We start from the raw sequence: 41,079 nt of genomic DNA on the forward strand, positions 1-41,079 counted from the left end.
CGAATTAACCAACAGCGTCCGGTGCGGTGGGGGCCCCTCGGCACATGGGGCAGCACTCACGGTCTTGTGGCGGCGGTCGGCGGTGGCGGTCGGCGGGAGCTCAGACGGCGCGCTCGTGGCCCTCCCAGTACGGCTCGCGCAAGCGGCGCTTGTAGAGCTTGCCGTTGGGGTCGCGGGGCATCGCCTCGATGAAGTCGACGGTCCTGGGCCGTTTGAATGCGGCCAGCTGTCGCTCGCAGTGCGCGAGGATGCCGGCGGCCAGTGCGGCGTCGGCCGTGTGCCCCTCGGCGGGTTCGACGACGGCCTTGACCTCCTCGCCCCAGTCCGCGTGCGGGATACCGAAGACGGCGGCGTCGGCGACGGCGGGGTGGGTCAGGAGGGCCGCTTCGATCTCGGCGGGGTAGATGTTGACGCCACCCGAGATGATCATGTCGATCTTGCGGTCGCGGAGGAAGAGATAGCCGTCCTCGTCGAGTATGCCGAGGTCTCCGACGGTGAAGAAGTCGCCGATACGGTTCTTCTTCGTCTTGCCCTCGTCCTTGTGGTAGCTGAAGCCGCCGGTGCTCATCTTCATGTAGACGGTGCCCAGTTCACCGGGCGGCAGACGCTTTCCTTCGTCGTCGAAGACGGCCAGTTCGCTGATGGGCCAGGCCTTGCCGACGGTCCCCGGCTTTTTCAGCCACTCCTGCGCGGTGGCGAAGGCGCCGCCGCCCTCGCTGGCCGCGTAGTACTCCTCCACGCAGTGGCCCCACCAGTCGATCATCGCCCGCTTGACGTGGTGGGGGCAGGGCGCCGCGCCGTGGATGGCGTGGCGCATCGACGACACGTCGTACGACGCGCGTACGTCCTCGGGCAGGGCGAGCAGCCGGTGGAACTGGGTCGGGACCATGTGGGTGTGCGTGCACGCGTACCGGTCGATGAGGCGCAGCATTTCCTCTGGCGTCCACTTGTCCATGAGGACGAGCGGATGGCCGATGTGCAGGGCCGCGGCCGCGAATTGGAGTACGGCGGTGTGGTAGAGCGGCGAGCAGACGAGGTGGGCGTTGTCGTCGAAGGGGCGGATGCCGAAGATGGCGAGGAAGCCGCCGAGGTAGGACTCCTCGGGGAGCTTGCCGGACAGCGGGCGGCGGATGCCGCGCGGGCGTCCCGTGGTGCCCGAGGTGTAGTTCATGACCCAGCCGAGCGTGCGGTCGGCGGGCTCGTACGAAGGTTGTCCTACCAGGAGGTCGGCGTACGGGCGGAACCCGGGTACGTCGCCGACGGCGTAACGGCCGTTCACGGGAAGCTTCGCTTCGTCGGCCGCGGCGGTGGCCGCGCCCGAGAAGCGTTCGTGCGCGATGAGGACCTTCGCACCGGAGTCGGCGACGATCCAGGCGATCTCCGGACCGACGAGGTGGTGATTGACGGGGACCAGGTAGAAGCCGGCCTGGGAGGCGGCCAGATAGGCGGTGAAGAATTCGACACCGTTGGGCAGGACGACGGCGAAGGCATCCCCCTGCCGCATGCCGGCGGCGCGCAGTCCGTGGACGAGTTGGTTGACGGCGGCGTGCAGCCGTCCGGCGGTCCATTCCTCGCCGTCGGGGGCGGTGAGGACCGTACGCCCGGGGTCCGCGGTCGCCTGGGCCCAGAAACCGTTGGGCGGCTGCGTCACGGTCATGTCTGGCTGCTCCTTCCGGCGATGAGGTTGATGCGGTCCACGGCGCGTTCGAAACCGCGCGTGAGGTCGTCGACGACGGCCTGGACGCTGCGTTCGGATGTCATACGGCCGACGATCTGGCCCACGGGCGTGCCGAGGAGCGGGCCGACCTCGTACTTCTGGATACGGGAGACGGCCTCGGCGACGAGCAGTCCCTGGAGCGGCATGGGGAGCGTCCCCGGTCCGTTCGGGTCGTCCCAGGCGTCCGTCCATTCGGTGCGCAGCTGGCGGGCGGGTTTTCCGGTGAGTGCCCGGGAGCGGACGGTGTCGCCGGAGCCCGCTGCGAGGAGTTTGGCGGTGAGGGCGCGCGAGTGGAGGTCGGCTTCCTCGGTGGTGAGCCAGAGCGACCCGAGCCAGGCGCCCTGGGCGCCGAGCGCGAGGCCGGCGGCTATCTGTTCGCCGCTGCCGATGCCTCCGGCCGCGAGAACGGGCAGCGGATGGACGGCGTCGACCACTTCGGGGACGAGGACCATCGAGGCGATCTCACCCGTATGGCCACCCGCTTCGTACCCCTGCGCGACGACGATGTCGATTCCCGCTTCGGCGTGACGTCTGGCGTGCTTGGCGCTGCCTGCGAGAGCGGCGACGAGGACGTCGTGGTCGTGGGCGCGGGCGATGACGTCGGCGGGCGGGGAACCGAGGGCGTTGGCGAGCAGCTTGATGGGGTAGTCGAAGGCGACGTCGAGCTGGTTACGGGCGACCTCCTCCATCCAGCCGGTGATACGCCAGCCCGAAGCCTCGCCGGCGGCGAGCCCCGGTACACCGTGTTTGGCGAGCGTCTCCTCGACGAACCGGCGGTGCCCTTCCGGGATCATCGCTTCCACATCGGCCTCGGTCACCCCTTCCACCTTTTTCGCGGGCATGACGACATCAAGGCCGTACGGCTTCCCGTCGGTGTGTTCGGCCATCCAGTCGAGGTCGCGCGCGAGTTCGTCAGGGGCGGTGTAGCGGACCGCGCCGAGCACGCCGAATCCGCCCGCCCGGGTAATGGCGGCGGCCACCGCCGGGAAGGGTGTGAAGCCGAAGATGGCGTGCTCGACACCCAGTTTCTTGCTCAGCTCCGTCTCCATGAGCGGCAGGATGCCGCAGCGGGGCGGACGAGGGAAGAGATTTTCTGATACAGCGTCAGATTCCTCGCGCGTCCTTCGCGGCGACTGACCGGTTGACAGCACCCTTGGCCTGCAAGAAAGTTTCATTCGCTGAACGTGTGGCGGAAGTTACTTTCACAAGGGGTGGCTCGTGACCGACGGACGAATCAGCCGGCGCAGGCTGGGTGGCGGCATCATGGCGCTGGGCGGCACCCTGGTGCTCGCGCCGTTGGCGGCGGGGCGGGCGGACGCGGCAGGCCGCGCCAAGGACGGTGACGCCGGACGGCCGACGCTGCGGCGTGGTTCACCCGAACGCGCCGGGCTGCTCCCCGGCCCCCTCAAGCAGCTCGTCACCGACGCGGAGCGTTACCTCGGCCCCTCCCCCAAGCACCCCTGGTACGCGGGGGCGGTCCTGCTCGCCGGGCGGGGCGGCACGGTGGCGCTGCATCAGGCCATCGGGTCGGCGGTGCGCTATTCGGCGTACGACGAGAAGACCGACACGGCGGTGGAGTTCCCGGCCGACCAGCGGATCGCGATGGCCGAGGACACGGTCTTCGACCTGGCGTCGGTCTCGAAGCTCTTCACGTCCATGCTCGCCGTGCAGCAGATCGAGCGCGGCACGCTGGAGCTGGAGGGGAAGGTCGCCTCGTACCTTCCGGAGTTCGGGGGCGCCGGCAAGCAGGACATGACGGTGCGCCAGCTGCTCACGCACACCTCCGGGTTCCGCGCCTGGATTCCGCTCTACAAGGAGCCGACGCGGGAGGGAAAGCTGCGGCTCCTGTGGAACGAGGCGCCTGCCAGTTCGCCCGGAACCAAGTACCTCTACTCCGACCTCAACCTGATCTCGCTCCAGCTCGTCCTCGAAGAGATCACCGGTCGCACTCTGGACGCCCTGCTCCACGACGAGATCACTGCTCCACTCGGGATGCACCGCACTCGCTACAACCCGCCCGCCTCCTGGAAGCCGAAGACCGCCGCCACCGAGGACGCCAGACTCCCCTGGTCCGGTCTCGACCGTGGTCTGGTGTGGGGTGAGGTGCACGACGAGAACGCGTACAGCCTCGGCGGCGTCGCGGGCCACGCCGGCGTCTTCTCCACCGCGTGGGACCTCGCGATCCTCGGCCGTACGCTCCTCAACGGCGGCGCGTACGGACAGGCGCGCGTCCTGCGCCCCGAGTCGGTGGAGCTGATGTTCACCGACTTCAACACCGCCTTCCCCGGCGACGAGCACGGCCTGGGATTCGAGCTCTACCAGCACTGGTACATGGGCGCGATGGCCACCCCGAAGACCGCGGGCCACACCGGCTTCACCGGCACCAGCCTGGTCCTCGACCCGTCGACCGACTCCTTCCTCGTCGTACTCGGCAACTCGGTCCACCCGGTGCGCACCTGGCGCTCCGGCAGCGCGCCGCGCGTGGCCGCCGCCAACAACATGGCCCGCGCGGTCGCGGTACGCCCGGTGCACGGCCGCACCGCCTGGTTCTCCGGCATGGCCTCGGCCACCACGGCCACGCTCACGCTGCCCGCCGTCACCCCCGTGTCGGACCGCCCCCGGCTGCGCTGCTCGCTGTGGTGGGACACCGAGCCCGGCTCCGACCGCCTCTTCCTCGAAGCCTCGGCGGACGGCGGCGCAACGTGGCAGGCGGTGCCGTTCACGACCGTACGCAAGGGGCATGAGCCGCGGCCCCACCCGGCGGGCGCGGTCACCGGCTGGTCGCAGCGCGTCTGGCACCGGCTGAGCGCGGACCTCGCGGCCTGGCGCGGCAAGGAGGTGCGTCTGCGCTGGCGGTACCGGACCGACACGCTGTACGTCGGGCGGGGCGCGTACGTCGACGGACTGCGCGTCGACGACGGCCGGCGCACGCTCTTCGACGAGGCCAGGCCCGCGGACGCCGCCCGCATCGAGGCGACGGGCTGGACAGCGTCCGAGGACTGAGGCGGGGTAGGGCCGACTGGACCGTTCAGCGCCCGAGAACCGCCATCGCCGCGTTGTGACCGGGGATACCGCTGACTCCCCCGCCGCGGACGGCGCCAGCCCCGCACAGCAGAACGTTCGCGTGCGCTGTCTCGACGCCCCACCGCCCCGTTCCGGCGGACTCGTCGGCGTACGGGAACGACAGTGCGCGGTGGAAGATGTTCCCGCCCGGCAGCCGTAGTTCGCTTTCGAGGTCGAGCGGGGTCTTCGCCTCGATGCAGGGGCGGCCGTTCCTGTCGAGCGCGAGGCAGTCGGTGATCGGCTCTTCGAGGTACGTGTCGAGCTGGGCGAGAGTGGCCGCGAGGAGTTCGGCGCGGGCCGCCTCATTGTCGTGGGCGAAGAGGCGTGCCGGAGTGTGCAGACCGAAGAGTGTCAGTGTCTGGTAGCCCTGTGCGGCGAGATCCGGGCCGAGGATCGACGGGTCGGTCAGGGAGTGGCAGTAGATCTCGGACGGCGGCGCGCTCGGCAGCCGCCCGGACGCCGCTTCCGCGTAGGCGGCCGCCAATTGACCGTACCCTTCCGCGACATGGAACGTTCCCGCGAACGCTTCGTTCGGTTCCACGGAACGGTCGCGCAGGCGCGGGAGTCTGCGCAGCAGCATGTTGACTTTGAGCTGCGCCCCTTCGGCGGAGTCGGTGGCGGAAGGCTCCTCCCCCAGGAGGCTCGCGAGAGCGTGGGGCGAAGCGTTCACGAGAACGTGCCGGGCCGCGACAGTGGCCTCACCCGTGTCGCTCCGGAAGGTCACTTCGGCGCGGCTGCCATCGGTGTCGATGCGGGTCACCTCATGGCCGGTGACGATCTCGGCGCCGGCTGCCAGAGCGGCGTTCGCGAGCGCGTCGGTGAGGGCTCCCATGCCGCCCACGGGAACGTCCCAGTCGCCCGTACCGCCGCCGATCACGTGGTAGAGGAAACAGCGGTTCTGGTGCAGCGCGGGGTCGTGGGCGTCGGCGAAGGTGCCGATCAGGGCGTCGGTGAGGACAACGCCGCGTACGAGATCGTCGGCGAAGTGTTCCTCGATGGCGACACCGAGCGGCTCCTCGAAGAGCATTCGCCAGGCTGCTTCGTCGTCGATACGGGCGCGCAGGGCGTCCCGGGTGGGCAGCGGCTCGGTGAGGGTCGGGAAGACGCGCTCCGCGACGCGGCGCATGACGGCGTAGAAGGACTGCCAGGACTTGAACTCCGTGTCACCGCCCGTGAGTCGCGCGAACGATTCCCGGGTCCTTTCGGTGCCGCCGCCGACCAGCAGGCCGTCACGCCCGCTCGGCGTGTACGACGAGACGGTGCGCTTGCGTACGGCGAAGTCCAGCCGGAGGTCGCGCACGATCTGCTGAGGCAGCAGTGACACCAGGTACGAGTAGCGGGAGAGCCTGGCGTCGACACCGGCGAACGGGCGGGTGGACACCGCCGCACCGCCGGTGTGGCCCAGGCGTTCCAGCACGAGCACGGAGCGCCCCGCGCGGGCCAGATAGGCGGCTGCGACCAGGCCGTTGTGTCCGCCGCCCACGATCACGGCGTCATACCTGTCCTGTACGTGTACGGGCATGGCGTGCGCACTCCTGTCTGTCGCGTACCACTGTGCCTACCCGGTCTCAGTGGCTCTGCGCTCCGCGCTGCTGCCGCAGAGCGGCCACCCGCCGGTAGAGCTCGACGGCCTCAGCGCCGCGCCCGAGCTGCTCCAGGCAGTGCGCCTCGTCGTTGCGGCTGGCCAGAGCGTCGGGATGGTCGGCGCCCAGGACGCGTTCGCGGGCCTCGGCGACCTGCCGGTACACGGTGAGGGCGTCGGCCCAGCGGCCCAGCCAGCCGAGGCCGACGGCGACCTCCCGGCGGCTGACGAGCGTATCGGGGTGGTCGGGGCCCAGGACGCGTTCGCGGATCGCGCATACGTCGCGGGCCTCGGCCAGGGCCTCCTCCCAGCGGGCGAGGCGGCCGAGGTTGACGCCGAGTCCGTGCCGCGCGCGCAGCGTCTCGGGATCGGCGGGGCCCTGCACCCGGGTGCGGTCGTCGACCAGTGCCCGGTAGAGCTCCAGGGCCTCCGCGCTGCGGCCCAGCCGGCCGAGGCTGATGCCGACCTCGTAGCGGGCGGCGAGGGTGTCCGGGTGATCCGCGCCGAGCGCCTGCGCGCGGGCCTGGGCGACGTCGCGGTACGTCTGGAGGGCCTCCACCCAGCGCCCGAGCTGCCCGAGCGCGTATGCGACTTCGTACCGTGTGACGAGCGTGTCCGGGTGCGTCGCGCCGAGCACCCTGGCGCGGGCCGTCGCGACTTCGTGCGCCATACGGTACGAGTCCTCCAGGCGCCCGAGCCGGCTCAGGTTGAACGCCAGATTGTGCCGGCAGCGCAGCGTGTCGGGGTGCTCGGCTCCCATGGTGCGTTCCCGGGAGGCGAGGACGGCGGCGTACACCTGGTGCGCCTCGAAATGCCGGCCGAGCTGCCCGAGTACGTACGCCGTCTCCTGCCGGGCGGCGAGGGTCTCGGGGTGGTCGGGGCCCATGGTGCGCTCGCGGCCCTCCGCCACGGCGCCGAACTCGCGCAGGGCGTCGGCGGCGCGCCCGGTCCTGCTGAGGGTGAAGCCGACCTCGTAGCGGCTGGCGAGGGTGTCGGGGTGGTCGGGGCCCAGGGCGTGTTCGCGCTCGGCGGCGACCGCGCGGTGCACTTCGCCCGCCTCGTTCCAGCGGCCGAGGCGGCCGAGGCTGAGTCCCGCGTTGTGCCTGCTGTTGAGTACGGCCAGCACTTCGGGCGGGGGTGTGGGCCGCTCGGGCCTGAGCGCGACCGGGACGGCGGCAGCGCGCCGCAGGTCGACGCCGGTGGTCCACTCCCCCGTCAGCCCCGCGGAGTGGTCGGGCGGGGTGTGCGGGACGGACCACGCACCGCTGGCCTTGTGGCCGGTGGTCATGCCGCGCGTCCAGGAGGGCAGGCGGGGAGCGCGTGACGGCGGCTGTTCGGGGCGCCCGGCCGGCGGGCGCAGCGCGAGTACGCCGACGGGCCCCGACGAGCGGGCCGCGGTCAGGCGGTGCGCCAGGGCCTTGGCGTCGGACGGCCGTTCCTCGGGGGCTTTCGCGAGCAGGTCCAGGACGATGCGGTCGAAGAACCCGGGAAGCTCCGGGCGGTGCGTACGCGGCGGCTCCGGCTGCGTGTCACGGTGGCCGACAAGGACCGCCCAGGCGTCGTCCAGGTCGAACGGCGGCACACCGGTGGCGATCTCGTACAGCACGCAGCCGAGCGAGTAGAGGTCGCTGCGGTGGTCGACCTCTGTGCCGCTGATCTGCTCGGGCGACATGTAGTGCGGGGTGCCCATGGCTATTCCGGTGCCGGTGAGCCGGGAGGTGAAGCCGATGTCGTGGCCGAGGCGCGCGATGCCGAAGTCGCAGATCTTCACCGTGCCGTCGGTGAGCCGCATGATGTTGGCGGGCTTCAGGTCCCGGTGGACGATGCCCTGCTCGTGCGTGTAGGCGAGGGCCCAGGCGACCTGTTCGGCGATGTCGACGACATCGGCGACGTCCAGCGGGTGTGCTTTGTTGTCCTCCAGGAGCTGGCTCAGGTTGCGCCCGTCGAGCAGTTCCATGACCAGGTAGAGAACGCCGTCGTGCTCGCCGAAGTCATGGACGACGGTGACGCCCCGGTGCTGCAGAGCGGCCGCGACGCGCGCCTCCCTGCGGAAGCGTTCACGCAGCACCCTGGTGAAGGACTGGTCGTGCTGAGGCCCCACCGGCTTGAGGCACTTCACGGCGACCTTGCGCCCCAGCGACTCGTCGTGGGCACGCCACACCTCGCCCATGCCCCCGCGCCCGATCAGATCGAGCATCCGGTACCGGCCTTGGATCAGCCTGGTGTCCGCCATCTCGTGCTGTCGCCCCCGTCACTCCGCTGCGCCCTCCCCGGCCCGTCCAGTATGGCCTCCTGTCTGCGGAGTTTGTACGGTGCGGGGCGCGCGTCGGGGCCGAGTCGTGCCATTGCCTTCAGAATGTGAGCGGGCGGCAGTTGCCACCGCACACGCGAGGGGATGCAGCGCAGGGCCGTTCCGGTCAGGGCGAGCCTGCGGGTGACCGTTTCCGGCGCCGGGGCGGGGCGGCCGTACAGCTCGTGGGCGTAAGGAGGCAGTGAGGCGTACGCGAGGGCGGCCACGCGCCGCCACAGCAGAGCGCGCGCCGGTACGAGCAGCGGATGCACCGGGGGTTCGCGGAGGAAATCGTCGACTTCGCGGGCTTCGGGCCCGGCGGCGAGTTCCGGCCGTACCTTCTCGAAATAGGCGGCGAGTGCGGCGGTCGACGCGGGGACGTGTGCCGGGTCGAGACCGACCAGGCGGGCGCCCTCGCGCTGTTCGTCGAGGCACTGGTCGGCCTGGGCCTCGCTGAGCACGATGCCCGAGCGGCGCGCGACCTCCAGGTACGAGCCCACCTCGGCGCAGTGCACCCACAGCAGCAGCTCCGGCTCACCGACGCCGTAGCGCTCACCGGTGGCCGGGTCGGTGGCCCCCAGCATGCTGTGTATCTTGCGGACGCGGGCGCCGGCCCGTTCGGCGGCTTCCGTGGTGCCGTACGTGATGGTGCCGACGAAGGAGGCGGTACGCATCAGCCGGCCCCAGGTGTCCTTACGGAAGTCGCTGTTCTGCAGAACGCCGCGTACCGCGCGCGGGTGCAGTGCCTGGAGGTAGAGGGCGCGTACGCCCGCGATCCACATGATCGGGTCGCTGTGCAGCTGCCAGGTGACGGATTCGGGTCCGAAGAGGCCCGGGTCGGCGTCCCGCATGGCTCCACCTCCTCCCCGTCTCCTGCCGGGCCGGTACGGCCAGGCTAACGCCGGGCCGGTCCACGGCGTCCCGTCACGTCGCAGCTTGTCAGCGGCGTACGCGTGGCATGCCCAGGCCGATCCAGGAGATGATCTCGCGCTGGATCTCGTTGTTGCCGCCGCCGAAGGTGAAAATGACGGCGCTGCGGTAGCCGCGTTCGAGTTCGCCGTGCAGGACGGCGCCCGCCGAGCCCTCCTTCAACGGGCCTGCGGCGCCCACCACTTCCATCAGCCAGGCGTATGCGTCGCGGCGCGCCTCGGAGCCGTAGACCTTCACCGCCGAGGCGTCCTGCGGGGTGAGCGTGGAGTCCTGGAGGGCGGACACCATCTGCCAGTTCAGGAGCTTCATCGCGTCGAGCCTGGTGTGGGTCTTCGCGAGGCGTCCGCGGACCCAGCCGAGGTCGATGACGCGGCGCCCGTCGGCGAGCTTGGTGTCGGCGGCCCAGCGCTGAACGTTGTGGAGGGCGCGGATGGCCATGGTTCCGTGGGCGGCGAGGGTGACGCGTTCGTGGTTGAGCTGGTTGGTGATGAGCCGCCAGCCCTTGTTCTCTTCGCCGACGCGCCGGGAAACGGGAACGCGGATGTTCTCGTAGTAGCTGGCGGTGGTGTCGTGCGAGGCAAGGGTGTTGATGAGAGTGCAGGAGTACCCGGGGTCGTTCGTCGGTACGAGCAGCATGGTGATGCCCTTGTGGGGCGGCGCGTCCGGGTCGGTGCGCACCGCGAGCCAGACCCAGTCGGCGGTGTCCCCGTTGGTCGTCCAGATTTTCTGCCCGTTCACGACATACGCGTCCCCCTCGCGTACGGCGCGGGTCTTCAGGGCGGCGAGGTCGGTGCCCGCGTCGGGCTCGCTGTAGCCGATCGCGAAGTCGATCTCCCCTGCCAGCACCTTGGGGAGGAAGTACGCCTTCTGTTCGGCCGTACCGAACTGCATGATCGTCGGGCCCACGGTGTTGAGGGCCATCAGCGGCAGCGGCACGCCGGCCTGCGCGGCCTCGTCGAAGAAGATGAACTGCTCCATCGGCGAGAGCCCTCGACCGCCGTACTCCTCGGGCCACCCGACGCCCAGCCAGCCGTCCGCGCCGAGGCGGCGGACAGTGGCGCGGTAGAAGCGCTTCCGGGCCGCCGGTTCGGAGTACCGGGCGTAGGCGTTGTCAGGTACCAGCTCGGCGAAGTACGCACGCAGGTCGGCGCGCAACCGCGTCTGCTCAGGCGTGTATTCGAGGTGCACGGCCCCTCCAGAGTGTCGCGTTCCCTACGGCGGCGCACACACTAGAACGTGTTCCAAGAATCTGGAAGGGCCTTCCCGCACCCGATCGCTGCCGGCCCGTGCCGGCCCGCCGTCGTCAGTCGGTGGACAGCGCCTCCAGGAGCTCACCGACCTGCGGTTCGGGGAGCGCCTTGGCGACATCGGCCTGGGCGATCATGCCCACCAGCCGGTGGTCGTCGATCACCGGAAGCCTGCGCACCTTGTGCCGCGTCATCTTGCGCAGCACCTGCTCGACGTCGTCGTCGGCCTGTACGAACACCACCTCGCCCTGGGCGAGTTCGGAGGCCTTGGTCGCGCCCGGGTCCTTGCCCGTGCCGAGTGCCCGCACCACGATGTCGCGGTCGGTCAGCATGCCCTTGAGCTTTTCGTCGGTGCCGCAGATGGGCAGCGCGCCCACGCCGAGCCGCGTCATCATCCGGGCGGCGTCCGCCAGCGTCTCCTGCTCACCCACGCACTCCGTGCCCTTGGACATGATCTGCCGTGCGGTTGTCATCGTCCCTCCTGATTCGGGGTTGACGGTCCGTTCGCTGGAGCCCGCCGGGTACCCGCCCTCGCTCCTGACAACCCTTCTGCGGCGGTGGCTGGTATCGCACCAGGGGTAGCTGCGGCTGCGCCGGCACGTGCAGACGGCCACCATGAACCGGTCGGAGCGGGCGGTCGTGCCGTCCGCCAGCGTGATCTCGACCGGTCCCTCGACCAGCACAGGCCCCTGCGGGTCCACGACGACGCGCCGGGCGGGGCGGCTGTCCCCGGGACCTCGGGACTCACAGGACTCACAGGACTCAGCTGCGCAGGGCACGGATGACCACCAGTTCCTCTTTCGTCTCGCCCGGCGCCACCAGGCCCCGGGCCTCCAGCCAGGCGGCATGCCGCCGCATCACCGGGCCGTACGGCACTGTCTCGCGGGCCACCGGCTCGGCCCGCAGCCCCTGCGCGGTCAGGGCGTCCACGGTCGCCCCGACGCCGGACAGCGCCGACTGCACCAGAAGGAGTACGCCGCCCCGCCTCAGCAGGGGCGGCGCCTGTGCGCACAGCCGGTCCAGCACCGCCCGGCCGTCCGCACCCGCCCACCAGGCCAGGTCGGCGCCCTTCGCCGGTACGCCGCCGGGCGAAGCGACGTACGGTGGATTGGAAAGGATCAGATCGAAGCTCCGCCCCGCCACCGAGCTCAGCAGGTCACAGCGGTGGACACGGACCGGTAGCCCTCGCAGCCGGGCATTGAACCGGGCCGCGAGGACGGCTCTGCGCGACAGGTCGGTCGCGGTCACACTCACGGCTCCGCTCTCGGCGGCCACCAGGGCGAGCGCACCCGTGCCGGTGCCGACGTCGAGCACGTCGGCACCGGGCATCCGTGGCTCCTCACGGGCCACTCGTGCGAGCAGTTCGGTGTCTTCCAATGGGGCGTAGACACCAGGTGGTCTGAGTAGGCGCATGGGACGGGGGTACCTCGAAGAACCCTGGTCATAACGGCGCCCGCCGGAAGGAGCAGCAAATGAGGGATGTCCCCGCCCGCCCCGTTTCGTACTGGATGGAGTTCGGTGACGGCGCGGCGCGCCCCGGGCCGCCCGACGGACTCGAAGTGGACGTGGCGGTGATCGGCGCGGGCATCGCCGGGATCTGTACGGCCTGGGAGCTCGCCAGGGCCGGAAAGAGCGTCGCCCTGCTGGAGGCGGACCGTATCGCCTCCGGAGTCACCGGCAACACCACGGCCAAGCTCTCCGCCCTGCACGGGATCGTCTACCAGCGGCTGCGCAGCACGCGCGGCGCGCAGGGCGCCGCGCTGTACGCCCGCTCGCAGCAGGACGCCATCGGCCACGTGGTGGCCGTGTGCGAGGAGCTCGGGATCGACTGTGACCTGGAGCGCGCCCCGGCGTTCACGTACGCCGAGACGTCCAAGGAGGCCCGTACGGTCGAGGCGGAGGCGGAAGCCGCGCGTGAGGCCGGGCTGCCCGCGTCGTACGTGAAGGAGACGGGGCTGCCGTTCCCTGTCGCGGGCGCGGTGCGCGTCGAGGAACAGGCACAGTTCCATCCGCGCAAGTACCTCTACGCGCTCGCCGCCGACCTGGAGCGGCGCGGCGGGCAGATCTTCGAGGGGACCAGGATCGTCGGGCTGCGCGAGGGTGATCCGTGCCAGCTGACGACGGAGGACGGCCGCACTGTCGTGGCCCGCGATGTCGTGGTCGCCACGCACTACCCGGTCTTCGACCGGTCGCTGCTCTTCGCGCGGCTGAAGCCGCACCGCGAGCTGGTGGTGGCCGGGATCATCCCGGCCGCGCAGGACCCGCTGGGGATGTACCTGACCCCCGAGGGAACGACACGTTCGGTGCGGACCGCTCCGTACGGCGATGGGGAGCGGCTGCTCATCGTCACGGGCGAGAAGTTCACCCCGGGAGCGGGCCGTGTCGGTGAACGGTACGAACGGCTGGAGAAGTGGACCACGCAGCGCTTCCCGGACGTACGGCTGACGCACCGCTGGGCCGCCCAGGACAACGAGCCGACGGACGGCGTGCCCTTCGTGGGCGCACTGCATCCGCGCGCGCGTCACACCTTCGTGGCGGCGGGCTTCAACAGCTGGGGCATGGCCAGCGGCGTGATGTCCGGCAAGCTCCTCGCCGCCCGGATCACGGGACAGAAACTGCCCTGGACGGACCTGTACGACCCGGTGCGCCTCCAGCCGCTGAAGGAGGCCCCGTCGCTGATGCGGTTCCAGGCCGCGGCTGCCGGGCACTTCGTGGGCGACCGGCTGCCGTTCGTGGCGGGCGGCGGGCCTGTCTCGGCGATCGCTCCCGGCGGGGGCGCGGTGGTGCGCAGTGGCTCCCGTCAGCTGGCGGTGCACCGCGACGACACCGGCGAGCTGCACGCGCTGTCGGCCCGGTGTACGCACCTGGGCTGCATCGTGCGGTTCAACGACGGGGAACGCACCTGGGAGTGCCCGTGTCACGGCTCCCGGTTCGGGATCGGCGGGGAAGTGCTCCAGGGGCCGGCCGTACGCCCCCTGGAACAGGTCCACGACTTCGAGGAAGACGGCAAATGACGCACATGACCGGCACCGCCGAGCTGCCCTCCTCTCGCGGCCCCTTGTCGGCCGCCGTGCGGAACATACTGCTCGGCTCTCCCCCGCCCGGCGGCCTGCCCACGGACGAGGCCGCCTCCACGGACCCGTTCGGTGACGATCTCCAGTTGGCCCTCTACATGGCGTACGAGCCGCACTACCGGGGCTTCCAGGGTGTGTGCGATTCCCGGGAGTGGGACTTGGACCTGCTGCGGCTTCGCGGCGCCATGGAGGAGGCGTTCCTGGCTGCGCTGCGCGCGGCGGCGTCCGGCGGGGACGACGTAACAGCGGAGCTGGACGCGCTGCTCGCCGAGCCGGCCGACGGGCAGGGTGTCTCGCACGAGCTGATGCACGACGGCACCTGGGAGCAGATGCGTGAATATCTGGCTCACCGCTCGCTGTACCAGCTGAAGGAGGCGGACCCGCAGGCGTGGGTGATCCCCCGGCTGGAGGGGCAGGCCAAGGCGTCGCTGGTGGCGGTCGAGTTCGACGAGTTCGGTGGCGGCCACGGCGAGAACGTGCACGCCAGGCTGTTCGCCGACCTGATGGAGGGCGCGGGGCTGGACGCGCGCTACGGCCGGTACCTGGAGTTCGCGCCCGCCGTCACGCTCGCCCCCGTCAATGTGATGTCTCTCTTCGGGCTGCGCCGTGCGCTGCGCGGCGCCATGGTGGGCAACTTCGCCACCCTGGAGATCACCTCCCCGCCGGGCGCGCGCCGGATGGCGAAGGCACTGGAGCGGCTGGGCGCCGGGGAGGAGTGCACGCGTTTCTTCACCGAGCACGTCGAGGCGGACGCGGTTCACGAGCAGGTGATGCGCCGCGACGTGATCGGGGACCTGCTGGCCAGGGAGCCGGGTCTGGCCGGGGACGTGGCGTTCGGCATCCGGGCGAGCGTCCTCCTGGAGTCGCGCTGGGAGGAGCATGTCCTGGCGGCCTGGCGGGAGGGCCGCAGTTCGCTGCGGCCCGGAGCGCCGGACATCAACCGCCCCGCAGACCGCCCTGCGGACCGCCCCACGGCTCCCCGCTGAGGTACCCGCACTGCGCCCCGCACAGAACGGCCTGTGCGGGGCGCAGTGCGTGAGTGCGGGTGTGCTGTCGCGGGGCGCTAAGGAAGCTGTGTGTCGATCGCCGCTCGGCCCTCCTTCTCCAGCCGGCGCCGCGCCCACTCCAGCGTCGCCGGAGTCACATCACGCCCGGAGGAGAGCACCAGGTCCTCGGGCGTTACGTCGTCGGTGGCGCCGGTGTGGAGCAGCCTGTCGGGCGTCACCTCCGACGGCTTCGGCCTCGCAACGGATGATTCCTCGCTCATACCGCCTCCTTGTTTCGTCGCACAGTCGGCATTCTGGTTCTCGCGTACCCGCACCGCATCCGGTGAACATCCCACGGCCCTGTTGTGTTCTTCCGTTCCGGATGCGAGGGGCGCCCGCCTGCGGGAGCGTGGGCAATGTGGGCAGTCCGATCGGGCCGAACGAGGCACGGAGTGGGACACATGAGCGACGACAACACCATTCCTCCCGAGGACGACGGCGTCCTGGACGCGCAGGACACGCTGGAGAGCGACGACCTGGAGTACGACCCGCTCGACGCGGGTATCGCGCCCCCCGAGCACTGGTCTCCCGCGGAATTCTTCGGCAATACGGCGGAGGAGGCGCATCGGGGCGAGTCGCTGGACCAGCTTCTCTCCGAGGAGGAACCGGACATCGATCCGGACGCCCTCGGAGAGGAGGAAGAGGACGAACTCAGAGGTCTGGACAACGAGCTCGAGGATCTCGACGAGGAACTGGAAGGCGGATAGCCCGCGCTACCCGGGCGACGACTGGCCCTCACCGGCCGTACCGCCCGTACTGTCTTGCCCACGCCTGCCGCTCTGCTCTCCCTGCCCGCTCTGCCCTTCTTGTCCCTCCTGACCGTACCGCCGCTCGAACGCCGCGACCCGCCCCTCCGTGTCCACTGTCCGGGCCTTACCCGTGTAGAAGGGGTGGCTCTCGGAGGAGATCTCGACGTCGACAACGGGGTACGTCTTGCCGTCGTCCCACTCGATGGTGTTCTCGCTGGTGGCCGTCGACCGGGTGAGGAAGGCGTATCCCGCGGCCCGGTCCCTGAAGACGACCTCCTGGTAGGAGATGCTGGCGTCCGGCTTCACATCTGGCTCCTCGCCTCGTTGTACGGGAGTACGGGAGTACGCGCGTACGAGCGTTCCCAGGCTAAGCCGGACTGCATCCGTCGCGGCCGTCGCAGCCGCACCTGCCGCGCCCGCCCCGCCGGCCGAGCCCCTGAACGTGGAGCGGTAGGCGCTCGGCGAGACCCCCAGCGCGGCGTGCAGGTGCTGGCGCAGCGACACCGCCGTGCCGAAGCCGACCGCGGCCGCGACCCGGTCGACCGGCAGGTCCGTCTCCTCCAGCAGGTGCCGGGCCCGGTCGACGCGCTGTCCCGTGAGCCACTGGACCGGTGTCTGCCCGGCCTCCTCGCAGAAGCGGCGCGAGAAGGTGCGGGTGCTCATCGCGGCACGCTCGGCGAGTTCGCGCAGGCTGATGGGGCGGTCCAGGTGCGCCAGGGCCCACGTGCGGGCGGGTTCCGTGGACGACTGGCGCGGGGCGGTGACGGGGCGCGGGATGTACTGCGCCTGGCCGCCGTCGCGGTGCGGCGGGACGACCGTGCCGCGGGCCACCTCGTTGGCCACCCGTGAGCCGTGGTCGCCGCGGATCATGTGCAGGCACAGGTCGATGCCGGAGGCGACGCCCGCGGCGGTGAGTACGCCACCGTCGTCGGTGTAGAGCACGTCCGGGTCGACGCGCACCTGCGGGTGGAGCCGCTGGAGGTCGGCGGCGGAGCGCCAGTGCGTCGTGGCACGCTTACCGTCGAGCAGCCCGGCCGCCGCGAGGACGAAGGCCCCGGTGCAGATGGAGGCGATGCGCGCGCCGGGACGGATCCGGCCCAGGGCCGTCTCCAGCCCTGGCGGCAGATGGGGTGCGGCGCGGGGTGTGTAGTCCTCGTCGGAGGCCGGGACGATCACGGTGTCGGCCTCGGCGAGGATGTCCGTACCGTGCGCGACATGGACGGTGACGTCGGCGTCCGTGCGTACGTCGCCGGGCTCGGGCGTACAGGTCAGGACCTCGTAGAGGGGTTCGCCCGTGGACGAGAGTGCCTGCCTGAACAGCCGGTGGACGATGCCCAGTTCCATGGTGAGCAGCCCGTCACGCACGAGGACTGCCACGCGGTGCGGGTTTCCTGACCGACCGGGGGAGCCGCGGAACGCCGTCTCTGTCGACATGGCGAGATTCTTTCACACCATGACTTTCTCGCCACTGGTTCGGGCCAGGCCGCAGACGGATGGTCGGACGCATGGTTCAGATTCGGGTCACGGAGAGTCCAGGGAAGCGGCCGCCGGTACGGACACGGGTGCATCGGGCCTGGCTGGTCGTCGGCGTCGCCGCCCTGGCGATCGTCGCGGCCGGGGCCTTCACCACCATGGCCGGGCTGCTCGTCGGCCCGCTCCACCGGGAGTTCGGCTGGTCGCGCTCGACGATCGGTTCCGGCGCGTCCGTGAACATGGTCCTGTACGGCCTGACCGCGCCGTTCGCGGCCGCCCTGATGGACCGTTTCGGGATGCGCCGGGTGGTCGGCGGCGCGCTGGCGGCCGTCGCGACGGGCGCACTGTTCACCACGGTGATGACCGAGCCGTGGCAGTTCGCGCTCGCCTGGGGCGTGCTCGTCGGTACGGGCTGCGGGTCGATGGCGATGGCGTTCGCCGCGACTGTCACGGACCGCTGGTTCGTACGCCGCCGCGGACTGGTCACCGGTGCGCTCACCGCGGCGGGCGTGTTCGGGCAGTTCGCGTTCCTGCCGCTGCTGTCCTGGATCGTGGACCGGTACGAGTGGCGGGCCGGGGCGGTGACGCTCGTGGTGGCGGCGCTGGTCGCGCTGCCGCTCGTACTCCTGCTGCTGCGTGACAGCCCGACGGATGTCGGACTACGGCCGTACGGGGCCGCGGAGCACGCCGCGCGCGCTTCCCGGGAACGGTCCGCGGCCGTTCCCGGGAAGGCCGGCCCGCGGACCGTTCACGTGCTCGCAGGGTCGGCGCGCACCGGTCCCTTCTGGCTGCTCGCGGGAACGTTCGCGATCTGCGGCGCGTCGACGAACGGCGTCATGTGGACCCACTTCACCCCGGCCGCGCACGACCACGGCATGCCCGCGACGCTCGCCTCGTCGCTGCTCGCGACGATCGGCGTCTTCAACGTCGCGGGAACCGTCGCCTCGGGCTGGCTGACCGACCGCCTCGACCCGCGGCGCCTGCTCGCGGCCTACTACGCGCTGCGCGGCCTCACCCTGCTCGCCCTGCCCCTCCTGCTGTCGGCTCACATCGGGGCGCCCCTCGTCGCGTTCGTCGTCCTGTTCGGCCTGCTCGACGTCGCCACGGTTCCGCCCACGCTCGCGCTGTGCCGGGAGCTGTACGGCAAGGACAGCTCCATCGTCTTCGGATGGGTCGCGGCGGCACACCAACTGGGCGCCGGACTGGCGGCGTTCGCGGGCGGTGCGACGCGGGACGTGTTCGGTTCGTACAACCCGCTGTGGGTCGGCGTCGGCGCGCAGTGCGCGGCGGGTGCGCTGCTGGCCCTGATGATCGTACGGCCGCGAGCAGCGGCGTGAGGAGGACCCGGCCACCTACCCCGCCCCCGAGTCGAACAAGCCACGCAGGCGAGAATTCAGGCAAAAGCGTTACTACGTTAGGAAACTGACAGTAATCGGCCTGTACGGTGCCCCGCATGGACGGGGTTCGGGGCGCATGCTCCTTCGGGGAAGAACTACGGCGTCTGCGGAGCGAGCGCGGCATCTCGCTCACGGCGCTGGCCCGGTCGATCCACTACAGCAAGGGCTATCTGAGCAAGATCGAGAACGGGGGCAAGCCTCCGACACCCGACCTGGCCAGGCGTTGCGACGAGGCGCTGGGAGCCGGTGGTTCCCTGGTGCGGCTGGTGGCCGACGTACCGCCCGCGCGCCGGCCGCTGCCGCCGCAACTCCCCGGCCCGGCCGACGCGGTGTGCCCGTATCGGGGGCTCGCCGCCTTCGGCCCCGAACACGCGCAGTGGTTCTTCGGCCGGGAGCGGGCGACGGCCGAGCTCGTCGGCCGGCTCGCCGAACGGGCCGGCAACGGCCCCCTGGCGGTGGTCGCTTCGTCCGGTGCGGGAAAGTCGTCGCTGCTGCGGGCCGGTCTGGTCCCGGCGCTGCGGCGCGGCGCGCTGCCCGTCGAGGGGTCGAGCGGCTGGCCGGTGGTCGTGTGCACGCCCACCGCGCATCCGCTGAAGGAGCTGCTGAGGTGCGTGACCGAGGCGCTGGGGGCGGGCGTCGAGGTCAGCCCGGAGTCGCTGCGCGTGCGGCCGCGGCGGCTTGCCGACGCCGTACGGCCGCTGCTGGCGGCAGGAGCGGGGCGGCTGGTGCTGCTGGTGGACCAGTTCGAGGAGACGTTCACGCTGTGCGCGGACGAGGCGGAGCGGCGCGCCTTCGTCGCGGTGCTGTCCGCCCTCGCCACCCCCGCCGAGGGGGACTGCGACCGGCCGCCCGCCGTCGTGGTGCTGGGTGTACGGGCCGACTTCAGCGGCCGGTGCCTGGACCACCCCGAGCTGGCGGCCGTCTTCTCGCACGGCCTGTTCGCGCTCGGCCCGATGACCGGAGCCGAACTGCGCGACTCCATCACGCTTCCCGCCCAGCGCGCGGGCCTGACCCTGGAGCCCGGTCTCGTCGGCCTGCTGCTGCGGGACGTGGGAGCCCGGAGCACCGGGCAGGGCGGCCAGGACGACCTCACCGCCGCCTCCCCCGGCGCGCTGCCCCTGCTCGCCCACGCGCTGCTGGTCACCTGGCAGCAGCGCACCGGCCACACGCTGACCGTCGCGGGCTACGAGACGACGGGCGGCATCCACGGCGCGATCGCGCGGACGGCCGAAGCCGTGTTCACCCGGCTCCAGCCCGCCGAACAGGAGATGGCGCGGCGGGTGCTGGTGCGGCTGGTCCAGGTCGGCGCCGGGGACAGCGGCGGCAACGGGGGCGGGGACAGCGACGCGGCGACCCGGCGCAGGGCGAGCCGCGAGCTGCTGCTGGAGCAACTGCCCGACCGGCGCGGCGTGGAGGCGGCGCTCGACGCGTTCGTACGGGCCCGGCTCGTCACCGTGGACAGCGACGCGGTGGAGATCACCCACGAGGCGCTGCTGCGCGCCTGGCCGCGGCTGCGCGGCTGGATCGGCACCGGCCGGGCCGGGCTGCTCATCCACCAGCAGCTCGCGGAGGCGGCCGCCGAGTGGGTGCGTGCGGGCCGCGATCCCGGACTCCTCTACCGGGGGACGCGGCTCGCCGCCGTACAGGAATGGGCGGAGCAGGCCGACGGACGTACCGAACTCGGCCCGTACGAAAGCGAGTTCCTCGACGCGAGCCGGGCGCAGGAGGTGGCCGGGCAACAGGCCGAGCGGCGTCAGGTGCGCACCCGTCGCAGGCTGCTGGTGCTGCTGGTGGCGCTGCTCGTACTGGCGCTCCTCGGGGGCGCGACGGCGTTCCACCAGCGCTCACGCGCCATCGACGAGCGCCGGGTCGCCCAGTCCCAGGCGATGGCGGTACGTTCCGGCGCGCTCGCGTCGGGGCAACCGGAGGCGTCGATGCGCCTGGCGGCCGAGGCGTACCGCACGGCGCCGACCACCGAGGCGCGTGGCGCGCTGCTCAGCACACAGGCGCGGTACTTCGCGGGCCGCCTCGGCGGGCACACGGGACCGGTCAACGGCGTGGCGTTCAGCCCCGACGACAAGCTGCTGGCGTCGGCCAGTTCGGACGGCACCGTGCGGCTGTGGGGCGGGGCCGGCCATCGCAGCCCCGTGGACACGCTCACGGGCCACGGCGGTCCGGTGATCGCCGTGGCGTTCAGTCCCGACGGGCGGCGACTCGCGTCGGCGGGCTCCGACGGCACGGTACGCCTGTGGGGCGTGGCGGACCGTCAGCCGACCGGGACGCTGCTCGGCCACGGCGGCGCCGTACGCTCGGTCGCCTTCGGCCCGGACGGGCGGAGCCTCGTATCGGGCGGCTCGGACCGCACGGTGCGCCTTTGGGACGTGCCGCGCCGGCGGGTGCGGGCGACGCTGCGGGGCCACAGCGACAGTGTGCACGGGGTGGCCTTCAGCGCCGACGGACGCAGCGTCGTCTCGGGGGCGCTGGACCGTACGGTCCGGATCTGGGACGTGGCCGGGCACAGGGCGCGCGCGACGCTGAGGGGGCACAGCGACGGCGTGCTGGGGGTGGCCTTCAGCCCGGACGGGCGCAGCGCCGCTTCGGGCAGTGCGGACCGTACGGTCAAGATCTGGGACGTACGCCGCCACCGCATCCGGGCCACGCTCACCGGCCACAGCGACGACGTCAACGCGGTGGCGTACGGCGGGGACGGGGCGAGCGTCGTCAGCGCGGGCGGGGACGGCGCGGCGAAGGTGTGGGACACGGCGAGTCACCGGGTGACCGCCACGCTGTCCGGGCATACCGACTACGTGCTCGGGGCCGCCGTCAGCGGCGGCAACGTGGTGGCGACGGCGGGCTTCGACCGGTCGGCGGTGCTGTGGGACCTGGACAGGACGGCGCTGACCGCGCGTCCCTTCGCGGAGGCCTGGCAGTCGGCGGTCGCGCCGGACGGGCGGCTGGTGGCGTCGGCGAGTGTGGACCGTACGGTCAAGGTGTGGGACCTGCGCCGCCATAGACTCCTCACCAACCTCACCGGACACGCCGGCTCCGTCTTCGGCGTCGCCTTCTCCCCCGACGGACGCCTCCTCGCCTCCGCGAGCGCCGACCGTACGGTCAGACTCTGGGACATACGCCGCCACAGACTCCTCACCACCCTCACCGGACACACCGGCTCCGTCTTCGGCGTCGCCTTCTCCCCCGACGGACGCCTCCTCGCCTCCGCGAGCGCCGACCGTACGGTCAAGCTCTGGGACGTACGCCGACGCCGGTCCCTGACCACGCTCACGGGCCATCAGGACTTCGCGAACGCGGTCGCTTTCAGCCCGGACGGCGGGACGCTGGCGGCGGGCGGTGACGATCTGACGGTGCGGCTGTGGGGCGTGGCGGACCACAGGCCGCGGGCTGTGCTGCGCGGTCACAGGGGTTCGGTGCGCGGTGTGGCGTACAGCCGGGACGGGCGGACACTGGCGAGCAGCGGCAACGACGGGACGGTACGCCTGTGGGACATGGCGCATCACCGGCCCACCGCCACCCTCACGGGCCACAGCGGCGCGGTCCGGGCGGTCGCGTTCGACACCGGCGCCGGCGCGGACGGTGTGACGCTCGCGAGCAGCGGCAGTGACGGCACGGTCCGCCTCTGGGACACCACGCGCCACCGGCTCACCGCCACCCTCACCGGTCACAGCGGCGCGGTGTGGGGTGTCGCCTTCAACCCGCACACGCACGCGCTGGTGAGCAGCAGCAATGACGGCACCGTGCGGCTCTGGAACACCGACGTGAGGGCCGTTTCCCAGGATGTTTCCCGTTTCCTGTCGCGTCAGGAGACAGCTGGAACCTCGACAGCCGCCGGCTTCACGGCCCAGGCTCGAAGGGCCGGCAAGCCGGAAGCCTGACGGAAGATGAACGGGGATCAGCAATGCGCAACCGATGGAGAGCGGCAGCCGCGGCAGCGGCCGTCGGACTGTCGCTCATCGCCTGGCCGGCGGAGGCCGGGCAGCCGGTCCGGGCGGCGACTGTGGGGACGGCGGGCACAGCGGCCGCCGAAGGGTGCGCCGTCCTCGCACCCGGAGCCTCGGCGGCGGCCGAAAAGGCGGTACGGACCGCCTGTTCGCAGATCGGCGTCTGGTACTCGTGGGGCGGCGGCCACGGCCCCGCGCCGGGACCCACGTACGGGGTGGTGGACCCCACCGACCCGGCCAGCGAACACGACCCACAGCGGCGCGGCTTCGACTGCTCGGGCCTGGTCAGGTACGCCTACGCCGAAGCGACCGGCCAGGACATCCTGAACGGCACGGCCCACAGCCAGTACAACACCCCGCACGCGACAGCCCGATTCGGCCCGTCGGAGGGGACCGGGCCACTGGTCCCCGGCGACCTGCTGGTCTACGGCAACGCCCGCAAGGTTCATCACATCGCGATCTACCTCGGCGCCGGGAAGATGGTCGAGGCGAAGCAGTCCGGCACCCGGATCATGGTCAGCGATGTGCGCCTGGGCGGTGACTACTTCGGAGCGGTACGCATCAACGCCGCGCCGGGGCAAGGGACGTTCAGCACCTGGGGTACGGACGTGTGGACGCACGCCGAGGCGTCCACGACGAGCACGCGGGTGATCAAGTTCGCCGGCCCGACGTCCGTACGCGTCAAGTGCCAGAAGCATGCCCAGTCCGTCACCGCCGAGGGCATCACCAACGACGCCTGGTCCTATCTGCCGGACCACAGGGCGTGGATCACCAACATCTACATCAAGGGCCCGGCCTGGCTCGACGGCGTGCCCACCTGTTCGTAACCGACACCACACCTCAAGGAGAAACCATGAACCTGAACCTTGGCAAGAAGCTCGCGATCACCGTCGCCGCGACCGCTCTGACCGCGGGCCTGGCCGGCGTCACGGCCCCCGCCACCGCCGCTCCGGCAGGACCCGCCGCCGAATGCGGAGTCCGCTCGGACGGCAAGCTGTACTGCGGCAACCGGGCCGGCGCGAAGGGCTACGAGCACCGGTCGTACGCCTCGGCGGTACGCGGCCAGATGAACACGACGTTCAGCTGGTTCTCGTGCTGGGGCCGTGGCGACAGCCACCCGGGCGGCAACAACATCTGGTACTGGACCCAGTTGGACAACGGCCAGTGGGGCAACATGGCCGCCGTGGACGTCCACACGTCGGTGGACCCGGCGCCCGGCCTGCGCGAGTGCTGACCGACGCACAAGCGCATTGAGGAGTGGGCCGCCCCTACGGACGAGGGACGGCCCACTCACGCACGTCGGCTCACGCGTCCGCGAAAGGAGCCAGACCGGTCGCGGACAGAATCGTGTCCACGGTCTCCGCGACGCTCTGCCGCGCGTTGTCGATCCACACCCCCTCGCCCGCGAGCTCCGCCCGCATCGCCTCGTCCAGCGGCGACCAGTCCGTGTCCAGCGTCTTGTGTCGCCCCAGGTTGCGTGCCCAAGCGACGGCCGGGGGCGGCGCCAGCACGACGTGGTGCACCGGCTTGCTGGTGAGGGTGGAGCGATAGAAGTCGAGATGCGAGCGGCGTACGACGACATCATCGATCACCGGCAGGAAGCCGGCGGCGGCGAAACTGTCCGCCAGGAGGCAGGCGTTGCGGGCGCGCAGGAAGATCTGGCGGTCGGCCTCCTCGTCCTTCTCCCACGACGGCCACCGCCCTCCTCCGACGATGAGCTCCTGAAGGGCGTCCACCTCGATGTGCGCCGACCGCGCGAACCGCGCGGCGAGCGCCGCGGCCACGCTGCTCTTGCCGCTGCCGGGGATCCCGGCCAGCAGCAACACCCCCGCGGCGGGCTCGCGGTCGACGGGCACCAGGTCCAGGGCCATGCGCCTCACGCCTCTCCTCATGCGAACGAATCAGGCCGCGATGGCCACGGCCGCCTTGCTGAGCGACGGCTCGGCCGGCACCGGGCGTTCGGCGAAGACTACGAGCCGCAGGACCGCGAAGCGGCCGATTCCCGCCAGCGCCGAAGCCGAGAGGTAGACCGCCTGCTCGGTCAGGACCGAGGGTGCGGACTGGACGGCGTACAGACCGAGCAGCGCGCCCGTCGTGAACGCGTAGCTCACCAGGACCGTGAGGCCCGACTGCAGATGTACCCCCCAGCCGCCGCGCTCGCTGCGGAAGGACACCCGGCCGTGCAGCTCGGTGGCGATCAGGGTGGATACGACGGTGACCAGCGCGTTGGCCACAGCCAGCGGCATCCGGTCGTGGAGCAGTACGAGCACGCCGCTCGACGCCAGCCCGACGCCGCCGCCGCACACGACGAAGCGTACGAATGACGCCATCATCGGGCGGAGCGGACGCTTGTGGGCGCGGGTGGTCACGGGGAGCCTCCGGGGAGCGGTTGAACCGTTGCTGCGATTCCACCCCACAACCCACCGATCACGCGTCCCCCGAACGACCGGGCCCGCCCCCGACTCTTGTAAGGGTTGCCCCGGCCGAGGGCCCTAGGGCGAAACCCCCGGCCCGGTCGGCGTCACCGGGCTGACTGGCAGGCCCTGGCCGACGAGGTCAACGAGTACGGCTGCGTCCTCACCCAGCAGATCCTTACCCCTGCCGAATGCCGGAAGCTCGCCGCGCTCTACGACGATACGGAAAGGTTCCGCTCGACCGTCGACATGGCCCGCCACCGCTTCGGCTCCGGGCACTACCGTTACTTCGGCGATCCGCTGCCGGAGCTGGTGCGCGAGCTGCGCGCCGCCTTCTACCCGCGACTGCTGCCGATCGCCCGCGACTGGGCCGACAAGCTCGGGAGGCCCGCGCCCTGGCCGGACAGCACGGTGCGTTCGGGCAGCCGGCGCACCCTGGGGTTGGTCTTCCACGACGCGGCGTGAGGCGACATGCGCGACGGCTCCGGACCACCCATTACGCGCCGCTCGGCCGGGAGCCGCCGCCGCGGAAGGTGCGGCGGTACGCCGCCGGGGTGGTGCCCAGGGCGCGGCGGAAGTGCTGGCGCAGCCCGTCGCCCGCACCCAGACCACTGCGTTCGGCGACGGAGTCGACCGGCAGGTCGGTGGTCTCCAGGAGTACGCGGGCCTGAGCGACACGCTGCTGATTGAGCCACTTCAGCGGGGTGGCGCCGACCTCGCGGGCGAAGTGCCGTTCGAAGGTACGCAGGCCGAGCCCGGCCCGCGCCGCGAGTTCGGCGACGGTGAGGGGCCGGTCCAGGCGGGCGACGGCCCAGTCCAGTACGGCGGCGAGCCCCTTGCCGGTGGGTGTGGCCGGACTCGCCGGCCTCTTCGGCTTCGGCCGGGCGTACTGCGTCTGGTCGCCCTCGCGGTGCGGGGCCACGACCATGCGCCGGCCGACCTCGGCGGCGGCAGCAGTGCCGTAGTCGCCGCGGACGATGTGCAGGCACAGGTCGATGGCGGCGGCGGTGCCCGCGCTGGTGAGGATGTCACCGCCGTCGACGTACAGAGCGTGCTCGTTGACGTCGACGCGCGGATGACGGCGCCGCAGTTCGTCGGCGTACATCCAGTGCGTGGCGGCTTCGCGGCCGTCCAGGAGACCGGCCGCGGCCAGCACGAAGGCGCCGGAGCACAGGGAAGCGATGCGGGCGCCGCGTGCGTGAGCGGCGCGCAGGGCGTCGAGGAGTGCGGCCGGGGGCTCGTAACCGTTCATGAGGCAGGCCGGGACGATGACGAGGTCCGCGGCGTCGAGCGCCTCGATGCCCTGCTCGGCCTCCAGCCGCAGACCGCCCGGTGCGCGCTGCACGCCGGGGGCGGTCGCGCACAGCGTGAGCTCGTACCACGGCGGTGTGGCTTCTTCGCCGCCCTGGCCGAACACCGCGCACGGCACGGCCAGTTCGAAGAGCGAGGACTCGGCGAGCAGCACGACGACGACGCGGATGGGAGACGCTGAAGGGGTAGTACGAGCCATGTCGTAAATCTACGGGACCCTGACGTTTACGTCACTGGTGCGCCCCCTGCGCACATCGGAGGCTGGGGGGCGTGAGCGACGGCGTACACGAGCGGAAGGCGTCAGACATGGGCTACGGGCCACGGACACGGAGGCTGCCGCCCCGGTGGCAGGTGAGTCTCGCCGGGGTGACGGCGATCGGCGTCACCTTCGGGTTCGCCCGCTACGGCTACGGGCTCTTCCTGCCGGAGTTCCGGCGGGAGTTCGGCCTTCCGGTGGCGCAGGTGGGGCTGATCGGCAGCGCGACGTACCTCGGTTACATGGGGGCGCTGCTGCTGGTCGGCGCGCTGGTCACACGCTTCGGCCCGCGTCCGCTGGTCGTCGTCGGCGGGCTTTCGGCGACCGTCGGCATGGCCCTGGTGGCCTTCGCGCGCGGGCCGGGGGTCCTGACGGCCGGGTTGGTCCTGGCCGGTACGAGTTCGGGGTGGGCCTGGGCGCCGTACTCGGACGCGGTGGACCGGATGGTTCCAGCGGGGCTGCGCGAGCGAGTCATGGGGACGATCGCGAGCGGGACGGCCTTCGCCGTCGTCGTCGCCGGGCCGCTGGCGCTGGTCGCCCGCGGAACTCAATGGCGGTACGCCTGGCTGGTGTTCGCGGCGGCGGCCCTGCTGACGACCGCGTACAACGCGCGCGTCCTGCCCGCCGGAGCACACCCCAGGGCCGACGCGAGTCAGGGGCGTGCCGGGCTGGGCCTTCGGTCATTCGCTTGCCGCCCGGCCGTCCCGCTCTACCTCACAGCCCTGTCGTACGGTCTGGTCGGCGCCGTGTACTGGGCGTTCGCCGTGGAGGCGGTCTCCAGGGAAGCGGGGCGTGACGCGCCCACGGCTGCGCTGTTCTGGACAGTGATGGGCCTGGCGGGCACCGCGGGCGCCCTGACGGGCAGCGCGATCGCGCGGCACGGTCTGCGCCGGGTCCACGGCTCGCTGTTCGCGGGCATCGCGACGGCGGTCGCGCTGCTCGGCGTGGCGCCGGGGGCGCCGGTGGCCGTGATGCTGTCGGCGGTGCTCTACGGGCCGTGCTTCATGGCGGGCTCGGGCGTTCTCGCGGTGTGGAGTTACCGGGCCTTCCCCGACCGGCCGTCGACCGGGTTCAGCGTCACCGTCCTGTTCCTCGGACTGGGTACGGTCGCGGGCCCGGCCGCGCTGGGGCTCTTCAGCGACGAGTACGGCCTGCGCGCCGCGTTCCTGATCACGGCGGCCGCGGCGGCGCTGACGCTCCTCGCCCGGCCGCCGCGAAGCACGCCGCCGCGCACACAGGCGGCCGGGCCGGTACACGGCATCCGGGACTCAGTGCGCCAGGGTTGAGCGAGCGAACGACCCACGAGGAGACCCGCCGATGGTCACGACGACGTACCGCTACACGAGCGGATCATGGCGGCCGACGTTCTCGTGCTGTGCGGGCCGATCCGGCTGGGCGACAACAGCTCCGTGATGAAGCGGGTGATCGAGCGGCTGTACGCCGTTGCCGCGGCCTTGCGCGGCCTTGCGGTTGTCCCGACTCGCGGACGGTGACCAGGACTTCGTCCTCCACCACCGCACCCTGCCGTGGGGCCACGCGCGGGCGCCCTTCTCCTCACCGCAGCGGCCGGTGTCGTACGACGTCACTGACCGCTGCGCCCACCGGCCCCATGACGCCAGGAGCGGGCGGCTCGCCGGCCAGGGCCTTAGTGCCGTCCGGGCCCCCCGGCTCGGTGACGAAAAAGACCCGCAGCCTCAAACCGGCAGAAACAGGGAATCAACCAAGGAGCACGTCCGTACGGCGGGCCGCCGGCCGTCCCCGCTTGAGCCCGGGACGGCCGGCAGACTGGTCAAAAGGAGCCGGAGTCATGACGACGAACGACAACCTCACCATCACCGCGGACAGCGAGGCTCCCGCGCACCGGGAACACGACGACCAGTCCTGGCAGGCGTCGGACGCGGCGCAGTACCACGCCGCCCAGGCCACCCTGGAAGTAGTCGGTCCCCCGGCGCCGGCAGCCGCGGAACGGGCGCTGAAGCAGGAACTCAACCAGGTCTGGCACCTCCTCGAAACCCGCCCGGTGATCGGCCTCGCCCGCAGCATTGTCATGACCCTGGGAGGCTGCACCCACGAGGAGGCGTTCCAGGTCCTGGTGGACGTCTCACGGCACACCAACATCGAACTCCGCGAGATCGCCCAGCGCCTCGTGGACAGCGTCGACGGCCCGCCGCCCAGCGGACCCCTGCGTACGGCCCTGCACAACGCCTTCGAACGGCTCCGCGCCAACACCACCCACACCAACACCGCCTGACACGACGAGTGGGCGCCCGCTTGCCGTCCGCGGACGTCAGGCGGGCCTACGCTTCAAGACCTCTGGACGACGGAGGGCGACGATGGCACACACTCTTCCCCTGCTGGGGCGCACCGCGGTGGTCACCGGCGCCGCCAGGGGCCTCGGGGAAGGCATGGCGCGCGCTCTTGTGCGGCGCGGAGCCGACGTGGCCCTGCTCGGTCACGAGGAATCCGAGCTCGCCAGGGTGGCGGCAGCGCTCCCCGGCAGAGCCGCTCACTGGCCGGTCGACGTCACCGACGAGGCCGCGATGACGCGTACCGCCGCCGAGGTGGAGCAGCGCTTCGGGCCGCCGTCCGTGCTGGTGGCCAATGCCGGTGTGTCCTCGGGCGGCCTGTTCCTCGACGACGACCCGGCGACCTGGCGACGCGTCGTGGAAGTCAACCTGATCGGCAGCGCGGTCACCGCCCGGGCCTTCCTGCCCGGCCTTCTGGTGACGCGCGGCTACTACCTCCAGGTCGCCTCGCTCGCCGCCATCGCCCCGGCTCCGCTCATGTCGGCGTACTGCGCCTCCAAATCGGGTGTGGAGGCCTTCGCCCATTGTGTACGTGCCGAGTTGGCGCACCGCGGCGTGGCCGTGGGGGTCGCGTACCTCAGCTGGACCGACACGGACATGGTCCGGGGCGCCCAGCACCACGACTCCTTGCGTGCGCTGCGCGCCCGCATGCCCGGGCCCGCCTGTCGGACCTACTCTGCGCAGCCAGTGGTCGACCGCCTCGTCCGGAGTATCGAGCGACGTGCTCCCGCCATCTACGCCCAGCCGTGGTTGCGCGCCGCGCAGGCTGCGCGCGCCTGTCTGCCGGCAGTCGTCGCCCACCGCGCCCGGCGGGAGTTCGGCCGGCTCGCGGGCCGCGCCGACCTCTCGGCGACCGGCCTGCTCGGGGCGGGTGGAGAGGCCGACGCCGAGGCCGCCGGCCTGAGATGAAGGGTGGTCTCAGTCCACGCGTTGGCCGCTCCGGTCGCGGCGGCTGAGAGCCCGTTGCGTACGGCTGAGTACGCCGCCCAGGGGGCGGCTGCGCAGCGCCGCCCGGGCCGCGTTCGCTCCCGGAGCGCCGTGGACGCCGCCGCCCGGATGCGCACCGGCCGAGGCGAGGTAGAGCCCCTTGACGGGCGTTTCCGGACGGCCTGTGCCGGGGACCGGGCGGAAGACGAGCTGCTGGTGGACGGCGGTTGTGCCGCCGTTGATCGCGCCCCCGTGGAGGTTCGCGTCCATCGATTGGAGTGTCGCAGGGGCGAGGATACGGCGGGCCACGATCCGGGAGCGGAAGCCTGGCGCGTACCGCTCGACCTGGGCCTCCACGCGGTCAGCCATGACTTCCTGCTCGCGCTTGTCCCAGGCGCCCGTCAGGCCGTCGTCGCCGGCGTCGCCCTTGATCCCGTGCGGGACGTGGGTGTAAGCCCAGGCCGATTCGGTGCCCGCCGGTGAGCGGGAGGGGTCGGCGGTGGTCATCTGGCCGAACAGGGCGAAGGGCCGGTCGGGAACCCGGCCCATCGCGACCTGTGCGGCGAAGCGTGTCAGGTCGTCGACCCCGTCCGCCAGGTGAACCGTGCCCGCCGTCGAGGCTTCCGCGGCGGTCCACGGAACCCGGCCGTCCAGAGCCCAGTCGACCTTGAACGTGGCGAAGTCCCACTGGAAGCCGCGCAGGTCCTTCAGGAAGCGGCCGGGCAGATGCCGTACGTCGACCAGTCCGCCGTAGAGGTCCGGCACGGCCACGTCCGCCAGCACGGCCCGGCCGGCCGGCACGGTCTCGCCGCCGTCGGTGCGCACGGCCACCGCCCGCCCCGCCCGCACGACGATCTCGACGACGCGTTTGCCGCACCGCACAGCGCCCCCGCGCCGTTCCAGCCGCCGTACGAGCGCCGCGGTGAGCGCGCCCGCGCCGCCGGCCGGCACGGGAAAGCCGTACCTCTGGCCGAGCATGGACAGGAGCCAGCCGAAGCCGCCGCTGCCCGCCGCTTCCGGGGCGAGGTCCGCGTGCAGGGCGTTGCCGGCGAGCAGCAGCCTGCCGCCCTCGCCGCGGAACTCCTCCTCGCCCAGGCGGCGTACCGGCAGCAGCATCGTCCGGGCAAGACGCAGTCCGCCCGCGCCGCGCAGCCGGGCCGCGAGCCGGGCGGCGGAACGTACGGGCGGGAAGGGGGTGAAGAGACAGCCGAGGATGTCCTGACCGAGCCGGTCCCAGGTCCGGCACAGAGCGTGCCATGCCGCGCCGTCGCCGGCGGCGAAGTGGTCCAGGCCGGCGGCCGTGTCGGCGGCGCGTCGTTCCAGGACCGCGCACCGGCCGTCGGACAGGGGGTGCGCCAGCACGCTGGGGGCGTGGCTCCAGCGCAGCCCGTGTTCGTGGAGGCGCAGGCGGGCCAGCACCGGGGAGGCGGCGGCCAGTGGATAGAAGGCGCTGCAGAGATCGCTGATGTAGTCGGGGTGTACGCCGCGGTCACTGCGAACGGCGCCGCCGGGCTCGGGCTGGGCTTCGAGGACTTCCACGCTCCAGCCGGCGTCGGCCAGTACGTTCGCGGCGACGAGCCCGTTGGGACCCGCGCCGATCACCACGGCGTCCGGCATCGCTGCCTCCTGTTCACCCTCGTCACGCCGGCCGCCCTGGCCGCACGGGTTCGTTCAGGGCTGCGCGCCGGCGGCGGCGTGCCGCGAACCGCGCTCGACGACTTTGGCGAGCCTGCCGAGCATGGCGCGGTGGCGCAGTTGCAGTACGGCGTCGAGAGCCACGTTGTGCAGCGCGCCGCCGACTCCGCGCAGGGGATGCTCGTCGAGGATGACCAGCGCGTGGTCCCCCCAGGGGCGGACTTCGATGGCGATCCTGGCCGTGCCGAGCGGGCCGCTGTCGACCTCCAGTTCGAGCTCGCGCGGCGGTTCGCACCGGCGGACGATCGTCTCGCCCGTCAGCGTCCAGGGCCCGAGCCGCACCGTGTAGTCGATGGTCGCGCCGACCTCCGGCCAATGGCCTTTGCCGGGCTGCGAGTCAGCGGTGCCGACGACCCAGTCGCTGTACCGCGACCCGTCCGCCAGAACCTCCCACACCGCCTCGGGCGCACTGCGGATCAGCTGATGCCGTACTGCCATGGGTCCTCCAACGCCTCGACAGAAACGATCGACGGCCCCCGAGTGCCCAGCCTAGGGTGCTCAACCCTGATCGACCTCTCGGAGACGGGTGCGTCAGCCCACGATTTCTTCGCGCGTCAGCGCCGACAGCGCCCGCACCGCGCGGAGAAAACCCCGCCGGTCCGCGGGCGGCAGCATGGCGAGCAAGCGGTCCTCGTTCGCCTGAATGCCGACTCGCGCGGACCTGCGTACCTTGCGGCCGTCCTCGGTGATCGAGAGCAGCCGGGCGCGGCGATCGGCGGGGTCGGGCGTACGGGAGATCAGGCCGGATTCCTGGAGCTGGTCCAAGGTGGCGATGATCCGCGTCTTGTCGGTGCCGATCGCCTCCGCGAGCGCGGCCTGCGTACGCACCGGGCCGTCGTCGAGGGCGCTGAGTACGACGTAGCCCCACATGGAGAGGTCGTGCGCGGCCAGTACGGGCAGCTCGGCAGCGATGAGTGAGCGCACGAGCGGCTGAAGCACGGCGGCGAGGTCGCGGCGTTCACCGCCCTGAACTCTCATGCGCTCACGATACCGATCGCTGCCGGCGTCAGCCCCGGCTCCCCTCCAGGTAGTGGAAGCCCGGCCGGGGGTGCATCAGGAAGTCGTGGTGCGAGATGTTCCACGCGTACGCGCCGGCGAGCGAGAAGGCCACCCGGTCGCCCGCCCGCAGCCCCGCCGCCGGGACCCGCCGTGCCAGGACGTCCTTCGGCGTACACAGCTGGCCGGTGAGAGTGACCCGGTCCTGACCGGCCCGTGAGCGCGGCCAGGGATGGGGCCAGTCGTCCACCGGCAGTACGCGGCACGGCTGGTCGTGCCCCTTCGTCGCCGGGGTGCGCAGATGGTGCGTACCGCCGCGGACGACCGCGAACTCCTCCCCCCGGCTGTGCTTCACGTCCAGCACCTCGGTGGCGTACCAGCCGCAGTACGCGGTGAGCGCGCGCCCCGGCTCGATACGGATCGTCAGGTGCGGGTGAGCGTCGGCCAGTTCGGCGAGCCCCTTGCCGTACGCCGCCCAGTCGAAGCGGCGCTCCGGCTCGGTGTAGTCCACCGTCATGCCGCCGCCGACGTTCACCTCGGACAGGCGCAGTCCGTGCCGGCCGGCCAGAGCGACCGCCCAGCCCACCACCGACTCGGCCACCGCCAGCTGCTCCCCCGCCTCCAGGCCGCTGGCGAGGTGGGCGTGTACGCCGACCAGCTCCAGCTGCGGGTACGCCTCGCCAGTGAGCAGTCGCACGCTCTCGTCGGCTTCCGCCGGGTCGATGCCGAACGGCGTCGGGCGGCCTCCCATCGCGAGGGAGCTGTTCTCCAGCGAGCCCTCCGGCAGCGGCAGATTGAAGCGCAGCAGCACCGCCACCCGCGCGTCCGGGACCGTGCGTGCGGCCAGTTCGGCCAGCATCCGCAGCTCGTAGACGCTCTCCACGTGGAAGCGGCGTACGCCCAGCTCCAGCGCGGTCGCGATCTCCGCAGGGGTCTTGCCGGGGCCGCCAAAGGCGAGCGGGTGGTCGGGAACGGCCTGGTGGACGTGGGTGAGTTCGCCTCCGGAGGAGACCTCGTACCCGTCCACGTACGGGGCGAGCGCGGCCAGGATCTCCGGGTCCGGGTTGGCCTTGGCGGCGTAGTAGAGCTCGACGCGTCCGGGCAGGGCCGCCCGTACCGCCTCGGCGTGATCGCGCAGCGCCGTCAAGTCGTAGATGTAGGCGGGAAGTTCGGCCGCGGGGAGGGAAAGAGCACGGTCGCGCACCGCAGCAGTGGGGTCGGTCATCGGGCGTTCCAGGGGGTGTCGGTGCCGGTCGCCCCGGAAAGGACGTCCTCGGCGAGCGGCGAAGGGAGCCGTACGTAGCCGGCCTCGCGGTCGGCCTTGCGCTCCCAGCGGGTGAGCAGGTTGGCCTTGGCGGGCAGCGGAACCCCTGCGAGCAGGGCGGCGAGTCGTGGCGGGCAGCCGAAGCGGCCGGCGTAGTTCTGGAGTGTGGCGCGGACCTTGGCCCACAGGGCGGGTTCGGTTTCGGGGTGCAGGTCGGCCAGGGCGGCGAGCATCTCGGCGACGTGGTTGACCAGCAGGCAGTAGACCACGCGGTCCCAGCCGCGCTCCGCGTCGTACGTCATGGGACCGGCGACCTCCGGCGGGAGCGCCGCCAGCGCGTCCGCGTGGTGCTCGGGAAGGAGTTTCGCGCCCTCCAGGTCGCGCAGGAGCACCTGGGCGGGCATGCCGTCGTCGTCGACGCAGACGACGACGTTCTGGAGGTGCGGCTCCAGCACCAGGCCGTGGTCGAAGTAGGCGGCGAGGACGGGCGGAAGGAGCAGTTCCAGATACGCCTCCCACCAGTCCAGCGCGACCTGTGGGCCCGCCCCGTCGATGAGGTGGGAAATGTGCCCGGGCCCCGTCGGGTACTCGTCGGCGACGGCTGCGGCGAGCAGCGCTGTCGTGCCGGGCAGCTGGCGCCGGGACAGGCCCTCGCGGACGATTACTCCGAAGCCTTCGAGCAGGGCGAGATCCGGTACGCCGTCGGGGCCGGGGAGGGCGAGACCGCGGTAGGCGGGCTCGCGGAGCACGGCGCTGCCGGGGAACCGCACCGCCAGATCCGTCAGGGCCGGGCGCAGCAGGCGGGTCAGGGCGACGGCGCCCGCCAGCTCGTAACTGGCGTTCTTTCGCACGCAGTTGGTGATGCGAATGTTCAGGCTGAACTTCAGGAACGTCTCGCCGTCGTACAGCGTGCGCACGGAAGCGGTGGCGGCGAACGGCGTGCCGCCCTCGCCGAGGTCGATGACGTCGCCGCGCGTCAGCGCCTCGCGGAGCGCGGGGTGCTCGCGCAGCAGCTCGTACTGCCAGGGGTGCGCGGGCAGCAGCCGGTAACCGGTAGGCACGACAGGGCCGTCGTCATGGTTCAGCCGGTCGAGCCGATCCAGGGGGTGGGCCGCGCCAGGCTCGGCGCTCTCCTCGGCGATCAGCCCCTCACGTACGGCGAGATGGCGCAGCGGGAAGGACGCCGCCGCCTCGGGGGCGTACGACGCCCAGGAGTCCGCGTCCCCGGTGCGGGCCTTGGGGGTCGGATGGAAGCGGTGGCCGAAGACCAGGGACTGCTCCGACGCGACGTACGAGAGGTGGCGGTCGGCGGCCGCCGGGCGGGGACCGGCCGCGAGCGCGGCTCGTATGTTCCGGTGGCTTGAGGTGATCTGCTCCAGGAACTCCTCGTTGCGTACGCCCGTACGGAGCGAGAGTTCGGCTTGGGCGTAGTCGGCGAGCCGCCGCCAGCCGACCTCCGCCCACGTGTCGCCGTCACGCTGCTCGGTCACCGGGCCGGTGAAGCGGTGCGCGCCCAGCAGCGAGGTGCGGCGCAGCGCGACGCGCAGGAGTACGCCGCATCGAGGCAGCCGCAGCAGCAGGCGGTCGTCGGCGACGGCGGTCTGGTGCTCGGGTCCCGAGACCTCGCGCAGCAGACAGTTCAGGAGGGTGTGCGCCACGGCCTCGTCGGCGGTGGGCAGACCGCGCGGGGCGGACGTGTGACGGGGGGCGGCGCCGGTCGGCAGTGTCATCAACGGCTCCTGCGAGGACGGAACGAACGGCGGAACAGAGCGGGAGGGGCGACCAGCAAGGCCGCGGTCACGGTGGCGGCGGCCCCGGCCCTGGAGGACGTCTCCGGCGAGCCGAACATCCCGCCGGGCGCCCGGCCCTCGGTGCAGCCCGCGGCCGGCTGCGGCAGGCAGACCAGGCAGCGACAGGCAGACCAGACCGAGGGTGAGACCGGCGACGCCGAGCAGCAGCGGTGCGCCCGCGAAGGCCTCGATCGTACCGGCCATTTCGTGGGCGGCGGGGCTCCGCAGGCACCCCGCACCGGCGCGCTCATCGTGCGGCCCCCGTCCGCAGAAGGTAGTTGGGGCCGTCGGTGTAGTGCTTGTTGATGTCGGCGGCGCCCGAGCGCTCCTTGCTGAGCAGGGTGCCCGCGGTGACCATCGCCTTGACCGGCAGGCTCGGCGCGTCCAGCACGTGGGCGCGCAGCACCGCTCCGGGCTCACCGGGCGCCGTACCGAGCCGTTCGACTGCCTCGGCGAGCCGGTCGCGTACGAGCCTCAGCAGCGTGTCGAGAGGCGCTCGGCCGTGCCGGGCGAGCCCGAAGGCGTACGCGCCCGCGCAGAGGTGGACCGTGATGGTGGTGAACAGGTCGGTGAGCTGCCGGTCGTCGTCCGTGAAGGTCCGCGGGTCGGCGAAGTCGGACGGCGCGGGGGCATCGGCGCCGAGGCTCTCGCGCAGCCGGGCGGTGTGGAGGCGCGGCCCGTCGTTGTCCTTCAGCAGAAGCCGCAGCCGGGTGGGGCCGCCGCCCTCGGAGTCCAGCACAAGGGAGATGTTCTGCTGATGGGACTCCAGCGCGACGCCGTACCCGAAGAGTGTGGTCTGCCAGTCGAAGAGGAGAGTGAGGCAGGCGTCGATCAGGGCGACGGTGTCACCGCCGTAGAACCGGTCCGCGAGGTGGTCGATCACGAGCCGGCCGTCGGGTGCCTCGCTCAGCAGAGCCGCCATGGGGACGACGGCCGACGACTCCAGCCCCGCCGGGTAACGGCGGCAGAGTACGGCGAGGAGCTCATGTCCGGCATGGGCGTACGTCGCCTCGTCGGCATGCAGGACCGTATCCGCGAACCGCTCCTCGCGGGCGATCACGCACTCCAGCAGCCGCTGCACCGCCGCGCCGTCGACGAGCGTGCCGGGCTTGATGGTGCGGCGGTTGCGCAGCCCCAGGGACGCGGTGGCGAGCGGCACCTTGAGGTGCAGTCCGGGGTCCGCCGCAAGTGCGACCGTACGCATCGACAGGGTCGGTACGGCTTCGAGGGACGGCCGGTCGGCCAGGACCGTACGGTCCGTGAGCCCGCTCTCGCGCAGGGCTTCGCGCAGTGGCGCGCCGATCGTCAGCGGGTGGACCGGCAGCGCGAAATGGGTGCGGTGGAGCTCGGGCAGGCCCAGGATCGCGGGGGTGGGCCAGCAGTCGGGCAGGGACGAGGGGCCGCCCGGCAGGGTGACGGCGTCTTGCGGTACGGCGATCCAGCGCAGCGCGAAGCGAGGGTGGAACTCCGGTGCGTACGCGCGGAGTTGGTCCCGGCCGAGGCCGGACCGGCCGCGTGCGGTCGGGTAGACGGGGTGGTCGAGATGAGCGGCGAGGGTGTCGTGGGCGAGGCCGCCGGCCAGGCCGGTCCAGTCGGCGGGGGTGGCGCCGTACCGGGCGGTGAGGGCTTCGGTGACCTCTTGGCGGACCTCGGTGTGCAGACGGACGGTGTCGAGGGTCTGCCGGCATTCCTCGGCGAAGTCGTCGAATCCGCCCCGGTCGGCGGGGTCGGCCAGCGCGCGCAGCGCCGTGACGACCTCGGCGAGGGTGGTCAGTTCTGCCCCGTCGGACTCCCGGCGCAGCAACGGCAGACGGGCGGCGTCGGCGCACTGGAAGCCGTCATCGGAGACCGGGAGCAGCAGCGCGTCCCCGTCACCGAGGTCAAGCCGCAGCCAGCGTCCGTCGGGCAGCTGTACGGGGGTGCTGCGCGTCCGCAAGCCGGTGACATCTTCGCGCAGCAGCGCGCTGAGGACCCGCAGCAGCAGCCCGGCCTCGGCGGCGTCGGGCTTCGTGGCGGCGGTCTTGGCGGCGGTCACGGCGTGAACTCCCATCGCTGCTCGGCGAGGAAGCCGGTCACCGCCCGGTCGACGGCCTCCTGGTCGGTCCCGATGCCACGCAGCACGCCGACGAAGTCGCGGTTGGTGTGGTGGATTTCGTGCCGCTCGCCGATCTCGCGCAGCGGGCGGTAGGCCAGCCGTACGCCGTCCACGGTCAGGTCGGCGGCTGCCGGGGCGGCGGTGAGTGTCCCCGCCCTCTCGGCGCACGGGTAGTCCAGGCGGGCCCGCCCGTCGGAGCGTGCCCCGAGGTCGGCGGGGAGCGGCTCGCCCAGGTGCGTACGCAGGATGTGCTCGAACAGCGGGATACCGAGCAGCTCTTGCAGCAGCAGGTCGCACTGGTCACCGATCGCCCGGTAGTTCACCTCGATGATCCGCGCGCGGCCCTCGTGCACCACGAACTCGGTGTGGCAGGCGCCGAATCCCACCCCCAGCGCGTCGAGCCGGCTGAGCACCTGCGCGACGATGGGCTCGGGGTGCTCGGGAACGTACGTCAGACGCGTCTCGATGAAGTACGGCGGCGGGGAGAGCTCGGTGTGGAAGCCGCCCAGCACATGCCGCAGCCGGCCGTCGCCGAGGGTCTCCAGCGTGTACAGCTCGCCGACCAGATACTCCTCGACGACGAGGGCCGCTTCCGGCCGCCGTGCCTGGATCTCCTTGCAGCGCAGCACCAGTTCGTCGTCCGTGCCGACCAGCACGACGTCCTCGCTCGCCACACCTTCGCGCGGTTTGACCACACAGGGGTACGGAACGGGGCGGGCCAGCAGCTCAACAGGGTCCTGCCCCGCCGCGAGTTCGGCCGACCACACGGCGTCGGCTCCGGCGGCGGCGAGGTGCCTGCGCATCTCGGCCTTGTCCTTGGTGCGCAGGGTCGCCCGCCAGTCCTTGGCGGGGAGACCGAAGTACGCGGCGGCCAGCGCGGCCTGGGTCTGGAGGTGGTCGCTGTTGGTGAAGACCGCGTCGGCCGGGTGGTGGGTGGCGATCCGGGTGATGACGGCGCGGTAGTCGCGTACGTCGCACTCCAGTATCTCGATGTCCGCAGCGCGGCGCCGGTGTGGTTCGGGCTGGTCGGTGAGGAGCGTGATGTCGATGCCGAGCCGGCGGGCGGCGGGGAGGAAGCCCTCGGACACGGAGTCGGTCGGGTTGAGTGCGAGCAGGTACATCCGCATGTGGGTAGCCCCTTCCGGGCCGTGGGGACGGGGCGAAACGGTGGCGCCGGCCGGGAGCGGACCGGCCTGCGGCCCGCCCCGCCACTGGTTACTTCTTGGGGAGTTCCACGCCGGTGGCCTCGGTGAAGATGGCGACAGTGGACATCGGCACGGGCCGCGAACCCATGGCAGGGCTCAGCGCCGCGCACAGCGCCAGCGCGCACGCGCCTACAACGGCGGCAGAAAGGAGCGGAATCCGCCGGGCAGTCGTGAGGGACGGAGCACCCGTCGGGGCCCCCGGCTCGATCTTGGACACGAGGCGACAGGTTAGGTTAGGTGTGCCTAAGTCTGTCAACTCGCTGCGTGTTCTTCTCGCCATGTGATCCATCCCCTGCATCACCGCAGCGCCCACATGGGACTAAGGTGAGCCTCACCTTAGTCTAGTGATGTTGGAGGGGAGTTGATGATGCCTGCCCAGGCACCCACCGCACCTGCCCCCGAAGCGAGTTGGGCCGTACCTCTGGCTGAGACGTATCAACGCCTCGCCCGCATCTGCGAGTCGCTGAACGTGGAAGTCGCACGGTGGCCACATCCGGCCGACGGATGGACCGACGGCGAGCACCTGGTGGCCGTTCCCGGACAGCTCGACGAATTCGTCGGTGCGGAATCCCTGCGCATCCAAGCCGCACACGGCCACGCCGCCCGGCCTGACGTCGCCGCCTCCAGGGCGCTGCACCACTACCTGTGGTCGGTCTGCCTGCTGATGAGCGGCCCCTGGTACCTGGAGCGGCGAGTGCCTCATCTACGGCCGCAGAACGTACACATCGAGCGCCGCAGCGGAGACCTCGCCGTCGTTCCCGGCCCCTTCACATGCCTGCCCGACGATCCCGCGGCAGCGTCCCCCGGCGTTCGCGTCGTACCCGACGAGGAGACACTGCGCGGCGAGCTGCGGAGCATCGTGGTGGAGCACGTACGCCCCCTGCTGACCGGGCTGGCACCCCAACTCCGGCGCGGACCACGGGTGTTGTGGGGTATGACCGGCGACGATCTGATCTCCGGGATCTGGTATCTCGGCCGTACGCTCGGCGAGGAGGACCGGTCGGTCCGCGCCGCCACCGAACTGCTCCCCGGCCCGATCGCGCCGTTCCCCGGCGGCGCCGACTTCCGCCGGCTGCGCGACAGCGCCGGCCTGCCGCACACGACCCGCACCCGGCTCGGCTGCTGCCTCTACTACACGATCCGTCCGGACAGCGCGTGCCTGACCTGCCCCCGCGTCTGCGACAGCGCACGCGCCCAGAGGCTCGACACGCCGCGTTGAGTCACAGCCGCGTCTCCGGACCCCAGTACTCCGGGCCGCCGCCCCGCCAATCGATCAATGGGGACACCACGACTTCGGTGTCCTCCATGTCCAGCCCGGCACGGCTCAGGAACTCGACCAGGTCGGGAAGGCCCGACGCGAGGCCGAGGTCCTCACCACGCACGGTCACGCGACGGCCACCCTGACCGAGCGGCGGATGAACGATCACAGGCAGGTGTCCGGACATGGAACCAGCGTCCCCCCGGAACGCCCGGGACGCATCCGGATGCATCCGGACGGGCTACGGGCACACCCGGCCGGCGCGGAACACGCCGCCGGGCCGGTGCTCGCCGCAAACACCCATGGTCCGCATCCGGGCCCCGCGATGCGGCTCATCAACACCTCGAACATGTCCTGCCAGCGGGCAAGATCTATGCTGTGCCCCGCGTCCACTGCCTGATCGTCTGTCTTGCCGCATCCCGTTCCCGGACCAGCCCGACCAGCAAGACCAGGATCTGGGCCTGAGCACCAGTTCTGGAGTTGAATCGGCCGATGGACATGTCCTCCCAAGAGATCCGCATGCCCCTCAACGAGGTCGTCGCAGTCCTGCAGGACCTGAACGAGTTCGTGGTTTCCCTCGACCGACTCGGATCCCGCCAGGCATCCGGAACCGCCGACGAGTACACAGTCGGCACATTCATCGCCGACTGGGATGTCGCTCGGCGACTGGCCCGCGCCCGAAGCGTCATCAGCGTCGCGCTGGATGTGCAACTGAGCGAGGAAGACAACGCCGAGATCGACGCCCTGTGCGACCAGGGCCGCTTTTACACGGACAGTCCAACTGAGGCAGCAAGATCACGATCTACGGCGGAGCATTAGGCCTCTGCAGTTCCCGGGACAACGAGTCGCACGGCGGATGAGGCGGTTTGTGTGTCGCCGTGCCATTCGCACAGCAGGACGGTGGCGTCGTCGGTGAGCCGTCCGTCGTGATGCGCCAGCACGGCGCGGACGAGTCTGCGCACCGTTTCGGGGGCGGCCAGGCCGTCGGCCTGGTGGCGGATGACGAAGTCGACGAACCGGTCTCGGCCGAACTCGTGT

General features: G+C 71.8%; 35 protein-coding genes and 5 pseudogenes. 15 read left to right on the forward strand and 25 right to left on the reverse strand.

The genetic code is table 11. The annotated features are described in order from the left end of the window. Window positions 1-100 precede the first annotated feature (100 nt). Window positions 101-1,657, reverse strand: a complete 1,557-nt coding sequence (locus J7E96_RS30740; protein WP_215136111.1) for an acyl-CoA synthetase — start codon at window positions 1,655-1,657, stop codon at window positions 101-103. After that, complete coding sequence (locus J7E96_RS30745) at window positions 1,654-2,766, reverse strand: nitronate monooxygenase family protein (protein WP_215136113.1); 1,113 nt, start codon at window positions 2,764-2,766, stop codon at window positions 1,654-1,656. The genes J7E96_RS30740 and J7E96_RS30745 overlap by 4 nt, the downstream gene beginning before the upstream one ends. 214 nt (window positions 2,767-2,980) lie before the next feature. Here J7E96_RS30745 and J7E96_RS30750 point away from each other — a divergent pair, with 214 nt between their 5' ends. Then, window positions 2,981-4,720: a serine hydrolase domain-containing protein gene (locus J7E96_RS30750; protein ID WP_215136170.1), complete on the forward strand. Its 1,740-nt coding sequence runs from the start codon at window positions 2,981-2,983 to the stop codon at window positions 4,718-4,720. A 25-nt stretch (window positions 4,721-4,745) separates the two neighbouring features. Here J7E96_RS30750 and J7E96_RS30755 read toward each other — a convergent pair whose 3' ends face one another. The 7 genes and pseudogenes from J7E96_RS30755 to J7E96_RS30780 form a co-directional block, all read right to left on the reverse strand. Beyond that, a complete protein-coding gene (locus J7E96_RS30755) occupies window positions 4,746-6,302 on the reverse strand; it encodes an NAD(P)/FAD-dependent oxidoreductase (RefSeq protein ID WP_215136115.1) in 1,557 nt (518 codons plus the stop codon). Between the two features lie 46 nt (window positions 6,303-6,348). After that, window positions 6,349-8,595 (reverse strand): serine/threonine-protein kinase, encoded by a 2,247-nt coding sequence (locus J7E96_RS30760; RefSeq protein ID WP_215136117.1) that lies wholly within the window; start codon window positions 8,593-8,595, stop codon window positions 6,349-6,351. Beyond that, window positions 8,577-9,503, reverse strand: coding sequence for an oxygenase MpaB family protein (locus J7E96_RS30765; RefSeq protein ID WP_215136119.1), 927 nt, complete (start codon window positions 9,501-9,503; stop codon window positions 8,577-8,579). Before J7E96_RS30765 ends, J7E96_RS30760 begins: the two co-directional genes overlap by 19 nt. Window positions 9,504-9,591: 88 nt before the next feature. Further along, the gene (locus J7E96_RS30770) at window positions 9,592-10,770 is read right to left on the reverse strand and encodes an acyl-CoA dehydrogenase family protein (RefSeq protein WP_215136121.1); all 1,179 of its coding nucleotides are present in this window, start codon (window positions 10,768-10,770) and stop codon (window positions 9,592-9,594) included. Window positions 10,771-10,885: 115 nt separating this feature from the next. Beyond that, window positions 10,886-11,302: a CBS domain-containing protein gene (locus J7E96_RS37855; protein ID WP_251070691.1), complete on the reverse strand. Its 417-nt coding sequence runs from the start codon at window positions 11,300-11,302 to the stop codon at window positions 10,886-10,888. A 93-nt stretch (window positions 11,303-11,395) separates the two neighbouring features. Next, window positions 11,396-11,677, reverse strand: a pseudogene (locus J7E96_RS38925) (CDGSH iron-sulfur domain-containing protein); the annotation flags it as partial. Beyond that, window positions 11,592-12,158 (reverse strand): HemK2/MTQ2 family protein methyltransferase, encoded by a 567-nt coding sequence (locus tag J7E96_RS30780; RefSeq protein ID WP_374196734.1) that lies wholly within the window; start codon window positions 12,156-12,158, stop codon window positions 11,592-11,594. The gene J7E96_RS30780 and the pseudogene J7E96_RS38925, both read right to left, overlap by 86 nt. A 143-nt stretch (window positions 12,159-12,301) precedes the next feature. Here J7E96_RS30780 and J7E96_RS30785 point away from each other — a divergent pair, with 143 nt between their 5' ends. Then, the gene (locus J7E96_RS30785) at window positions 12,302-13,843 is read left to right on the forward strand and encodes an FAD-dependent oxidoreductase (RefSeq protein WP_215136127.1); all 1,542 of its coding nucleotides are present in this window, start codon (window positions 12,302-12,304) and stop codon (window positions 13,841-13,843) included. Further along, the gene (locus J7E96_RS30790; RefSeq protein WP_215136129.1) at window positions 13,840-14,889 is read left to right on the forward strand and encodes an iron-containing redox enzyme family protein; all 1,050 of its coding nucleotides are present in this window, start codon (window positions 13,840-13,842) and stop codon (window positions 14,887-14,889) included. The genes J7E96_RS30785 and J7E96_RS30790 overlap by 4 nt, the downstream gene beginning before the upstream one ends. A 77-nt stretch (window positions 14,890-14,966) precedes the next feature. Here J7E96_RS30790 and J7E96_RS30795 read toward each other — a convergent pair whose 3' ends face one another. Then, a complete protein-coding gene (locus J7E96_RS30795) occupies window positions 14,967-15,170 on the reverse strand; it encodes a hypothetical protein (RefSeq protein ID WP_215136130.1) in 204 nt (67 codons plus the stop codon). 180 nt (window positions 15,171-15,350) lie between these two features. Between J7E96_RS30795 and J7E96_RS30800 the strand changes: the two genes are divergently transcribed. Further along, on the forward strand, window positions 15,351-15,656 hold the full coding sequence (locus tag J7E96_RS30800; RefSeq protein WP_215136132.1) for a hypothetical protein: 306 nt from the start codon (window positions 15,351-15,353) through the stop codon (window positions 15,654-15,656). A 6-nt stretch (window positions 15,657-15,662) separates the two neighbouring features. Here J7E96_RS30800 and J7E96_RS37860 read toward each other — a convergent pair whose 3' ends face one another. Next, the gene (locus J7E96_RS37860; protein WP_308296221.1) at window positions 15,663-16,004 is read right to left on the reverse strand and encodes a type B 50S ribosomal protein L31; all 342 of its coding nucleotides are present in this window, start codon (window positions 16,002-16,004) and stop codon (window positions 15,663-15,665) included. A gap of 120 nt (window positions 16,005-16,124) precedes the next feature. Beyond that, window positions 16,125-17,132: pseudogene (locus tag J7E96_RS30805) on the reverse strand (GlxA family transcriptional regulator); the annotation flags it as partial. A 71-nt stretch (window positions 17,133-17,203) separates the two neighbouring features. Between J7E96_RS30805 and J7E96_RS30810 the strand changes: the two are divergent. The 4 genes from J7E96_RS30810 (at window position 17,204) to J7E96_RS30825 (ending at window position 23,758) form a co-directional block, all read left to right on the forward strand. Next, the gene (locus J7E96_RS30810; protein WP_251070692.1) at window positions 17,204-18,508 is read left to right on the forward strand and encodes an MFS transporter; all 1,305 of its coding nucleotides are present in this window, start codon (window positions 17,204-17,206) and stop codon (window positions 18,506-18,508) included. A gap of 116 nt (window positions 18,509-18,624) precedes the next feature. Next, complete coding sequence (locus tag J7E96_RS30815) at window positions 18,625-22,458, forward strand: helix-turn-helix domain-containing protein (protein WP_215136138.1); 3,834 nt, start codon at window positions 18,625-18,627, stop codon at window positions 22,456-22,458. A 23-nt stretch (window positions 22,459-22,481) separates the two neighbouring features. Next, window positions 22,482-23,351 carry a C40 family peptidase gene (locus J7E96_RS30820; RefSeq protein ID WP_215136140.1) on the forward strand — a complete coding sequence of 290 codons (870 nt, stop codon included), beginning with the start codon at window positions 22,482-22,484 and terminating at the stop codon, window positions 23,349-23,351. A 26-nt stretch (window positions 23,352-23,377) separates the two neighbouring features. Then, window positions 23,378-23,758 carry a hypothetical protein gene (locus J7E96_RS30825; RefSeq protein WP_251070693.1) on the forward strand — a complete coding sequence of 127 codons (381 nt, stop codon included), beginning with the start codon at window positions 23,378-23,380 and terminating at the stop codon, window positions 23,756-23,758. A gap of 70 nt (window positions 23,759-23,828) precedes the next feature. On the opposite strand, the gene J7E96_RS30830 is transcribed toward J7E96_RS30825, so the two are convergent. Next, window positions 23,829-24,395, reverse strand: a complete 567-nt coding sequence (locus J7E96_RS30830; protein WP_215136174.1) for an AAA family ATPase — start codon at window positions 24,393-24,395, stop codon at window positions 23,829-23,831. A 30-nt stretch (window positions 24,396-24,425) separates the two neighbouring features. Continuing rightward, the gene (locus J7E96_RS30835; protein WP_308296217.1) at window positions 24,426-24,893 is read right to left on the reverse strand and encodes a hypothetical protein; all 468 of its coding nucleotides are present in this window, start codon (window positions 24,891-24,893) and stop codon (window positions 24,426-24,428) included. Window positions 24,894-24,998: 105 nt separating this feature from the next. Here J7E96_RS30835 and J7E96_RS30840 point away from each other — a divergent pair. Then, window positions 24,999-25,346: pseudogene (locus J7E96_RS30840) on the forward strand (2OG-Fe(II) oxygenase); the annotation flags it as partial. Window positions 25,347-25,434: 88 nt separating this feature from the next. Here J7E96_RS30840 and J7E96_RS30845 read toward each other — a convergent pair. Beyond that, window positions 25,435-26,448: a GlxA family transcriptional regulator gene (locus J7E96_RS30845; protein WP_215136144.1), complete on the reverse strand. Its 1,014-nt coding sequence runs from the start codon at window positions 26,446-26,448 to the stop codon at window positions 25,435-25,437. Window positions 26,449-26,519: 71 nt separating this feature from the next. On the opposite strand from J7E96_RS30845, the gene J7E96_RS30850 reads away from it, so the two are divergent. The 4 genes and pseudogenes from J7E96_RS30850 to J7E96_RS30865 all read left to right on the forward strand — a co-directional run bounded on the left by J7E96_RS30850 (window position 26,520) and on the right by J7E96_RS30865 (window position 29,720). Then, on the forward strand, window positions 26,520-27,791 hold the full coding sequence (locus J7E96_RS30850; RefSeq protein WP_308296219.1) for an MFS transporter: 1,272 nt from the start codon (window positions 26,520-26,522) through the stop codon (window positions 27,789-27,791). Between the two features lie 51 nt (window positions 27,792-27,842). Next, window positions 27,843-27,962: pseudogene (locus tag J7E96_RS30855) on the forward strand (flavodoxin family protein); the annotation flags it as partial. A 350-nt stretch (window positions 27,963-28,312) separates the two neighbouring features. Continuing rightward, the gene (locus J7E96_RS30860; RefSeq protein ID WP_215136146.1) at window positions 28,313-28,756 is read left to right on the forward strand and encodes an ANTAR domain-containing protein; all 444 of its coding nucleotides are present in this window, start codon (window positions 28,313-28,315) and stop codon (window positions 28,754-28,756) included. Window positions 28,757-28,838: 82 nt separating this feature from the next. Beyond that, window positions 28,839-29,720, forward strand: a complete 882-nt coding sequence (locus J7E96_RS30865; RefSeq protein WP_215136148.1) for an SDR family oxidoreductase — start codon at window positions 28,839-28,841, stop codon at window positions 29,718-29,720. Window positions 29,721-29,729: 9 nt separating this feature from the next. On the opposite strand, the gene J7E96_RS30870 is transcribed toward J7E96_RS30865, so the two are convergent. The 8 genes from J7E96_RS30870 to J7E96_RS30905 form a co-directional block, all read right to left on the reverse strand. After that, the gene (locus J7E96_RS30870) at window positions 29,730-31,355 is read right to left on the reverse strand and encodes an NAD(P)/FAD-dependent oxidoreductase (protein ID WP_215136150.1); all 1,626 of its coding nucleotides are present in this window, start codon (window positions 31,353-31,355) and stop codon (window positions 29,730-29,732) included. A 54-nt stretch (window positions 31,356-31,409) separates the two neighbouring features. Continuing rightward, window positions 31,410-31,871 (reverse strand): SRPBCC family protein, encoded by a 462-nt coding sequence (locus J7E96_RS30875; RefSeq protein ID WP_215136152.1) that lies wholly within the window; start codon window positions 31,869-31,871, stop codon window positions 31,410-31,412. Between the two features lie 93 nt (window positions 31,872-31,964). Beyond that, on the reverse strand, window positions 31,965-32,411 hold the full coding sequence (locus J7E96_RS30880) for a MarR family winged helix-turn-helix transcriptional regulator (protein WP_215136154.1): 447 nt from the start codon (window positions 32,409-32,411) through the stop codon (window positions 31,965-31,967). Window positions 32,412-32,439: 28 nt separating this feature from the next. Continuing rightward, complete coding sequence (locus tag J7E96_RS30885; RefSeq protein WP_215136156.1) at window positions 32,440-33,654, reverse strand: type III PLP-dependent enzyme; 1,215 nt, start codon at window positions 33,652-33,654, stop codon at window positions 32,440-32,442. Next, complete coding sequence (locus J7E96_RS30890; RefSeq protein ID WP_215136157.1) at window positions 33,651-35,423, reverse strand: IucA/IucC family siderophore biosynthesis protein; 1,773 nt, start codon at window positions 35,421-35,423, stop codon at window positions 33,651-33,653. The genes J7E96_RS30885 and J7E96_RS30890 overlap by 4 nt, the downstream gene beginning before the upstream one ends. A 307-nt stretch (window positions 35,424-35,730) precedes the next feature. Next, complete coding sequence (locus J7E96_RS30895) at window positions 35,731-37,533, reverse strand: IucA/IucC family protein (protein ID WP_215136159.1); 1,803 nt, start codon at window positions 37,531-37,533, stop codon at window positions 35,731-35,733. Beyond that, window positions 37,515-38,705: an acetyl-CoA carboxylase biotin carboxylase subunit family protein gene (locus J7E96_RS30900; RefSeq protein ID WP_215136161.1), complete on the reverse strand. Its 1,191-nt coding sequence runs from the start codon at window positions 38,703-38,705 to the stop codon at window positions 37,515-37,517. The genes J7E96_RS30895 and J7E96_RS30900 overlap by 19 nt, the downstream gene beginning before the upstream one ends. A gap of 88 nt (window positions 38,706-38,793) precedes the next feature. Further along, entirely contained in the window at window positions 38,794-39,000 is a 207-nt protein-coding gene (locus J7E96_RS30905; RefSeq protein WP_215136180.1) for a hypothetical protein, read from the reverse strand. A 147-nt stretch (window positions 39,001-39,147) separates the two neighbouring features. Between J7E96_RS30905 and J7E96_RS30910 the strand changes: the two genes are divergently transcribed. Next, window positions 39,148-40,002 carry a (2Fe-2S)-binding protein gene (locus J7E96_RS30910; RefSeq protein ID WP_215136162.1) on the forward strand — a complete coding sequence of 285 codons (855 nt, stop codon included), beginning with the start codon at window positions 39,148-39,150 and terminating at the stop codon, window positions 40,000-40,002. Window position 40,003: 1 nt separating this feature from the next. Here the strand turns inward: J7E96_RS30910 and J7E96_RS30915 are convergent, their stop codons facing one another. Then, a complete protein-coding gene (locus J7E96_RS30915; protein ID WP_215136164.1) occupies window positions 40,004-40,228 on the reverse strand; it encodes a hypothetical protein in 225 nt (74 codons plus the stop codon). A gap of 305 nt (window positions 40,229-40,533) precedes the next feature. On the opposite strand from J7E96_RS30915, the gene J7E96_RS30920 reads away from it, so the two are divergent. Then, complete coding sequence (locus J7E96_RS30920) at window positions 40,534-40,860, forward strand: hypothetical protein (protein ID WP_215136166.1); 327 nt, start codon at window positions 40,534-40,536, stop codon at window positions 40,858-40,860. Here J7E96_RS30920 and J7E96_RS30925 read toward each other — a convergent pair. After that, window positions 40,857-41,079, reverse strand: a pseudogene (locus J7E96_RS30925) (serine/threonine-protein phosphatase); the annotation flags it as partial. The gene J7E96_RS30920 and the pseudogene J7E96_RS30925 sit on opposite strands and share 4 nt — an antisense overlap.

The sequence above is a fragment of the Streptomyces sp. ISL-96 genome, assembly GCF_018614035.1.
Classification (GTDB): Bacteria; Actinomycetota; Actinomycetes; order Streptomycetales; family Streptomycetaceae; genus Streptomyces.

Bases quoted from the DNA above. Each gene is read 5' to 3' on its own strand.
- J7E96_RS30875 (WP_215136152.1), bottom strand. From the start codon at position 31,871: ATGGCAGTACGGCATCAGCTGATCCGCAGTGCGCCCGAGGCGGTGTGG.
- J7E96_RS30915 (WP_215136164.1), bottom strand. From the start codon at position 40,228: ATGTCCGGACACCTGCCTGTGATCGTTCATCCGCCGCTCGGTCAGGGT.
- J7E96_RS30790 (WP_215136129.1), top strand. From the start codon at position 13,840: ATGACGCACATGACCGGCACCGCCGAGCTGCCCTCCTCTCGCGGCCCC.
- J7E96_RS30900 (WP_215136161.1), bottom strand. From the start codon at position 38,705: ATGCGGATGTACCTGCTCGCACTCAACCCGACCGACTCCGTGTCCGAG.
- J7E96_RS30825 (WP_251070693.1), top strand. From the start codon at position 23,378: ATGAACCTGAACCTTGGCAAGAAGCTCGCGATCACCGTCGCCGCGACC.
- J7E96_RS30745 (WP_215136113.1), bottom strand. From the start codon at position 2,766: ATGGAGACGGAGCTGAGCAAGAAACTGGGTGTCGAGCACGCCATCTTC.
- J7E96_RS30885 (WP_215136156.1), bottom strand. From the start codon at position 33,654: ATGACCGACCCCACTGCTGCGGTGCGCGACCGTGCTCTTTCCCTCCCC.
- J7E96_RS30755 (WP_215136115.1), bottom strand. From the start codon at position 6,302: ATGCCCGTACACGTACAGGACAGGTATGACGCCGTGATCGTGGGCGGC.
- J7E96_RS30765 (WP_215136119.1), bottom strand. From the start codon at position 9,503: ATGCGGGACGCCGACCCGGGCCTCTTCGGACCCGAATCCGTCACCTGG.
- J7E96_RS30880 (WP_215136154.1), bottom strand. From the start codon at position 32,411: ATGAGAGTTCAGGGCGGTGAACGCCGCGACCTCGCCGCCGTGCTTCAG.
- J7E96_RS30865 (WP_215136148.1), top strand. From the start codon at position 28,839: ATGGCACACACTCTTCCCCTGCTGGGGCGCACCGCGGTGGTCACCGGC.
- J7E96_RS30910 (WP_215136162.1), top strand. From the start codon at position 39,148: ATGATGCCTGCCCAGGCACCCACCGCACCTGCCCCCGAAGCGAGTTGG.
- J7E96_RS30740 (WP_215136111.1), bottom strand. From the start codon at position 1,657: ATGACCGTGACGCAGCCGCCCAACGGTTTCTGGGCCCAGGCGACCGCG.
- J7E96_RS30860 (WP_215136146.1), top strand. From the start codon at position 28,313: ATGACGACGAACGACAACCTCACCATCACCGCGGACAGCGAGGCTCCC.
- J7E96_RS37855 (WP_251070691.1), bottom strand. From the start codon at position 11,302: ATGACAACCGCACGGCAGATCATGTCCAAGGGCACGGAGTGCGTGGGT.
- J7E96_RS30845 (WP_215136144.1), bottom strand. From the start codon at position 26,448: ATGGCTCGTACTACCCCTTCAGCGTCTCCCATCCGCGTCGTCGTCGTG.
- J7E96_RS30810 (WP_251070692.1), top strand. From the start codon at position 17,204: ATGGTTCAGATTCGGGTCACGGAGAGTCCAGGGAAGCGGCCGCCGGTA.
- J7E96_RS30895 (WP_215136159.1), bottom strand. From the start codon at position 37,533: ATGGGAGTTCACGCCGTGACCGCCGCCAAGACCGCCGCCACGAAGCCC.
- J7E96_RS30795 (WP_215136130.1), bottom strand. From the start codon at position 15,170: ATGAGCGAGGAATCATCCGTTGCGAGGCCGAAGCCGTCGGAGGTGACG.
- J7E96_RS30830 (WP_215136174.1), bottom strand. From the start codon at position 24,395: ATGGCCCTGGACCTGGTGCCCGTCGACCGCGAGCCCGCCGCGGGGGTG.
- J7E96_RS30920 (WP_215136166.1), top strand. From the start codon at position 40,534: ATGGACATGTCCTCCCAAGAGATCCGCATGCCCCTCAACGAGGTCGTC.
- J7E96_RS30760 (WP_215136117.1), bottom strand. From the start codon at position 8,595: ATGGCGGACACCAGGCTGATCCAAGGCCGGTACCGGATGCTCGATCTG.
- J7E96_RS30870 (WP_215136150.1), bottom strand. From the start codon at position 31,355: ATGCCGGACGCCGTGGTGATCGGCGCGGGTCCCAACGGGCTCGTCGCC.
- J7E96_RS30785 (WP_215136127.1), top strand. From the start codon at position 12,302: ATGAGGGATGTCCCCGCCCGCCCCGTTTCGTACTGGATGGAGTTCGGT.
- J7E96_RS30800 (WP_215136132.1), top strand. From the start codon at position 15,351: ATGAGCGACGACAACACCATTCCTCCCGAGGACGACGGCGTCCTGGAC.
- J7E96_RS30750 (WP_215136170.1), top strand. From the start codon at position 2,981: ATGGCGCTGGGCGGCACCCTGGTGCTCGCGCCGTTGGCGGCGGGGCGG.
- J7E96_RS30780 (WP_374196734.1), bottom strand. From the start codon at position 12,158: ATGCCCGGTGCCGACGTGCTCGACGTCGGCACCGGCACGGGTGCGCTC.
- J7E96_RS30820 (WP_215136140.1), top strand. From the start codon at position 22,482: ATGCGCAACCGATGGAGAGCGGCAGCCGCGGCAGCGGCCGTCGGACTG.
- J7E96_RS30890 (WP_215136157.1), bottom strand. From the start codon at position 35,423: ATGACACTGCCGACCGGCGCCGCCCCCCGTCACACGTCCGCCCCGCGC.
- J7E96_RS30815 (WP_215136138.1), top strand. From the start codon at position 18,625: ATGGACGGGGTTCGGGGCGCATGCTCCTTCGGGGAAGAACTACGGCGT.